40 protein-coding genes, 1 tRNA gene and 1 pseudogene are annotated in these 52,230 nt (G+C 52.4%); 10 read left to right on the top strand and 32 right to left on the bottom strand.

Annotation, left to right across the window (positions count from 1 at the left end; translation table 11 throughout):
- Window positions 1-96 precede the first annotated feature (96 nt).
- Complete coding sequence (gene mlaA / locus IM303_RS21270; RefSeq protein WP_041908870.1) at window positions 97-849, bottom strand: phospholipid-binding lipoprotein MlaA; 753 nt, start codon at window positions 847-849, stop codon at window positions 97-99.
- A 315-nt stretch (window positions 850-1,164) separates the two neighbouring features.
- On the opposite strand from mlaA, the gene IM303_RS21265 reads away from it, so the two are divergent.
- Together IM303_RS21265 and IM303_RS21260 are read left to right on the top strand one after the other, a co-directional pair.
- Window positions 1,165-2,094, top strand: a complete 930-nt coding sequence (locus IM303_RS21265) for a formate/nitrite transporter family protein (protein WP_041908869.1) — start codon at window positions 1,165-1,167, stop codon at window positions 2,092-2,094.
- A gap of 75 nt (window positions 2,095-2,169) precedes the next feature.
- A tRNA-Arg gene (locus IM303_RS21260) sits at window positions 2,170-2,241 on the top strand.
- Between the two features lie 51 nt (window positions 2,242-2,292).
- On the opposite strand, the gene IM303_RS21255 is transcribed toward IM303_RS21260, so the two are convergent.
- The 27 genes and pseudogenes from IM303_RS21255 to tssB all read right to left on the bottom strand — a co-directional run bounded on the left by IM303_RS21255 (window position 2,293) and on the right by tssB (window position 37,312).
- Window positions 2,293-3,627: a VasL domain-containing protein gene (locus tag IM303_RS21255; RefSeq protein ID WP_049000893.1), complete on the bottom strand. Its 1,335-nt coding sequence runs from the start codon at window positions 3,625-3,627 to the stop codon at window positions 2,293-2,295.
- Between the two features lie 44 nt (window positions 3,628-3,671).
- Complete coding sequence (locus IM303_RS21250) at window positions 3,672-4,916, bottom strand: GIY-YIG nuclease family protein (protein ID WP_049000894.1); 1,245 nt, start codon at window positions 4,914-4,916, stop codon at window positions 3,672-3,674.
- A 75-nt stretch (window positions 4,917-4,991) separates the two neighbouring features.
- Window positions 4,992-5,390: a hypothetical protein gene (locus IM303_RS21245; protein ID WP_049000896.1), complete on the bottom strand. Its 399-nt coding sequence runs from the start codon at window positions 5,388-5,390 to the stop codon at window positions 4,992-4,994.
- Between the two features lie 65 nt (window positions 5,391-5,455).
- Entirely contained in the window at window positions 5,456-5,926 is a 471-nt protein-coding gene (locus tag IM303_RS21240; protein WP_049000952.1) for a hypothetical protein, read from the bottom strand.
- Between the two features lie 14 nt (window positions 5,927-5,940).
- Window positions 5,941-6,396 (bottom strand): type VI secretion system baseplate subunit TssE, encoded by a 456-nt coding sequence (gene tssE, locus IM303_RS21235; protein WP_049000899.1) that lies wholly within the window; start codon window positions 6,394-6,396, stop codon window positions 5,941-5,943.
- On the bottom strand, window positions 6,396-6,941 hold the full coding sequence (gene tssJ, locus IM303_RS21230; protein ID WP_049000901.1) for a type VI secretion system lipoprotein TssJ: 546 nt from the start codon (window positions 6,939-6,941) through the stop codon (window positions 6,396-6,398). The genes tssE and tssJ overlap by 1 nt, the downstream gene beginning before the upstream one ends.
- The gene (gene tssG, locus IM303_RS21225; RefSeq protein WP_049000902.1) at window positions 6,919-8,004 is read right to left on the bottom strand and encodes a type VI secretion system baseplate subunit TssG; all 1,086 of its coding nucleotides are present in this window, start codon (window positions 8,002-8,004) and stop codon (window positions 6,919-6,921) included. Before tssG ends, tssJ begins: the two co-directional genes overlap by 23 nt.
- The gene (tssF, locus tag IM303_RS21220; protein WP_049000904.1) at window positions 7,968-9,722 is read right to left on the bottom strand and encodes a type VI secretion system baseplate subunit TssF; all 1,755 of its coding nucleotides are present in this window, start codon (window positions 9,720-9,722) and stop codon (window positions 7,968-7,970) included. The genes tssG and tssF overlap by 37 nt, the downstream gene beginning before the upstream one ends.
- A gap of 41 nt (window positions 9,723-9,763) precedes the next feature.
- Window positions 9,764-11,365 (bottom strand): type VI secretion system protein TssA, encoded by a 1,602-nt coding sequence (gene tssA / locus IM303_RS21215; protein ID WP_049000907.1) that lies wholly within the window; start codon window positions 11,363-11,365, stop codon window positions 9,764-9,766.
- Window positions 11,365-14,547: an ImcF-related family protein gene (locus tag IM303_RS21210; protein ID WP_370552702.1), complete on the bottom strand. Its 3,183-nt coding sequence runs from the start codon at window positions 14,545-14,547 to the stop codon at window positions 11,365-11,367. Before IM303_RS21210 ends, tssA begins: the two co-directional genes overlap by 1 nt.
- Window positions 14,548-14,935: 388 nt before the next feature.
- On the bottom strand, window positions 14,936-16,147 hold the full coding sequence (locus IM303_RS21205; protein WP_192971244.1) for a hypothetical protein: 1,212 nt from the start codon (window positions 16,145-16,147) through the stop codon (window positions 14,936-14,938).
- Window positions 16,147-16,413, bottom strand: coding sequence for a PAAR domain-containing protein (locus IM303_RS21200; protein ID WP_075206567.1), 267 nt, complete (start codon window positions 16,411-16,413; stop codon window positions 16,147-16,149). Before IM303_RS21200 ends, IM303_RS21205 begins: the two co-directional genes overlap by 1 nt.
- A complete protein-coding gene (locus tag IM303_RS21195) occupies window positions 16,410-17,450 on the bottom strand; it encodes a hypothetical protein (protein WP_127334664.1) in 1,041 nt (346 codons plus the stop codon). The genes IM303_RS21200 and IM303_RS21195 overlap by 4 nt, the downstream gene beginning before the upstream one ends.
- Before the next feature lie 111 nt (window positions 17,451-17,561).
- Window positions 17,562-18,590 carry a DUF6708 domain-containing protein gene (locus IM303_RS21190; protein ID WP_049000916.1) on the bottom strand — a complete coding sequence of 343 codons (1,029 nt, stop codon included), beginning with the start codon at window positions 18,588-18,590 and terminating at the stop codon, window positions 17,562-17,564.
- 2 nt (window positions 18,591-18,592) lie between these two features.
- The gene (locus tag IM303_RS21185; protein WP_127334665.1) at window positions 18,593-21,190 is read right to left on the bottom strand and encodes a T6SS effector BTH_I2691 family protein; all 2,598 of its coding nucleotides are present in this window, start codon (window positions 21,188-21,190) and stop codon (window positions 18,593-18,595) included.
- A 182-nt stretch (window positions 21,191-21,372) separates the two neighbouring features.
- Complete coding sequence (locus tag IM303_RS21180; protein WP_049000920.1) at window positions 21,373-22,350, bottom strand: DUF6708 domain-containing protein; 978 nt, start codon at window positions 22,348-22,350, stop codon at window positions 21,373-21,375.
- 1 nt (window position 22,351) lies between these two features.
- Complete coding sequence (locus IM303_RS21175; protein ID WP_049000921.1) at window positions 22,352-24,940, bottom strand: T6SS effector BTH_I2691 family protein; 2,589 nt, start codon at window positions 24,938-24,940, stop codon at window positions 22,352-22,354.
- Between the two features lies 1 nt (window position 24,941).
- Window positions 24,942-25,802 carry a DUF4123 domain-containing protein gene (locus IM303_RS21170; RefSeq protein WP_193360233.1) on the bottom strand — a complete coding sequence of 287 codons (861 nt, stop codon included), beginning with the start codon at window positions 25,800-25,802 and terminating at the stop codon, window positions 24,942-24,944.
- A gap of 9 nt (window positions 25,803-25,811) precedes the next feature.
- On the bottom strand, window positions 25,812-26,468 hold the full coding sequence (locus IM303_RS22415) for a DUF2345 domain-containing protein (RefSeq protein ID WP_370528517.1): 657 nt from the start codon (window positions 26,466-26,468) through the stop codon (window positions 25,812-25,814).
- Window positions 26,465-28,184: pseudogene (locus IM303_RS21165) on the bottom strand (type VI secretion system Vgr family protein); the annotation flags it as partial. The pseudogene IM303_RS21165 and the gene IM303_RS22415, both read right to left, overlap by 4 nt.
- The gene (gene tssH / locus IM303_RS21160) at window positions 28,181-30,835 is read right to left on the bottom strand and encodes a type VI secretion system ATPase TssH (RefSeq protein WP_193360232.1); all 2,655 of its coding nucleotides are present in this window, start codon (window positions 30,833-30,835) and stop codon (window positions 28,181-28,183) included. The pseudogene IM303_RS21165 and the gene tssH, both read right to left, overlap by 4 nt.
- Before the next feature lie 159 nt (window positions 30,836-30,994).
- Window positions 30,995-31,486 (bottom strand): type VI secretion system effector Hcp, encoded by a 492-nt coding sequence (hcp, locus tag IM303_RS21155; RefSeq protein WP_028019678.1) that lies wholly within the window; start codon window positions 31,484-31,486, stop codon window positions 30,995-30,997.
- A gap of 4 nt (window positions 31,487-31,490) precedes the next feature.
- Entirely contained in the window at window positions 31,491-33,197 is a 1,707-nt protein-coding gene (locus tag IM303_RS21150; RefSeq protein ID WP_049000930.1) for an OmpA family protein, read from the bottom strand.
- Window positions 33,194-33,883: a type VI secretion system protein TssL, short form gene (gene tssL / locus IM303_RS21145; protein WP_041908837.1), complete on the bottom strand. Its 690-nt coding sequence runs from the start codon at window positions 33,881-33,883 to the stop codon at window positions 33,194-33,196. The genes IM303_RS21150 and tssL overlap by 4 nt, the downstream gene beginning before the upstream one ends.
- Window positions 33,880-35,220 (bottom strand): type VI secretion system baseplate subunit TssK, encoded by a 1,341-nt coding sequence (gene tssK / locus IM303_RS21140; RefSeq protein ID WP_049000934.1) that lies wholly within the window; start codon window positions 35,218-35,220, stop codon window positions 33,880-33,882. Before tssK ends, tssL begins: the two co-directional genes overlap by 4 nt.
- A gap of 17 nt (window positions 35,221-35,237) precedes the next feature.
- Window positions 35,238-36,782, bottom strand: coding sequence for a type VI secretion system contractile sheath large subunit (gene tssC / locus IM303_RS21135; protein WP_049000936.1), 1,545 nt, complete (start codon window positions 36,780-36,782; stop codon window positions 35,238-35,240).
- A 32-nt stretch (window positions 36,783-36,814) separates the two neighbouring features.
- Window positions 36,815-37,312 (bottom strand): type VI secretion system contractile sheath small subunit, encoded by a 498-nt coding sequence (tssB, locus tag IM303_RS21130; protein WP_041908834.1) that lies wholly within the window; start codon window positions 37,310-37,312, stop codon window positions 36,815-36,817.
- A 792-nt stretch (window positions 37,313-38,104) separates the two neighbouring features.
- On the opposite strand from tssB, the gene lpxP reads away from it, so the two are divergent.
- Both lpxP and ypdK read left to right on the top strand, forming a co-directional pair.
- A complete protein-coding gene (lpxP, locus tag IM303_RS21125) occupies window positions 38,105-39,025 on the top strand; it encodes a kdo(2)-lipid IV(A) palmitoleoyltransferase (RefSeq protein WP_193360234.1) in 921 nt (306 codons plus the stop codon).
- A 358-nt stretch (window positions 39,026-39,383) separates the two neighbouring features.
- A complete protein-coding gene (gene ypdK, locus IM303_RS22410; protein WP_099458937.1) occupies window positions 39,384-39,455 on the top strand; it encodes a membrane protein YpdK in 72 nt (23 codons plus the stop codon).
- A gap of 50 nt (window positions 39,456-39,505) precedes the next feature.
- Here ypdK and alaC read toward each other — a convergent pair whose 3' ends face one another.
- Window positions 39,506-40,744, bottom strand: coding sequence for an alanine transaminase (gene alaC / locus IM303_RS21115; protein WP_028013978.1), 1,239 nt, complete (start codon window positions 40,742-40,744; stop codon window positions 39,506-39,508).
- A gap of 386 nt (window positions 40,745-41,130) precedes the next feature.
- Between alaC and IM303_RS21110 the strand changes: the two genes are divergently transcribed.
- Window positions 41,131-42,837 carry a sensor histidine kinase gene (locus IM303_RS21110; protein WP_192986443.1) on the top strand — a complete coding sequence of 569 codons (1,707 nt, stop codon included), beginning with the start codon at window positions 41,131-41,133 and terminating at the stop codon, window positions 42,835-42,837.
- Between the two features lies 1 nt (window position 42,838).
- On the top strand, window positions 42,839-43,570 hold the full coding sequence (locus IM303_RS21105) for a LytTR family DNA-binding domain-containing protein (protein WP_028013980.1): 732 nt from the start codon (window positions 42,839-42,841) through the stop codon (window positions 43,568-43,570).
- Window positions 43,571-43,608: 38 nt separating this feature from the next.
- Here IM303_RS21105 and glk read toward each other — a convergent pair whose 3' ends face one another.
- The gene (glk, locus tag IM303_RS21100) at window positions 43,609-44,574 is read right to left on the bottom strand and encodes a glucokinase (protein ID WP_028013981.1); all 966 of its coding nucleotides are present in this window, start codon (window positions 44,572-44,574) and stop codon (window positions 43,609-43,611) included.
- A gap of 205 nt (window positions 44,575-44,779) precedes the next feature.
- Here glk and IM303_RS21095 point away from each other — a divergent pair, with 205 nt between their 5' ends.
- Window positions 44,780-46,015: an ion channel protein gene (locus tag IM303_RS21095; protein ID WP_192986441.1), complete on the top strand. Its 1,236-nt coding sequence runs from the start codon at window positions 44,780-44,782 to the stop codon at window positions 46,013-46,015.
- Here IM303_RS21095 and ipdC read toward each other — a convergent pair whose 3' ends face one another.
- On the bottom strand, window positions 46,016-47,674 hold the full coding sequence (ipdC, locus tag IM303_RS21090; RefSeq protein WP_192986439.1) for an indolepyruvate decarboxylase: 1,659 nt from the start codon (window positions 47,672-47,674) through the stop codon (window positions 46,016-46,018).
- A 185-nt stretch (window positions 47,675-47,859) separates the two neighbouring features.
- Between ipdC and mgrA the strand changes: the two genes are divergently transcribed.
- Together mgrA and IM303_RS21080 are read left to right on the top strand one after the other, a co-directional pair.
- Window positions 47,860-48,858, top strand: a complete 999-nt coding sequence (gene mgrA, locus IM303_RS21085; protein ID WP_192986437.1) for an L-glyceraldehyde 3-phosphate reductase — start codon at window positions 47,860-47,862, stop codon at window positions 48,856-48,858.
- Between the two features lie 127 nt (window positions 48,859-48,985).
- Complete coding sequence (locus IM303_RS21080) at window positions 48,986-49,324, top strand: DUF2502 domain-containing protein (protein WP_041908820.1); 339 nt, start codon at window positions 48,986-48,988, stop codon at window positions 49,322-49,324.
- Between the two features lie 31 nt (window positions 49,325-49,355).
- On the opposite strand, the gene IM303_RS21075 is transcribed toward IM303_RS21080, so the two are convergent.
- Window positions 49,356-50,594, bottom strand: coding sequence for an Nramp family divalent metal transporter (locus IM303_RS21075; RefSeq protein ID WP_192971233.1), 1,239 nt, complete (start codon window positions 50,592-50,594; stop codon window positions 49,356-49,358).
- A 346-nt stretch (window positions 50,595-50,940) separates the two neighbouring features.
- On the opposite strand from IM303_RS21075, the gene IM303_RS21070 reads away from it, so the two are divergent.
- Window positions 50,941-52,128, top strand: a complete 1,188-nt coding sequence (locus IM303_RS21070) for a NupC/NupG family nucleoside CNT transporter (RefSeq protein WP_008501591.1) — start codon at window positions 50,941-50,943, stop codon at window positions 52,126-52,128.
- Window positions 52,129-52,230: the final 102 nt, after the last annotated feature.

Here is a 52,230-nt window from a genome sequence, read left to right as displayed (position 1 = left end):
GGAAACGGGTGAGCATTTCCGGATTCTTACACAGCCACTGGATCGGTCAACCGATCCTTAACTGATCGGCATTAGAGCGTTGCTCACCTTTTTTATTTATTCCGAATCAATATCTTTGAGTTCGTTTTCAATTGCCTTCGCGTTTGGATTATCTTCCGGCTTCAGCTTGCCACCGTTGGCGATAAAGTCATGATTCTGGAAGTACGCTTCACGCACCATAATGTACGGATCGGACGACTGGCGCAGCAGGCCGTCTGAATCGAGCAGTTGCGCACGGGTTTCAATCCCTTCCACCGTCCATTTACCCACCGACAGCGGCCAGGTCAGCCACGACAGAACCGGATACAGCGTATCGACCATATCGCCGCCATCATCACGCACGGTGAAGCTGCCATAGAACGGCAGATGGACGTAAGGACCGTAACCGACACCATAATGCCCCAGCGTACTGCCGAAACGGTGCGGCTGTTCACGCTGCAGTTTCGGGTTTGCCATACCTGCAACATCGATAAAACCCCCCATACCCAGCAGGGAGTTCAGGAAGAAGCGCGTAAAGTGCACCATCCCCTGATACGGATCGCCCTGCAGGAAATAGTTGACCATCACCGCAGGCTCTTCGAGGTTGCTGGTAAAATTGCTTAACCCGTTACGCGCGGGCTGTGGAACGTAATCACGCCATGCTACTGCCACCGGGCGAACCACATACGGGTCCAGCACGTTGTAGTTGAAGCTATACATAGAGCGGTTAAATCCTTCGAGAGGATCGGAGCGTCCCGTTTGCTCCCCGGAGCTGGCGCAGCCCACAAGCATCGTCGCGCCCAGCGCAAGCGCCGACAGCCGAAGTTTCATAAATATCTCCCTGTTCAGTATGGCTATCGTTGATTGCCATCCGTAACGGAGCATCTGGCGCTCCGTCTGAAAACGTGCAAGTGATTGTAACAGCACGTTTACCGATGTCTATGAGTACAGTTACGGGCAGTAATCACCGTGACTCTGATCTCAGCATAGCCTGACTTTTGGAATTCGTTTCGCTGGCAATTTTATAATGTCTTTGAACAAGATGTATCACCTTTGTTGTCATTCCCGCCAATTTAAGAGCATCCCCACAGGCATCCCGATAAAAGCCGCTACGCTTAAAAGAAAGATCAACCTCCGGGAGCAGATATGAAAGAAGTGGGTGAAGACAAAATTGGCGAAAGTAATGAGGAACATGAAATTGAAAGCGAGGAGAAAGCGCGCGGGGAGGAGATAGAGATTGATGAGGATCGCCTCCCCTCCCGCGCGATGGCAATTCACGAACATATACGCCAGGACGGCGAAAAGGAGATGGAGCGCGATGCCATGGCCCTCTTCTGGTCAGCTATCGCGGCTGGACTGTCAATGGGCGCCTCGCTGCTTGCTAAAGGGATATTTCATGTGCAGCTGGAGGGCGTGCCCGGCGGATTTTTACTGGAGAACCTCGGCTACACCTTCGGCTTTATTATCGTCATCATGGCACGCCAGCAGCTGTTTACGGAGAACACGGTGACCGCCGTACTGCCGGTGATGCAAAACCCCACCCTCGGCAATTTTGGTTTATTGATGAGGCTCTGGAGCGTGGTTCTGCTGGGAAATATCATCGGCACGGGCATCGCGGCCTGGGCATTTGAATATATGCCGATATTTGATGAACCCACCCGGGACGCGTTTGTGAAAATTGGCATGGATGTGATGAAAAACACGCCGGTCGAAATGTTTTCTAATGCCATCATCTCTGGGTGGATTATCGCCACAATGGTGTGGATGTTCCCTTCTGCCGGTAGCGCTAAAATCGTGGTGATCATACTCATGACATGGCTAATTGCGCTGGCGGATACCACGCATATCGTGGTCGGTACCGTTGAGATACTGTATCTGGTCTTTAACGGTACGCTTCACTGGAGCGATTTTTTCTGGCCGTTCGCCATTCCGACGCTGGCGGGGAATATCTGCGGCGGAACGTTTATCTTCGCGCTGTTAAGCCATGCCCAAATCCGTAACGACATGTCGAATAAACGCAAAGCCGAGCTTAAGGCGCAGGCAGAAAAGGATAAAGCAGCAAAAAAATCAACCTGAATGGTGACTCTTTGAGCAGTCAGGCGGCAACGCGCTTAACGCAAAGTGTAAATAACGCTATACTCGTGCCGCCTCGTCCCCTTAGTTAAATGGATATAACGAGCCCCTCCTAAGGGCTAGTTGCAGGTTCGATTCCTGCAGGGGACACTTTTATCTTCCTCTGTTTTTAACCCAAATTAGTCTGTTCGCTGCAAAAACTCATTGAGCAGAAGCATCCTGCTTTATTTGAGCATAACGCGTTGCCAGTTGCTTTAGGTGAAGCTCAAGTTGGGTCTTTTCTGCTTCAGGGAGCGCACTTCCTGCAGGGTACTGCGACAGGCGCCTGAGCTGCTCTTCAGCGGGTATCGCATGGTTAAATGACTGTATAGTCGAAAAAACCACGGATTTTAGCTCACTCACGGTTATATATTTTCCTTTTTGCTCATCCAGACGACTCAGCCGATCACTCAGTTGCTGAAGCGTCATCATCCCCTGATACCAGCTGTTCATTGCGTCTACGGGCAACGCCGTCGCGTTAAACTTTTTTTGCCACTGTATTATCAGCGCTTTAGCCTCTTCGGGCCGTAATGTCTGGAGCTGCTTTAACAGCTGTAGGCTGTAGGAAATATTCCAGTCAGGAGACAGTTTATCCAGCCGTGCAAGCTGCTGCTGCGTATCTGAGATAAACGTAGACGGTAACGTTCCTCGCTGCGTTAACGCGTCTTGCTGAACAGGTGTAAGCACTTCAGGTAACGGCGCCAGCGAGGCAATGGCTTGAGTCGTTAAGGGATCGGGTCTGGACAGAAAGCCCCCTCCCCACGCTACGGCGACGCAGGCCAGCAGCGCAGAACACGCCCCAGCGACAAAAGGTTTCCATGGTCTGACAGACCCGTGAGCCGCCATACTGTCCTCACTCTTCGGCTCGGTTTCCTGCTGCGCAACATAGACCCATTTCACCGCTTCGATCGGCTCTGTCCTCTCCGGAGGCGATTCACTGCCGGGCCCGCTCCCATTCAAGTCTGTCATGCCTGTACTGGTTTCCAGCCTTGCTGCGCTTGAATGTATCACCATTCGTAACGTATCAAACTGGCTAAGGTGTTTGAGCTCAAGGCGCTGAAGCACCTCGCCCAGGCGTGTAAGCAACGCTTCAGCGCTATAAAGTTCGCGAAGATTACCGTTATTTAATGGAAGCATACGCATGAGCTGCTGCAGGCGCTGGCTCAGGCTGCTAAGGATTTCCATACGAACCTGCAGCGACTGCGGCCAGAGAACATCCCACTGACGACTAATCAGCGCCTCCAGGATAGCGAGCCCTTCATTCAGACCAGCTAATCCAGACAGGTGCGTACGGGCAAGGGTGTACCAGGCTGCGGTCTGCAACTCAACGCCGTTTTGCTCGAATAATGAAAGGCAGCGTTTTTCAACGTATACCCAGTTCACATCCGGGCGCGCTGGATGGCTTAGTTTATTCAATTCATTACGAAGGGAGGTATATTCCGGAAGCGTGCGCGGGTCGCCGCCGGTTTTTATTTTACGCGGGGTGATGTCATTCATGACCAGGTATTCCTTTTACTTGAGGAACTATGGCGAATTATCGTTTATGCTGCTTCGCTTTCTGCATATTCAAGACTTTGCAGATACTGTAGGGCAACAGGGTCTGCAATATATTCAACCTGACCATGGTGACGTTCTACCTCATCGATAATTTTGCTGAGCTCGACACGGAAAAACTCCTTACGCAGGTTAATTTTGTTAATCCGGTAGCTTTCCAGATGGTCATGAAGCGTCTTTTCAAGCGCGGGGGCGTCATTGCAGGAAATCATGGCGTGAACGTCAAAATCAAAAGGCACGGCGGCACCACTGAGTTCTTTTACGCGCTCCATGGGCTCCAGTCGTCGGGTCATACCGATTTTGAAGACGTTTTCACCGAAAGAGCCGATATTCGAAATCACATACACATGTCCCTGTTTTGTAAGCTGGGCCATGGATTTGGCGCGTTCATACTGCTGGTGGACGTCCTGAATTTTCTGCTCCAACTCCAGGCGCTGTCTTTCCAGTTCTTCCCTGTGAGCACCTTCAGCGGCAAGTAGAGCTTCCTCCAGTAAACGCTGTTGTTCAGCAAGGCGTTGCTCTTCCTCTTCCGCTTCGTGCTGCTTCCTGTCCAGTTCGTCCTGACGCTGCTTTTCTTCTCGCATCTGACGTTTGAGCTCGGCCTGAAATTCTTTTTCTTCCTGCGCTTTTTCCAGCAGGGCGACCTTATCCAGAAATTGCTGTTTTACGCTTTCCCAGTCGGCGTTATCCTCAAGCTCGAGAAAATTGATTTTTTCACTGATAGCTGAGTAAGCCTCTCTCTCCTTCCTGAGCTGGTCGTACTTGCTTTGCCAGTTATTTACCGTAGTGCCGGAGAGCAGTGTTTTGACTTTGAATTTATATGCTGTGTCCACAATACGCTGCAGTGCCCGAGAGGCTTTTTTTCTGGCATTGTGAAATTCCTCCCACTGACCCGAAAGCTGTTTCTTTTCCTGATACAGGCCGCGAGCCACTTCAGTACTGACCGTTTCTTCAAAGGCTTTCTCTTTCTGTGCCAGGTCAAACACGGCCTGTTCAAGCTCCGCTGTTCTATTACGGAAGCCCCGGTAAATGAAAATCCGTATTATCAATGCAACGGCTATCAGCAAGCCAAAGAACAGAGCGATTATCCCTGCTGGATTCGACACAGATTCAATAAATCGCTCATTCAAATTAATTAATACTCTTACTGCGACATAAATACCCCACGCAATTATACCAATAATAACCAGAATAATTCCCGCGGCATTGTTATCTTTTTTTCCTCGTGCCATTTTTATTTATTTCCTTTCTTCTTGCAATCCAGTTTATTCAATCCACACCGTGGCAAAGAATCTCTTTCACATGGATTAATACTGATTCCCTGAACAAATTGGTAAATGGGTGAAGCCGGGCTTGTTTGCCATATAGAGAGGAGCGCATGTGGGCTGACGGGGTTGCGTGCTGACCGGCTCGTCGCTTTCTGCCAGGGCCTGTTGCTCCTTGTTTTTCTGAGTTACCGTCTTTTTCGTCCGTGTTTTACTGGCGGGAAGGGAAGGCTTTTCCTGCTGGTGAGTTATGGCGTTACCGTACCCGGAGCAGAATCGCTTCGACTGGCTAAAACTGCCGTCGTTACAGACAAAACGACCATCCGAGGTGCAATGTGCAATTCCTCCTTTTGAACCTGAACAGGGCTGTCTTCCTCGTGCAGCCTCAGCCTGTAAGTTAAAAAACACACTCAACATTAGAAAGAGGCTGAGTTTTTTCATTATTGCTTCCATGATTGTTTCGCGGTCCAGTGCTGAGTAACTAATAAAGGGGATGAATATTAACGCTATGGCAACAGCGCTAAAATCAGACCGAAAAAAATAGCTTCATCAAATCGTTGTCCAGACTCAGGCGATGTATCAGGGGGACTATAAGTCCAGTTACTCACTCCCCTAACCCGCATGAACAGGCGGCCTTGAGAAATAACATTTTTCCCGGAACAGAATGTTATCTCGACACAGCCAGCCACGCCCTGACCATACAAAAATACCGGCATAAATTTTACTGCCCGGTTGTCATAACGCAGAACGATACCGGAAATCTCGAAAGCCCCTCCCTCCACCAGCAGGTCCGAAACGAATGCCGCCAGCGGCTCCACGTTCAGTCCGGTACCTGTCAGCCACTCATCCATCTGCGTCTGAAGTCGCTCCATTCGCTGGCGAAACTCAGCTATGTCTATCTGACTCTTGCTGCAAGGCAAAGCCGGCGCAGGTTGTCTGGCCTGCAATTTTTTCAGGAACTGTGATTTTATTGACATTGTGCTAACTGACCTCATATACGCGTTGACGTGTCGAGATACTGTTGCTGCCTGAGGTGCCTCAACAGAACCCGTCCTTCGGGCATAAACTCGGTGCCGTAGCGCACCAGCCCAACCCCTTTAAGTTCAGCGTCAATGGCATAGCGCAGTTCGCCGGGTACGTCCTGCTCCAGCAGAACCACATCTATTTTTTTCAGTCGGGGTTCATATTTGAGCAGGACGGCAGACAATGTGCCCATAAGCTCATGGGCCGTTCCAGGCATACCCTGCAGAATTTTCGTCATATCAGGCAGCCCGTAGTCGGGCAGATGCGCCAGCGTGCCGGCGCGACAGTTGAGAACGCGCTGCATGTTATCAAGTACCGATAAAATCACCTGGTTCTGCTCACTGACCTGGTTAAGCTCGAGGCCGCCGGTAAAATTTCCGGTTAGCATTTCATAGAGCGAAGGTGTGTTATGTTCCTGGGGCATCAGTCGTCCTTAAGCGGTTGCAGCGTCAGATGGTTATCGCCGGCTTCCAGAATGCGCGGTTTATCCGGATCCAGATCGCTGCGCTTGATAACCTGCTTCCAGGTGTCGTTAGTCATGTCCGGATGGCGGAACAGTCCCACTACCGCAACAAACTGCGCTTCTTCTTCCATCGGCATATCAAGGCTTGCATCCCCGCCCGGCTTCACCACGACGTCACGACTGGCCAGCATGTCGTCTTTCAGAATGCTGGCATCATCCTGTAGCAGTTGCTGGTAAACCGTCTTATCAAAGTTTTTGCGGTCTTTAAGCTGATAAACCCGCACCACAACAGGCTCAGACAGTGAGTTATTTTCGCGGGAGTCGGTGTTCAGCGCCTCACGCGCGGTGAAATCCAGATGCAGGATTTTAATTTTTTTATAGAACACGGAAGTAAACGCCGATTTGGTGCCGTCGGTGACGCTTTGGGTCACCCCGCAGCCTGTCAAAGTGAGCGCCATCAGAGGCATTAGCCAGCGCGTGGCTTTATTTAAACTTGTACGTAACACGTCGGTTTCCTTGTTGCGGTTTCGCAGGCTCCAGCCCGCTGTAATAACCCAGCTCTGTCGTAAAGGTTTCAGGTATATCATCCGGAAGGCTCTGCCCCTCTGCACCCAGCACCCCGTTCATACCCAGCCAGAAAGGTCCTTCGCCGAGCGGCGGAGCGGCCAGCAGGCGGGTCAGAGTGGTGAGGGTGATCTTTGCCTTAAAACGCCAGCCGAGGTAGACACGCAGCATCACCAGAAAGTCCTGATACAGCAGACCGTCCGGTTTCCAGCCCTGCGATTCCTGTTCGTTTTCGGTGGACAGGGCAATCAGCAGCTGGCTGCTGGCATCCATTGCTTCGTCACCCAGCGGGGTATTGCCGTCCAGTTGAAAATCGTCATCACCGTAGAAGCCCAGTTGCTGACTGACCTCCACCGGTCGAAGGCAGTATGGACTGACCTTCACGAGAGTATCCGGGGCCAGCAGTGTCACCAGGGCCTGCATTCCCTCCTGGGTTTTGCCCGGCTGCTGCAGCACACCCAGCAGCGCCAGAAAGCGGGACACCGGTGTGGCAATGTGGTTCGCAGTGCCCGGTATGCCCAGCCCCACCAGACCCAGCAGCGACTGCGAAATGGTGTCTGTTCCTCCCGGCTCAAACGTTGCGGGATAGGAGTATTTGCGCCAGATGCGGTAAAACTGCGTCAGGATGCGATGGCTGAAAATATCCAGAAAGCCCTGCAGCGCCTCATGCCCTTCCCGGCGCTGGGTGATGTCATCGAGATAGGCTGTCGGCAGTGGTGAGTCGACGCCGTACATCCCCATAAAGGTGGTGCGGATAACCGGCGGCTTGCCGTCATCGTCTTCGTCATACTCGACAGCCCTCAGTTCGCTAACCGGAAACCCCATCCCCGGATGCGGCGCAAAGCGTACCGGGTCATCGGAGGGGTGACTGGTTGAGCCCATCAGCGGCCTTCCAGGATTGCGTTTCTCCAGCAGTTGACAGAAACGGTAAAAGTTAATGCGGTGAAGATCCGCCTCCAGCCGTGGGCTCAGCCGGGAATACGGCGGTTGTGCTTCTCTTGCCATTCCAGACGTTCTCCAGTCGGTTGCAGAATGATAATCAGGCGGTTAAACAGATAGATGTCGGTATAGAGTGCAAAGAAACGACTCAGCATCTCACCAAACAGGCAGATGTCGCCGCGCCCGGCAAAACCGTGGCTGTCCAGCGTCACTTCAATCTGCACCCCGCGCACCAGGTACCCCTGCTCAAAGCGTTCGGTTTCACTGTGCTTCACGTCGATAATCGCCTCCAGACGACGGCGGTTCATCTCGCTGTCAGTCCACTCGTACAGCGCTAGGGTACCCCGCAGCACGTCGGCGTTATCCATCATTGACAGGAACCCGCTGCCGAGGTGGCTCAGCACACGCCAGTGAAAACGGTCCTGCGCCGGGGGATAACAGGGCAGCGTCGGCGCACACAGGTTACGCACGGCAATACTGGCTGAAGTCGTTTTCATCACTGTATCGAGCACGGTGCTCTGCAGCGCTCGCCGCGGGAGCTGGCCGTTTGTGCCCGTGAGCGTCAGGGACAGGCTTTCATCTTCTGGTACCGTGTGGTTATCAAACGCTTCGCCGCCCAGAATAAGCCAGGTGTTGTACAGGCCTGACGGGCCGCGCCGCACACGAGTGTGATAATAATATTCCGGGGCTTCATGACGCATCATGCCGCCTTTGTGACGGAAGCTCGAGAATGGCACGTAGGTAAGCTGGCTGGATGACATCACCGAGTCCACAGAGTAAATCTCAGTATGGCCGTCCTGCACCCGCATCGGTCGCAGCATGTATTCAGTCTGCAGGGAGTTGAGCGTCAGCGGGTCAGATTCCAGCGGGAACAGGTTGATCACCGGCACACAGTTCAGGCGCAGATGCTTTTCGGTAAAGCTGAAATCATGTTCCCAGCGTTCTGCCAGCACCACGTCGATTTCAAACCAGGGGAGTTCAGCCGGAAAGACTACGGTCTCCAGCCCACGCAGGCCGGTAAACATGAATTTCTCACGGAAGGTGAAGTACTCCAGCAGCAGCTGATAGCCGCTAAAACTACTGCTCCCCTTCGGCCAAAGGTCGTCATCATCGTCAAATCCCAGCACGGCGAAATAGCCGTCAAGCGGTCTTCTGTCTATATCACCCGGCATCCGCAACCACAGGCGCGCCGTATTCATGGTAAAGGCTTCATGCATGGCGCAGGCTAGTGGTGCGTCTGCGTTGAAGTAGAACGGGAGCTGGCTGAGATCGATACGGCTCCAGTCGGCGAGATGGCTGCAGTTAAACCGCAGGCTAATAACCGAACGCCCGTCAGGGTCAGTCGACAGGCGGACGTGCTCAAGCGACAACGGCTGGAGAGTAATCTCTTTGGTTGTGGTATACCGACAGCGCGTGCTCTTCTCACCGATCGGCCTTGAGTTCACCTCAAAGCCTTTGACGATGCGCATCTGCTCTTTCATCTCACGCCACTCAGGGGTGAACTCCACCACCGACATCGACGGTATGGTGCGCAGGTAATGCGGCCACAGCAGGCTGACCAGCCCTTCGGTCAGTTCAGGCAGGTCGTCATCAAGCTTTTCACGCAATCGCCCCATCAGGAAGGCAAAGCCCTCAAAAAGGCGTTCCACGTACGGGTCGCGCGCGCCCGCTTTATCGAGGTTGAGCATTGCTGCCTGCTCGGGGTGCGCGCGGGCAAACTCTTCGCCGGCTTCAAGCAGGTAGCGCATTTCAGCGTCGTAGTAACGCAGGGTTAAATCGTCCATAAAAACCTGAATAAATGAATTTTAAAGGTAGGCCAGGCGTTTTACCCGCAAAGCACCGCACTGCCTGCCGGGTCAAGCGCAATCAGACCGGCCAGAAGCTGATCCATCTCGGGCTGAAGCCGAGATTTATCGGTTTCGCTGCGGGTGGCTTTCATGCGCAGCAGTCTGAGACGGCGCGATTTGACTTCAAATAGCAGCGCTGGGGTCCACTGCGTGAGGGTGATGGACTGTGCAGCGCCATCGAGTTCCCCCAGCAGATGCAGAGCCAGTTCGTTCTTACCCTTTTGTTCCGCCACGCGGGCCATTAGCAGGCGCAGCAGCCATTTGTCTTTCGTGGAGTCGTTGCCCGGGAGAGTCTGCAGCCAGTGAAGTGTGGCATCCAGGCCATCCGTGTCCGCCTTCTCAAGCGCTTCCTGCTCGAGGGCCAGAATATCGTTGTCCGTCTCACCGGCAGTACTGACTCGCTCATCACGCCAGCCGGACATATCGTCCAGCACGCTCTGATTTATCCAGTTCAGCGTGACCTCATCAGCAAACGGCGTACCGTCATTAAAGGCCAGCGTTTCAAGCCCGGTGAGGCGACGCAGTAGCCCTTTCAGGTCGGAGGCGATGATGTCGGCCAACACATTCTGACCCAATTTCACCAGGGCCTGATGGATATACCACTGCAAATCCAGCCAGAGGTGGTTGGCGCCACGCGAGAAGGTGCTGTCCGCGTGCTCCAGTATCTCCAGCCAACTCTGCTGCAAATACAGGCGTTTGAGCATGGCCCGCTGGTCAGCCCGCGGCGGTTCGATGCGCGTTTTCCCTTCTGCATCAGGAGCCGGGATAGCGCTCAGCGTGTCATGACGCAGACTTTTCATCAGCCGGTGTGCGGCAAGCCATCCATCGGGCTGCTCACGCAGATATCCCGTCAGGGTACGTGCTTGGGCTAATAAATCCTGACCGGACGAAATGCGGCTCAGGACGGGCGCATCATGTTCTGTCACGTGCGATAAGATCTGTGGCTGAGACGAGTCACTGGCGTTCTGAGGAACCACAGCATCCACGCCACCGGCTTTCATCAGGCGGGATTCCAGCGCGCAGAACAGCGCATTCAGTTCTGGCCGTGACGTTTCCGGCTCTGTCTCCAGACTGTCGCGGATGAGCAACAGCGCACCGGCAGTGCGCTGAGCATCGCTGCGCACTACTTCCGGCCAGAGGGAGAGGCTGTCGAGCAGACGAGAGCCTGCGAGCCACTCCAGCGCCGGTTTACGGCTTCGCTCCCGCTGCGGATGAAGCTGCACTCCGTAGCGCTGCAGCAATCCTGCCAGCAGTTCAAGCCCTTCGGCAAAGCCGGTTTCCCCGTCCTGGTGCAGACGCGCCCAGCAGTAATAGGTGGCAATCCGGATATCTTTGGCGGTGGTGGTCAGCAATTTTTCGGCAAGCGTACAAATTAGCCCGGTATCGATGCCGGAGAGTTTGTTCACCTCCTCTCTGATACGCTGGAAATCATCGTCATAACCCGGATCTTCCCCTGTAGGATTGGTGTCGCTGACAGGGACAAGCCAGGGCCGCCAGCTTTCTGTTCGTACCTGCGCCTGCTGTCGTAGTTCAATTTCGTCCGCCTGACAGGCGGCAACCAGATTCTGAAGAGTGCTCATTATTCGATTCCATCCATGTCACTATTTTCCGTGTTGGCCATCAGCGCCTGAGCCGTAGCCGCGCTGTCGACGCTGAAGATCTGATCCGGCAGCGTGAAGCCGTGCAGTGCCAGTAATGCCAGCGGCCCGCTGCCCAGCTGTGAACGCAGTACCCATTGCAGAGTACGACCATCCGGGGCGGTGAAACTTACCATCCACTGGCTGCGGTCAAGCTGCTGCCGCTTGCCCTGATCCAGCCAGCGAATAAAGCCCCAGGTCCCGCTGTAATCCCCAAACAGACGCGCTCCGGCGTTGACCGAGGTCCAGGTCAGCATTGTTCCTGGTTTGTATGTGTCTCCCGGCCAGCGGAAGGACTGCCAGTCGGCCATCTGGTTAAAGTAGTGCAGCTTTTGACCATCAATGGTCAACTGAGTTTCCACTACCTGCGGTGCCGGGCGCGCCTGCAGCTCGAAGCTAATGCCCTGACTGCCATCGGTAAACAGAATGTCTGACAGCTCGCTCAGTTGATTAATCGCCCGCAGGAACGTTGGGTTAAAGCTCAACCCCTGGCTGTTAACCTTATCCGGTACCCACTGACTGCCCTCTTTATGCAGCACACCGCTGAGTTCAGTCGTCAGGAAGCGTTCAACACGCCCGCTGTCCTTACGTATAAATTCGGCCAGCATGGGCAAAGAGGCATCACTCTTGCTCGCGGCGAACGGGAAGCGCCCGTCAAATGCCGTATGCCAGTTAGCCACAACTGAGCGACTCCATTTGTCATTCAGACTTGCTGCCGACGGCTGAAGCACGGTCTCCCAGGCCTGGGTCAAAGGCTGCACAAACATCGTGCTGCCAAAACCGCTCCACTCTTCGCCAAGGCTTGCCGAAATGAGGCTGCCGTACTGCTGGGTGTCGGTCAGATCCACGCTTTTGCCCTGGAATACGGTTTGCGCCAGGGTCTGCATCATCTCCTGCGGGTCTGAGGCGCTGGCCACCTGCTGCAGGCGCAGGCGCACGCGGGTAATACGGGTCAGATAGGTCTGCAGGCTCAGAGAGTTGTCAGCCGACATGACGTTACTGCCGTTGTTTTTACCCAGAAGCTGAAGCAGCGGGCCGAAGGTTTCATCCAGAGGTCCCTGTGGGCCTGACGCTGACTGGTCAATCGCCGGTTTGTCTTTCCCGCCTACGAGGTCTTTAGCCGATTTGATGATGGAGTCCGAAAGGCCTTCGCTTTTCTGGCCGGTCTGCCCCTGCCAGGCGACGGTATTCATCAGGGCAATCAGCGGCGACTGGCGGACATCGCTCATCAGCGTCAGTTGGTCGGTGACATCGGCAATATTGTTTGTTGGATTTAATCGCAGGCTGTTGAGGAAGTTCAGCCAGCTGCCGGCAAAGTCAGTAAAGTAACGCTCTGTCAGGCGCGCTTTGAGCGCTTCCGGAGAGAGATCCGCCGATACGGCTTTGCGGGAATCGCTCAATACCCAGTCAATTTCATCCTTGCGCGAGCTTGCCGCTTTCTCAATGGCCTGCTGAATCCCCCCCTCCCATGCCTGGCGGGTGAACATGCCCGGTACGACTTCATCGGTGGTAAACAGGCGACGGGCATCGGTACCGCCGGTCATGTCCTCCAGAGACACATCGGCAAAGTTACGGCGTACAGATTTGAGCATGTTTTCGTACAGCGTGCTTTCTGCGTTGCGGCGGCCAATCTGCTGCAATAGCACCTGACGGCTCTGGCTGACCAGCTGCGCCTCAGGGGTGATTTTCCACTGTGGCTGCTTTGGCAGTTCAGAGATGTAGAAGGCCCATAAATCCGGCGACAGACTCTGCCATAGCCCGGTTGAGATGCCCATACGCGTCGGCTGCACGGTTTTCATCGCTTGCGCGTAAAATGCACCGTCGGCTTTATCCGGATGAGCCATCATCAGCCAGGCTTTCAGCTGGTCATAACCCGGTTTCGCCAGCTGCGCCCGCTGGTCGCTGTTTGGCGCTGAACTGACCAGCGCTGTGAGCTTTTGCGCCAGGGCAGCATTTGCCGGGTCGCTTATGAGCCGGTTGTTCGCCACGCCGTACCAGGGCAGCATCGCGTTTAGCAGTTGCTGATTATGGTCAAGACCGAAGCGCTGATACCAGGGCGTGCCTTCCTGAATATTGTGCAACATGCGCCCGGCGTCGTTTCGCAGTGCATGCAGCGCCGTCAGCTGATAGTCGGATACCGAAGGATGTTCAACCAGGTTGCGGGCTTTTCCTGCTACAGAGGTAATTTGTCCATAGTTCAGCATAAACGAGATCAACAGCCCCGCCCCCCAGAGACCAATGATGGCCGCCAGCGTCCAGGCGAGCGTCTGTTCCCATGCCATACCGACCCGGCGGCCACGTATACGGGTGCAGTCGTCAACGATCCCCTGCCATGTCACCGGCAGAGTCAGGGCATGGCGTTGTGACTCCGGAACATATTTCTCAGCGTCGGCTTTTCCCCCTGACGTATCAGCAGATTTATTCTCCGGCAGGCTGAACATCAGGCCGCGCAGCGGAACGCGCTGCTGAGCGTCGTAGAGCCATGGCAGCAGTTGCTGAGCCCAGCGGGCGATACCGCCGTCTTTGAGATGCTGGCCAAGACGCAGCAGGAAATCGTGGTTGTTATTCTCCAGTATCTGGTTCACGCCCTGCGCCCGCAGTTCGGGCAGCATCATTTCAAGCTGTCGGGTAATGTCGTCGGCTCTGGCACGGATCGGGAAACTGGCCCCGACCGGCTGTTCAGTGCGTTTAGCCTGCGACCATTTACTGTCGCAAAATTGCCATAACCAAACCGGCGCGGAATAGCGCAGCAGTTCGCTGATTTTTTCAAGCCCGCGTAAATCGTTATCGCTGATTAGTGGAGTCAGATTAAGCGACTGGGGCATCACCCTAACAATCCCGTCCAGCGGGCGTCCGCGGCGCAGTTTACGTAGCGCGGTGTATTTCTCTCGGTCAGGCTCAGAGGTCAGACTTCCGCCGTAAATCAGCACGGTACGGTTGCCTTCAAGCCACTGCTGCTGTTGCAGGCCTGGAACAAGCTGTTCGATCGCGGCATCATCACCAGAGATTAGCAAGAGACGGATTTTATGGTGCCAGAAGAAGGTATATCTACGGCGGAGGGAGGTTCTGAGAGTTAAATACTCATTCCAGTATGTATTATCCTTTTTCTTTTCAACCTGAGCCATTACTTCTTTTCCGGTTGAAGCAGCCTTAATAGCTTTATAGTTTTTCTCACCGAACAGGCGAGTGACAATAAAAAATAGAATAATAAATAACACCAAACCACCAGTCAGCAACGCACAGGTAAAAAGCCAATATCCTTGCTGTACAGAGCCGTCCGTCACTCCCAGCGTTTCGGGAGAGAATTCAAGTAACCAGAAAACTGTCGTTCCCACTACAAAAAGAAACAAAAGAATCAGCCATAGCTGGAACGTTGTATTTTTAAATATTGCCAAAAGACGCGTCACTTCAGTGCACTCCGATCAAAAAGCTGATGGCAGTTTTATCAGTCGTGGGAAAACTGGAACCGAAAGTAAACTCATCGGTTCACAGACAATGGATAATGCTGGTGAGTTATTTCGCTACAGGGCAAACAATCATAAACCAGGGATATTTACTTTCGTCCGGAACGTACATAACAAGCTGTGATGATTCAGACTGTCCAGCCTGGTCAGCGGCAACAGCTATCGCAAGCCAGGGTGAAACATTCCTCGTCAGTCCTGTTTTTAAATCAATATCACATGGTTGTCCGGCAACAGGAAATCGAACACCAGAGGTTGAGAGCAAGGCTGTTGCTTTATTGCTGACACCCGTGCCCGTTAACCAGACGTGTTTTATCTCTTCTGGAGCAGACTCTCCCCAGTGTAATGACTGCATAAGCGCGCTACTCATATCTTGCGTAGTCTTCATCTGTTCAGGTCGATGGACCTGAGCCACAACGTTCCGGTTTACCTCAGGTCTTTCAGGTGAACTCATCAATAGTGCTGCCGCCGCTTCCCCGGTACCATCTATGATTTTTTCAGTAAGGTTCAGAGTAATAACAAGCAGGGTCTGCATCGCATCTGGCCTATCAAGCCACGCATCAATCGCCTGTAATCCTTCCCCGCTGATAAAAGTAATATTGAAAGGGAAACCAATGCTGTTTTGCACCAATTGCTTTATCACGGCGAGCTCTTCGGGTAATAAAGATATATCCGGGCTGAACTGAAATAACACAGCCAGGGGGGACTTTTGGGGCATACGTTGAAATACGTTTTGTAGCGCAGTCTCCCTTAGCAAGGAGTTTATCCGTTCTTTTACTCTCACCAGTACAGGCAATCCCATATCGCTAAAACTGGCGTGGTGGATAAGCAACTCGCTATTCTCGTCCACCTTTGTAGGCAATATAATACCTTCAGGTACTTGCATCTGTTGCGAAATGGATTCAGAGGAAATGACATGCGGCAGGTGAACTACGTAACCTAACATACCGAGACTACGCTGACCGGACCGAATGTCCTGAGCAAGATCCCACTCCCTGGCCGCATCCCAGCCATCTGCCAGCCATTCCCCAGCAAGATAAATCAGCCAGCGAAACGCAAATGCAACCCCACCAATGACTGAGGGGATTCCAAGAAAACAAAACCAGAACGTAGCCGTATGAGTGGGCGAACTGGTAGGCCAGAAAAAGGCGGTGATCCCCGCTCCGGCCATAATAAGTACAACCAGGAGTATCACCCAGCGCTTAAAAGCAGGTGCAGATCGTCGTTTTGCACGTGGTGGAATACAGGTAAGATCAACGGGCATTATTTACTCGTAGTAGCATTACTTAAAGAAGCGATCAGTGTACATCCGCAGGTACATTTATAGCCGTGAAAGGCAACCTGTCTGCCATTATCCCTAAATGTCGGATGGCCTTCTGCAATAAAAGAAGGACTGTGCCCCTTCAGTGGGCAACTCACCGGGTCGTCCTTATGCGCCACACCGATACCACCAAATTTCATAGTTTCAGAACCTACTGCGACATAACCACCGCTGGAAAGTTTGTCGTTTTTACGGATAATGCCTTTCATTTCATTATCTCAACACTGTTAATTATTTTATTTGCAAAAAAGTCATGTTCTTCAGAATCTCCTCTTGTAGAGATCACTTGTATCCACATAACCCCCATCCCTGTTAACGCAACAACAGTAGTAAGTCTCGCATCATCGCCGTTTACTTTCATATTCCCCTTAACCATAAGCATATCTTTATTGTTAATATCAACATGTTCTCTGCTGCTTATTTTTATTTCTCCCAATCTTTTCTGCATTGCAGACAGCATCAAACTGGTTTCAGCATCCAAATCAGTCATTGATTCAGAAAGTGATGTTCCGGAGGGGATAAAACCAATATTAATAATATGATTACGAAAGACAGCATCGTTGCTCTTATAGACTCTAAAGACATTTCCTGACTGAAGTTCATAAGCCAAATCTTTCTTCCAGCTATCAGTTTCATAATTAAATGGTAGATCTACCGAGAAATTACCTTTTGCAATGTCAATTTTTACTGTTCGCCACGATATCTCAGATAAATTAGTCATTGATACCTGGGAGTAATTTTTCTGATAAAACCTCCCCCCCAGGATACACAGCAATACAATTGCAGCGACACCAACCCAAAAACATTTCTTGGGTATACCACCAGTACTATTTCCAGAATTCACATTACCGGTCAAAGTAATATAAAATTTATTTATAATATCTTTCTTAATACAAACAAATTTCCGTGCCGAGGATACAATCATCAAAGAGCATCCAATACCATGTAAAATCCCCAACAATGAAGCGCCATCAAATTTATGAAATTTTCTACCTCCTTTATTTATTGCATTAGTTAACATATCCGGCGGTTCTTCTCCATCCACTGGATATACAAATAGCAACGATTTCAGATCATCTTCAGTTGCTTCATTAAGCACAAAACCTAACTTCTCACCATATTCTTCACACTCAACCCAGAATTCCGTAAGTGTAAATTTTTCAAGAAAGTCATTAATTGACTTTTCTTTATCATTGACAGAATGCTGTTCTATTTTTTCCCATAGTTCAATTATATCATTATCCATTTCTTCCCTCATAATATGCAGTCAGCATTGCTTTTATCCCCTCTTCAGGAGGGTAGAATGAAATCCATACTCCCGCTCTACATTATCCTGTCATTTTTTTATAAAATTTATTCACACGCTATAACGTTCCGCCAGCGCCGCATGAATTCTGTTCGTTGCACTTTCCATTTTGTCATACAGTGTTTTCCAGTCTTCATACTTCTGATTCGCAAATATCAGTCGCCACATATCTTTCGGATTGTTATCAGCGCTGACATTCACGGAGTCATCAATATCAGGCTTACAGGCATCCTGTACCTCCTGCGGCCATTGCGGGATTTTACTGGTCTGCATCGCAATATAACGAGCAACGCTGCCATCAATATTCAGAAGCAGCGTTACGGGCAAAAATAACCACTCCAGCCGGGACTCCATATAAAACAGATTCTGAAGACCAAAGACAAAACCTTCTTTTCTGTTCTCGACTGGTGGGCAAATGACTACCAGTTCAGCCAGATCCTCAACGCAGTCTTCTTCCATATAACAACGGATGAACTCCCAATACTCCGGCAATGATGCTTTATTTTCACAAAATCCCAGACTGAAGGTTTCCAGTACCGTTTCCCCATCCTTGTCCAGAATGTGCCCACGGATGCACCATTCACGCAGGGGACCCGGTTCTTTCTCCTGAGTAAAGAATATCTCCTTCCAGGGAGCACATAACACCGTTCCGTTTGTACGGAATACATAAACCATTCCATTCCAGCGGTTAAAACGAATGGGATAATGTGTCCATTTAAACCATTCTTTAAAGACAAAATAACCACCAAAAGCTATAAACGGAAGAACCATCAAACAAGCAAGAGAAAATTTACCCAGTCCATGTATAGCAATTAAATCTGTAACCCCTCTAAAAATCACATATAGTAGAATTCCAATAAACCCCACAAAAATCATCAGAGCCCAAAGACTGTCCACCCCCTTATTTTTATAGAACTTATCCACAGTTTCAAGATAAGTCGAATTCATGCGAATTACAGACCTCGCGCAGTTAAAATATTTAACTTTTTTGCCCCCCCCCTGCCTGAGCCGGTTATTTTTATCTTCTCTAGTCAACAAACGATTTACTTTATAAGGCTGATACAGGCCATACATTGTCATATTCAGTCATCCTCTGACTTAATCGCATCATTAAATGCGTCCATTTCCATTATCCCGGTAGGATAAATAGCTGGGGCACCATACAACCCTTCCGGGACTTTCCGCCAGAGACAACTTTTCAGCCATTTCTGAATATCGTTACCCCCTTTTAACGCCATATAAATAGCACAACCAAAAACCAGCACCAACGCCCAGGCTATTCCTAATGGCCCCAAAACTAAACCGGTGATAATACCAGACAATAACGCTCCACCAATAGCAGAACCAAAACTGGCTATCATCATTCCATAATTATCTTGGAAAAAATAATTAATACCATTTAATCCATCCCAAAAAACACCAATCATTGCCGCCCTTGAGCACACCTTAATCCCCTGACTAATAAACCCGGTCGTCTTTCTGAGCGCATTTGCTCCCAAGTTACTGCGTATAATCGCCTTCAGCCTCAGCACCCTCAGATCATTCAGCGCCCGCTCCGCCACCTCCAGCGAAGTCCCAAATGCCCCCACCACATTCGCACCAAAGCGTGTACCTTTTTCCCAGGTCAGCAGATCTTTTTCGCCTGCCGCGCCGATTAATGCGCCCCCCTGAAAAATCAACGAAGCCATACACCCTGCAAACGGGATGCTTCCTCCCGCCGTGTCCGCAAGGCGATTCACCGTAGCCCCTCTCAGACCCGACATATTCGTACTGTAAAAACGAGGGAACACACTGCCTGTCACATCGTCAGCAGAACGAAGAAACCGGGTAGTTTCCTGAATACGCACATCTTTTGGCAATGCGCTGATTCTTCTGGCTTCATTACGGTCTATCAGCACCATAAATCGCCGCTCCTGCGTGTCCTCCATCGGAACCCCATCCAGCTCCATTCGCCGCATTGCCGTATCCAGATGATGGTGCAGCTTGTCCTGTGAAACACGATCATGAATATCTGTCATCCGGGCGACTTCACGCAAAGTCGCCCGAAGAAAATATTTGCGCTTACCCGTCAGCACCACCGTTTTTAACCCATAGCCGCTGTTCGCAACCATCGCGACAATACTGATTGCTGGTTTGCTATATGCCATATCCTGCAAGAGGCGCACAAAACCACTACTGATGCAGCTCAGGTAGCTCTCCATCTTTACAGACAGTACCTTACTGTAATCCTCAGTGGCGTCTTTGATGCCATCCATCAGATTTTCCCACGAAATAGCATCAACCACAGAAACCTTGCTGACTTTTTCCTGGATCTGCTTCGCTATTTCATCGTTATTAAAAACCAGAGCCTGGAGTATATAGTTATTAGCACTGAAAGCCTCCGCAACGAGCTGACTATAAAGCCACTGTGACACCAACTTCTGATCCTGCATACCTTCCAGACAGTCAGTTACGCTTTGCAGATAGAATGCCCCGCATGGGATATTTTTTGTGTCGAAGTTATGTTCAAAGTAAGTGGGAAGTGCTTCGCTCTGTAGCCAGGCAAGATACATTTCTGTCATCGGAATAATGACGCTTTCGTTGTATGTATTTACGGCCGCATCTAATTTCGTCAGGAACGCTTTCTCTTTATCCCGGTCAATATATTTTTCATAATTATCCCATCGCTGCTTCGCCCGGACTTCAAACCGTTCATCAAAAGTGCGGTTATGCCAGTCTTTCGCCTCTTCTGCTTCCTGTTCAGCATTTTCCGATGGCACCGGGATACCTGCGATAACCCTGCTTCCCACCGTCTTTGGCCATTGTTCCGTTGTTTTATCTTCAGCAATTAGATCTCTTCTGAATTGTTCGGTCATGGCCTGTTTAAGACCAGACAACGTTGCAGATAACGCGATGCCACGGGAAAATTCAGGATCTTCGGCAAAGCGGGTTTTCAGGCGATAGTTGACTAACGCACTCAGTTCCTGCGCTACCGCCACTGGGTCTGACAAAATAATAATCCCGCCCTTACCCGGGGACAGCGCCTCTGCTGCCAGCACCAGATTCGAACCGTCCAGCGCCTTTGCCCTCTTCCAGTACGATGGGGACCAGTGGCGGACACCACTGCTGTCCGCACCCTGGCAGTATTCCGCCACAGTTTCAGTCAGCGCTGATATTGCAATAACCTGGTCAGCCTTACCGGTATTAATCCAGGCATCCATGTCAAAAGGTTGCATATACTGGATGCGATAAGACGCGTCTTCATGCTTTGCGCGGACCGCAGGTGTCCATTCCACTTCGGACCAGCAGAACCAGAATATACCGTTTTTCATACCTAAGGGTTTTACCGGCAGCGTTATCAGTGACGCATTCGCCAGCTCTTCTGGATGAGTAATACATGGCTTAACCTTGCCATTTGCAATATCAGGAGGCGCATCTCCATTTTCTGGCAGCGGGTAATAATATCCCTCACCAGTGGCAAAATAATTAATCCAGCGGTTACCTGACTCAGACCAGATATATAAATAGCCTTCTCGCAACAAGCGCCCCGTCCATGCAGTTTTACCTTTTGCTACTACAGGTACAGTGATGCTGTCAGGCAAATGAGGTAATGCGTCGTCCTTTGCTACAACCGCCGGACGAACGGGTAAAAATGGTAACCCATAGCGTATACAGAATTTGCAGCCTTTTTGTGTTTTCATTTTTGGTTACAGCCATTCGCCAGTGTTTTTACAGAACTCATTATTTATTTGTTGTTGCATCATTCAGTAATGATGTTAGCTTGCAACTATAATTATAGCCATGAAAAGCACAGGAACAGCACTATCCTTCATAGCTCCCGGAGCTAAGTTATGGTCATCCATTTCCACTATACCTTTCATCTTTATTTCCTGTTGTTTGCTGATGGTTTCCTGAAAAGATTCCGCCATAGATGTTCAGGATTACCAGAAGCATCGACCCGATAAGGGTCATCTTTATCAACCCGGCACAGTGACTCAATACTCTCGGGCCAGTCGGGCAACCTGCTTGTCACCATCGCCAGGTAGCGCGGAACGCTGAAAATAAAGGACAGCACAAACAGGAGCGGGAACAGAAATAACGGTGCGCCGTTAAAGCCGGATAAAAGATAGAGCAGACCAAAGCGATAGCCCTCGCGTTTTTTTGCGATGGGCAGGCAAAAATCAACAACCCCAATGACGGACTCGGGCCCTTCCTCCATGTAACGTCGGACAAACTCCCAGTGCCTTTCAAGCTGTTTCCTGTCCGAATGCGTGGCCGGCAGACAGAAGGTGTCAATCACGGTTTCATTATCATCCGCCAGCACATGACCGCTGATGTAGTAGTCTTTGTTCGCATCTTTTCTGTGGCTCAGTCCTGTGGTGAAAAAAACGCTATCCCAGGGAACGCTGTAGGCTGAACCATTTAACCGGAATACGTGCACCAGTCTGTTTTTTCTGTCAAAGCGAATGGGGTAATGTGTCCAGGCAAACCATTCTGTTTTAAGGACTTTGAATGTCATTATAATGGTTGGAATACAAATCAAACTCATCGACAGAAACATTTTTTCACTAGTCGAAAATTTCCAATCAATATAGGGAACACTCTTAATTAGCACAGTAACATAGAGCAATGAAAATCCAAAAAAAGCAAATGCAGCGATTAAACTAAGAAATCCTTTTGCTGAGTAATATTTGTCAACCAACTCCAGATAATGGGAATTTAGTGTTATCACTTTCATATCAGGAACTAAAGATTGTCCATCCAGTTCAGTTGTCTCGTCTTTTTTTAGCTGATGCGTTCTCTCTTCATCACTAAGAAACCGGTTTAATTTAAATTTAGGGAAAAGACCGTAATAATCCATTTTATCCCTCCACTCCCAACGCTAATTTAAGTTCATCCATTTCCATTTTCATGGTTGGCCATATAGGCAGTTCGGCAGCCTCTATCATCTTATATTTTTCTTGTTCTACCTTTGGTTCATCTATATCAACAGGTATTCTTCGCCATAAACACTGCACCAGCCATTTTTGAATGTTATCGCGATTGTGAAATGCCAGATAAAGTGCTGTACCAATTAAAAACACAACTGCAATAAACGTTCCTACGACAGGTATAGCGGCAACTACTGCCACCGCTAACCAGACACCAGCCGCTGCGGAAAGACCGTAAGCAATAGCCAACCCTGTATGTCCTTTATTAAATTCGTTAAGGGCATGATATAAGTCATATCCTACAGCAATCACACCTGCCACCACGCCTAACGCTTTCCCCAGGTAACCAAACACCCATCTACGAAAGGTTTCGGAGCTGAAAACCCGGAGCCTCGACGCAGCATTGGCAAATAACTGAAACTGTTTAATACCGGTCTCGATAATGCCTAATGTCGTGCTTCCAAGACCTAATACGCCCGCCCAAAATCGGGAATGCGCTTCTCCCTGATCGGCAGTGAGCGTTTTTTTATTGTGAATATCAGCAGAAATAAAAAGTGCTGCAACCTGAAGAATCCCGGAACATACCCCCAATGTAAATGGCATAGCCTGTCCGGCTTTTGTGACTCCACGCTGGACAGCCCCCTGCCAGCGGCTAAATTGCTGAGCCTCAACATCTGCCGAGGTTCGAAGTAATTTACTCAATGCAATAGCACGCTCTTTGGGTGGCAGCGATGCCATCTCGTGTACTTTGTCAATATCAACCATGACCAGAAATTTTTTTGTTTCCTCAACTTCCATTGGCAACCCGTCGATTCTGAGTCGTCTTAACTCCCGTCTGACATAATGTCGTAAGCTGTCTTTATTTGCTCTGCTGTCCAGTCCGCTTTCCTTAGCCAATTGCGTGACCACTTCAGAAACAAACTCTTTATATTTCCCTGTTTTTTCTAAAGGAACCAGTGCTTTATTTGTTATTGCACCCATCGCAACTAAACAGCCGTAGACTTTGTTTGATTCTAATGCCTGTGCGATCTGTTTTGTTAATATACCTGAAAGTAACCCAATGAATATTCCTGCCACTCCGGCAGCATTATCACGCATTTTTTCGATACCATCTTTAAAGGCATCGGCGATCCCATTCCAGGGAATGGCAAACCAGTCCGAAAAGCCTTCAGTAGCTTTAGCTAACTTTTCAGCCAGAACATCCTGATTTAATATTAAAGCACGAGCCAGTATATTTGTTACATCTGTAGGTGTCCCTGACAACAAATCATTAAAATGACGAATGACCCCCACTTTGTCCTGCATCCCGGCAATGCAGTAATTCAGCGTCTGGACATATTCAATACCGCTTTTCAATTCCTGGGTATCAAAATTATGCTTAAAATATTCGAGCAATACGCTGCCCTTTATCCACTCAAGATACATTTCGGTGCGTGGACTTACGACACTGTCGTTATACTGCTGTAAAATTTTATTAAATTTCTTCTGAAAGTCAGCCACTTTTGATGGTTCATAGTATTGTTCATACTTCGCCCACTTCCTGGCTGCTTCAGACTTCATTTTTTTGTCGCCGATCGAAGTGTACATATTATCCGGAACATCGCTATTCCCGGCGTAGCCAAAGGGACCATAAAGCGCCACACGCTCTTCGCTCTCACTCTTCTCTATAGCGTCACGTTCAAACTGGCGATTCATCGATTCTTTCAAACCAGTAATTGCAGAAGCCAGAGCAAGCTCCCGTTGATATTTCGCATTTTTATAGATATTTTTTTGCAGCTCATAGTCTATAAGGGCGGAGAGATCCTGCAACACTGCAGGTGGATCCTGCAGCACTATCATTGCGCCTTTATTTGGGTAAAGCTTGTCCGCCGATTTTTTGATTAAACGGGCTTCAAATGTCGTGGCCGCTTTCCAGGGGGCGCGGGACCATATTCTGGCACTGCAGCTTTCTCCTGATTTACTGTATTCCGCCACTGTTTCTGTCAGCGCTGACAATGCAATAGTCTGGTCAGCCTTGCCGCTATTAATCCAGGCATCCATGTCAAAACGTTGCATATACTGGATGCGATATGACACATCTTCATGTTTTGTGCGAACCGCAGGTGTCCATTCCACTTCGGACCAGCAGAACCAGAACACGCCGTTTTTCATCCCCAAGGGCTTTACCGGCAGCGTTATCAGTGATGCACTCGCCAGTTCTTCTGGCTGAGTAACGCATGGCTTAGCCTTACCATTTGCAATATCAGGAGGCACATCTCCATTTTCAGGCAGCGGGTAATAATATCCTTCGCAAGTGACAAAATAATTTATCCAGCGGTTACCTGACTCAGACCAGATGTATAAATAGCCCTCACGCAGCACGCGTCCCGTCCATGCAGTTTCGCCCTTTGCTACTGCAGGTAGGGTGACGCTACCTGGCAAAAGAGGTAATGCATCATCCTTTGCCACAACCGCCGGGCGAACGGGTAAAATTGGCAACCCATAGCGAATACAGAATTTACAGCCTTTTTGTGTACTCATATTAATTGTTCCATGCATTATTATAGGGCTGCATTTGGGTCATTTCCTGCCAGAGATTTTCATCCCAGTTACTGGTTACATCACGATAATAGTCAGGAGCCTGTTGGGACAGTGCCAGGAATGCAGCCATCTTCGGAGCCATCCAGAAACCTTCTGGCTGCACTAATCCATGCAGCGCAAATGCAATACGATCTTCCTGGGTCGGCAGTCCACATATCATCGCCTGCACAAGCAAAGCATCTATTTTGCGACTGCTTTCCTGGCGCTGCGCCATATCGACATTGGGTGGCAATTTTTCCAGGGCAAGGTTTATCTGCCCACAACGCTGTAATTGCGCCAGCGGAATTTCTGTTTGGTCTCCGTGCTGGCAAGAAACTCGAGCCGGGAAAGCCAGTGTGTGCCACTCTCCATCCAGCCAGAATGTCCAGTACGGTATTTCATGGGCGGGTAGATGGTTAAACAATTGCCATGGGCTCAACATCCAGTGCAGATGAAACAACACTCGTGGATCGTAATAACGCAGGATATGTCCCTGTTGGTTTGTATCCTTTAAAAACAGCGCATTGACCAGCAGATTACGTACAATATTTGTTGGGCGTGAGCTGGACAGTAAAAGGACACTCGTCGGCGGTGAAGTTGGATCTGCGCATCGCGAAAGGTCAGCCATCAACGTCTTCCACTCAACAGATGGAAGCTCATGCAACGGTATCAGCCACGGGTAAAGATGGGCTTGTGGTGCCAGCATCGGCGAAACCAGTTCGATAAGCGGCCAGCTTTCCGGCAGTTCTGGCACCCGCATACGGTCAATAACTGCATATTGATGGTCCGCCAGTTGCAAAGGCTTCTCCAGGTAATTAATCATCAGTCGTCCTTAGCTCAACGGTATGGTCGCATCACCCTTGCCTGAAGCTTCTGAAGCCATGGATTCGCAGGCGGTAAATTTCGGATAGGGAACATCCAGTTTCGCTGGTCCCGCATAGTCAAAATCAGCACTTTTTACTTTAAAGCAACCATTGGTACCATGTTCAATTTTGGCCGGTTCAATCGTCAGATAAGAACCACCGCACTGCACGGTAATTTTCTTTTTCGCCGAGATAAGGATTTCATCTTCTGTACTGGTAATGGTTAATCCTTTCGCTGCTGTAATTTCAACCCCGTCAGTTTGGGCCTGCATTTCGATTTTCCCTGCCGCCGCAATCAGTTTCATTCCCATCTCATGTGCAAACACCACCACTGCTTTTTTAGCAACTAAGGCAATACGTTTTAGCGCTGATATTTCCGTATTCCCACCTGCAGTTAATATCTGATTCTGGTTAGCACTGAACTGAATATGCTGAGGCGTGGAAAGTGCAATTCCCGCTGGTGCACCCGCCACAATCACTGGCTGTTGCAGGGTATCCACACTTTGCTGTAAGAAACTTTGTTGTGTGTCATTATCCAGTGAATCGATATTTGCAGTTTCCAGGAGACTGGAGAGTGATTCAGCCAAAGACAGGGCGTCGGATAGCTGGCGCTTAACCGCTGCCATATCCAGCACCTGGCCCTGCGCCTTCGTCTGACCGTCCGCCGAAATGAATATCCCTTTCTGCGCCCGTATCGCACCCCAGCTGTCCGTTCTGAGCTCAAAGCCCTCGCCGCGCTGCTGTTTTTCGCTGTCAACCAGATGCCCGAGGTTCAGCTGGCTCTTGCCGCCGTATTCCGTGCTGACCTTGATGTGCTCTTTTCCGCGCTCGTCGTCGAGGCGGATTTTGTTGTTCGCCGGGGTGCGCAGGACGTTGCGTTTGTAGTTCCGGATGGTGACGTGGTCGCCGTGCGCCGAGTCATGCAGCACGCCGGCAATGTACGGCCGGTCCGGGTTACCGTCCTCAAAGCCAATCGCCACCTCGGTGCCCGCCAGCAGCGGCAGGTGCAGGCCGTAAGTGTCCCCGGCATACGGGCGTGACTGGCGCACCCACAGGCTTTCGAATCCCGTCTCCCAGCTGTCACGATCAAACAGCATGTTGACGCGGTAGCGCCCGTCCTTATCGATATGACCGTAGGTGTCATTTTCAGTGGTACTGGTGACGCGGGCCGGCAGTGTGCCCGCCATCACCGGGCGTGAGCCTGGCTCCGGGCGGAAACCAAAATCGGTACTGTCCGGAATACCGTCAAAATCAACCGCAAAGTCCTTATCCCGGCTGGCATCCGTGTGCATCGCCGTGATGACCACGCCCTGCGCAAACACGTCCGCCACTTCATACCCGCCGGTCACTTTCAGTACCTGCCCCGGAAAAAGCGTCGGGCAGCTGGTGATGCCCTGTGCCCGTGTCTGGCCATTCAGGTAGCGTTCATGACGAAGGCGGGCATAAAACGCCCCGGACTCGGGCGCCGGGTTGCGGTCATACGCGCTGCCCGGCGTCAGGTAGTTATCCGCCCAGTGGTAGGCATCCCCGTACGTGGTGACATCTCCGCGGGTCGCATCCACCACGGTGTTCATGTCCTGCGTGGCCTGACGGTAGTTGTAGTCCCGGGTGCTGACCTGCTTCTGCACCACGCTGTGATGGCTCTCCATCCCCCACACCGAATCCACGCCCTGCGAGTGCTGGCCCGATGGCGGTACCGACGGCAGGGTCAGGCCTTTCTCGTACCCCTGCTGGCTGTCGTAAAACTCCACCACGTCGATGTTCAGTCGCGTGTCGGTGGTGAAGCGGAACCAGATACCGACCTCACCCAGCAGGCGGGTGATGAAGTGCAGGTCGTCCTCACCGTACTGCATCACCTGTTCACGGCGCGGGTATTCTTTTGACAGCGAGAACAGAAAATCCTGGCCGCGCATGCCGTGACGTTCGCGCAGGATTTTTTCCACGATTTGCGGGACCGACATATCCTGGTAAATGGCGTTCTGGTGCGAACGGTCGAGCAGCGCCAGGCGTGGCCGGAGCGTCAGGGCATAACGGGTTTCGTCTTTTGAGGTGCCGAGGCGTTCAAAGCCGGTCACCACCCCCTGAAGGGTGCGCACGGCCTGCTGCACTCTGATGCCGTAACCCTGGTCTACCGGGGCCTGCAGCGTCAGGGAAGCCCCTTTCATCAGCATCATCTCTTTACTGATGGCGTGGTTACCGCTGGTGAATTCAATACGGTAGCGGAACGGTGTGCTCAGGGCTTCATCGCCTTCAAACGCCAGCACGTCGAGCGCGGACTCACAGCCTTTCACCGCCAGCAGGTGGTGGTTATGGCTGAACCTTAACGGAGGATTATTACTCATGCGTCCACTCCCTCCTGAACGTCAAATTCCAGGCCAATGCCCTCTTCTTCGCTCCAGCTCAGGTGTAACGACCGTGGTTTTTGTCTGTCGGCCATACGGGTCAGCAACTGCTGGCTCAGCACCGGCAGAATTTGTTGATTCAGCAGGCTGTCGATATTGCGCGCCCCGGTATCCGGCAGCAGGCAGGCGGCGGTCAGGGCGTCATACAGGCTCTCATTAATCTGCGTGGTCAGGCCGTAGTGGCGATGCAAGCGCTTGCTAACCTGTAACAGCTTCATTTCCACGATGGTACGCATGGCCGCTTCCGCCAGCGGACGGTAAATCACGGTCTGGAAGCGGGCCAGCAACGCGGGCTGGAAGTGGTCACGCAGGATCGGACGCAGTAGTTCGTGCAGATCGCCTTCGGTGGATTCAGGTTGTTCGTCCAGCAGCTGCATCAGATGGTCGCTGCCGAGGTTGGAGGTCATCAGAATAACGGTGTTACGGAAGTCGATTTCACGCCCTTCGCCATCACGCATAAAGCCACGGTCGAACACCTGGTAGAACAGGTTCATCACGTCGCGGTGCGCCTTCTCCACCTCATCCAGCAACACCACGCTGTACGGTCGCTTACGCACGGCTTCGGTGAGAATACCGCCCTGACCGTAGCCAACGTAGCCCGGAGGGGAGCCCTTCAGCTGGGAAACAGTATGAGGCTCCTGGTACTCGGACAAGTTGATGGTAATCAGTGATTTTTCACCGCCGTACATCACGTCCGCCAGAGCCAGGGCGGTTTCGGTTTTCCCCACCCCACTCGGGCCCACCAGCAGAAACACGCCCTGAGGGCCATTCTCGGAGGTGAGACCCGTTTTTGCCGCACGCAGGCGCTGCGCGATGGCCGCGAGCGCCACATCCTGCCCGACCACACGTTTGCCAATTTCATCTTCCAGGGTAAGCAGTTCGGTCTGCTCATCTTTCATCAGCGATGACAGCGGAACGCCTGTCCAGTCAGCAATCACATTGGCAACGGTGCGCACATCCACATCTAGCGAGAGCAGCGGGTTGCTGTGCTGCATGCCGTGCAGTTCCTGCTGCAGCGCGTGCGTCTCGCTCTGACGGGAGATGTCCTGGCGGCTTTCCAGCAGTTGTTCGGTGAGTTTCAGTTCCTGCCCGTATTGAGTTTCAAGCTCGTCGAGAACAACGATAAGATCGTTCTCTTCCTGCTCAATGACGGTCAGGCGTTCACCATGGCTCTGATTGCCGACAGCAATATCTTCCAGCAGTGCCTGCTTCTCCATTTCAAGAGAGGTGATCTGCGAGCGAATGCAGGTCAGCTGCTCCGGCACGGTGTCGAGGCTCATGCGGACGCGCGCTGCGGCGGTGTCGAGCAGGTCAACTGCCTTGTCCGGCAGCTGGCGACCCGTCAGATAGCGGCGAGAAAGCGTAACTGCCGCGCGCACCGCATCGTCGGTAATGTGCACGCTATGGTGCTCGGCGTAGCGGGATTTCAGACCGCGTAGCATCAGGCAGGCGGTGTCATCGTCGGGCTCATCCACTTTTACCATCTGGAAGCGGCGCTCCAGTGCGGCATCGCGTTCAAAGTACTGCTTGTACTCACTCCAGGTGGTGGCCGCGATGGTCCGCAGTTCGCCACGCGCCAGCGCTGGTTTCAGCAGGTTCGCTGCATCGGCGCCGCCTGCCTGGTTGCCTGCGCCAATGATGGTATGCGCTTCATCAATAAAGAGCAGGACAGGCACAGGCGATTGCTGCACAGCATCAATGACGTTTTTCAGGCGCTGTTCAAACTCACCTTTCACGCCCGCGCCGGCCTGTAGCAGGCCCAGGTCGAGGGTACGCAGAGTGACCGTTTTCAGGGATTCAGGCACATTGCCCTCGGCAATACGCAATGCCAGACCTTCAACCAGTGCGGTTTTCCCCACACCCGGCTCGCCGACCAGAATCGGGTTGTTTTTGCGGCGACGAGAGAGGATGTCTACCATCTGGCGGATTTCTGTGTCACGGCCAAACACAGGATCGATCTTTCCTTCCTTCGCTTTGGCGGTGACATCAAGGGTGAATTTATACAGCGCGTTCTGCAGCGCAGGACTCAGTTCCCCCTCTTCCATTTCCTCACCAGCCGGACGCCCGACAAACTCCACCTCACCGCCGTGGTTCTGTGCCAGTTCAGCTTCGCGCTGCATTTCCGGACGCTCATCCGATTGCGCATCCAGCAACGGTCTCAGGCGCTCCAGCTGGCTCTGCCCAAGCGTTAACAACGGCCAGAGGCCGTCACAACGAGCCAGTTTTGGTTTTTCCACCAGCGCCATCAGCAGATGGACGCTGCGAATGTGCTCTTCACCATTGAGTGAGGCCAGTAGCCAGGCTTGCTGCATCAGAGTCTGGATGTCTTCTGAGAGCTGGGGCCGATGGCGCACGGAACGAGGTTGTTTATCCAGCCAGCCGAGCAGATCCTGCCAGATGCCATCCATATCCCACTCGTAGCGGCGTGCCAGCACAGTGAGATCCCCCTCGCCTTGCTCCAGCAGCTTCAGCAGCCAGTGCTCCGGCAGAATTTCGGCATGGGCACGGGTCTGGCAGAGCGATGCCGCCCCTTCCATCGCGCGGGCGCAGTAAGGGTTCAGACGACGTAACAGGATGGCTGGATTTTCCATGTGATTCTCTCTTTGTCGGTTCCTGGACACGCTACCGCCCCTCGCTGTTCACCAAAGCGCATAAGGTCAGGCAGGCAGGTTGTGTTTTCTTTGCTGAGCGCCCGCGTCTCAGGCGCTCAGCAAAAAACTGCGGGCAGGAAAAACCTGCCCGCATCAGGATTACGCGGTGGCGCGTTCGTTCCAGGAATCGGAATGAATGATGTTGCCGTCTTTGTAGGTCCAGGTGATTTTTTCGTAACGCAGCTCGATCTGCTCAAGGTGGTTATGCTTCTCGAAAGAAGGATCCTTGATGTCGTGCATTACCGGGTTCACTTTCACCACCTTGACGTTTTCAAGTTTGGTGTTGAAGTACTCCACTTCCTGGCCCGCATCGTTGATTTTGTACCACTTGAACTCAGCGGATTTCAGGGTCTGACCCGTGGTCACCGCCTTGTACAGGTACGGGCTGGAGGAGTCGATTTCCTTAGTGAACAGGAACGGGGTGTGGATACGGGTCCCGGTCAGCTTGCCGGTGTTGTTATCGGTCGGGATGTACAGGTTGTGCTGCTGTGCCACCACTTCGATGCTGCCTTCACGATCCTGAACGTCCACAGACCCTTTAATGTCCGCGCCGCCGTCGTCCTTCAGCCAAAGATAAACAGGAATTGCCATGGAATTACTCTCCATTGTGTAGTGAAACGTCATCATCCTGCGATGACGCCGGGTTTTTGTCGGGTATCTGACAGGCATTGGCCTGCGGTACCAGACTGATTTCGACACGACGGTTGAGCGCCCGCCCTTCCGGAGTGTCGTTGGTTGCGGCAGGACGACTTTCGCCATAACCCTGCACCGCAAAACAGCTTTCCGGCACGTCGCCGGTGTCACGCATCCAGTTGCGTACCGCTTCGGCACGTTTCAGGGACAGCGTCTGGTTCAGTTGTGGATTGCCGGTGTTATCGGTATGCCCTGACACAACAATCAGCCAGCCCGGTTTTGCTTTGATACCGACCAGGGAATTGACCAGCAGCTTCGTCGAACCGGGTTTAAGGTCGTATCTGCCGGTATCGAACAGCGACATGCTGTCGAGGCGCACAATTTTCGGTACTGGTTTGGGCTGCGGCTGAGGTTTGGGGGGCGGAGGAACATACGAACGGATGGCCTCCAGCACCGGCATCCGGAGTCGCTCCCCCTGATAAAGCCCCAGGCCTAATCGGGCCGGTACGCCGTTACGCGCCTGGTCATCCAGCAATGCCGCATCCTTGTGCAGGACGGCAACGGCGTCGGCTTTCGGACCGTAGTCATCCATAGAAATGCGATCGTAACGGACAATATCGAAGCTCACGCGATGCAATAGCTGGCGATTATTCCAGCCACTACAAAGCAGCGCGGTGATAGCAGCCAGGGTGAAAATGCCAAGGACGCAGCGCCAGGTCCGGGCACGGGGAGTGAGTCCTCCCCCTTCCGGTAGCTGTGGCAGGATGAAATCCGGAAGTGGGGAGATCACCGTACTGTCCGTTCCCACTGGGTGCCAGCCAGACACCTGCTGCATGGCGGTATGACGCGACAACCACGCCGTCCAGGCCGATGACGCAAGGCTTCCGGCAAGAATCGGCCCCATTCCCCACAGCATTGCTGCAGGTGCAATGGCCGGAACATCAGGATTATCATCGATGAATACCGCCTGGACATGCTGATGGAACCAACTCATCAGGCTATTCATCAGCACCTGCTGCTGCATCACAGGCGCACCGCCGGTGGTGACCCATGCGGCAATTGAACAAGGCGCATTCGACTCACGCCAGACAGTCCACCCTTCACCCGGAATAGCGGCCTGCCAGAGCATGTCATCCGTCATCGCACTGCCTATCTGACCATTCAGAATCAATGGCACAGAATGTCCCGTTTCTTTACGCAACTGACTAATTTGCCAGCGCAAAGCCAACAGACGACTTGTCAGGGCTTCGCTGTCGACATGTTTCTGCGGACAGACACTGACCATCACCGACAGCTGACGCCCCCAGTCCGGGCGCTGCAACAGTACCTGACGGGCCACCTGCTCCAGATCCTGATGATCCTCAACGCGGATCCAGCATCCCTGCGTGACGGTCAGTACCGGTGACTGTTGCGGCCAGGTCAGAGGCATATCACCACAAACCAGCACCACAGGTTGACGGTAAGTGGTTTCAGGAAGGTCATCCAGACGCAGGCTGGCGTCATGCTCCGCACGAGGTCTGGCGATATACCAGAACGCGACGATAACCCCGATCATCGCCAGCAGAACGAGCACTGAAGCCAGCCGGGATAACGGCAAAAAAGCCAGGCATACCACAGCACTCAGCAGGGCGGCCCACAGCGCAAGCCCGCGCTGTTGTACAGGACTCATTTTATGACTCCCGGCAACAGGGTCAGCAGCATCTGATCGAGCCATTGATCCAGTCCCCACCAGAGCGCGGCAAGAACAATCACGCTCAGGCCGATACGAGCGGGCCATGACGCCAGCCAGCCTCCCGTCCCCCGTCCGGTGCGACTCTCTGCCAGAACAGGGTGAGTCTGCGGATAGCTGAACGGCGTAACACGTTCATTGAGGGCGCTGACCAGCTTCTGACGCTCAGGATCGCTTAGCGAGCGGTAACTACCCAGAAAACCGAGCATCATTACCCGCTGAAAGCAGGTCAGTACGGCATTGTCTGGTGCAGGTTCACGCAGCACATCGCGCATCCTGTCACACAAGGTGTCACCGGCATCCATCGTGCCGAGGAAGTGTCCCTGCAAAGGAATGTCATACCACTGCACACAGGCATCATCCTCTACACCGCGGCCTTTTACCGCTTCATCAAGCAATGCACATTGTGCAGTGAGGATATGCCTACAGCTGGCTTCATCGAGCTCACTCGCTTTTAGTTCACGCTGAACGCGCTCTACATCAGCGATACAGCGTTCCCATAAGACCCGACCTTCACCTTCCTGAAACAGCGGGCCATGGCGAAGGCTGATGACCTGAAGCCAGGTATCCTGCAGCAGTGCGTCAATATCAACAGGCACGGCAATGCCGCGTTTACGCTCACTCATGTTCTCAGTACCGCAAAGAGTTCAAGTTCAGGCTCACCAAGCATGCCCGGGACGTAAAACATGCATGTCCCGCTCTGGAGCATTTCGGCCGCCAAAGGATGCGAGAGGTCGAGACTGAAATACTGATTTTCCAGGCGCAGCGGAATGGCGGCTGGCACATGACGCAGCGGCATCAGCGGTACACCCACGCGGGATGAGTTGACGATCCCACGCACATGGTCAGGACTGCCCACTTTACACTGGCGCGGGAACTGTTCCTGCAACTGCGCCACCGGTATCGGCGACCGTACAGAAAGATAGTAATCCGCTCCTTCGCGCAGACGCGGGTCATGCAGGCGAGCCTGCCAGAAGTGCAGTCGTGGGTCATAGTCGAGCGTCAGAGCCACCACGCGGGACGGCAGACTGGCTTCAAGCAGATCGCTAAGTAAATCAAACAACGGCGGAAATACCGCGTTGAGTTGCTCATGATGCCAGACCGGAATGGCGTTCACCTGGTGCTCCAGAGAAAATGTCAGCAAGCTCCCCGCCAGGCGAGAAAGCTCCGGATACAGACGTTCCGGTGGGCTTTGCAGGTTACGCTGGAACTGACCAAGCACGGGCTCTGCGCTGTTCAGCGCGTTGAGTAGCCAGAAAAGCGATACATCTGCCACGGCAAAGTCAGCCATACGCTCATTGCTTTCGCGCCGCATTGCCATCAGACGACAGAGTCGAGCCCGCAGTTGGGTCATTAGCTGTTCCAGTTGCGTCACCAGCCAGCGGCTGCCATGAATGGTCAACAGAGGGGGGAGAAACGTCTCATCTAATTGCCATGCACCCTGCGAATCTTGCTGCAGGCGGGCGACCGGACAAGTCAGATAATCGCTGTTGTTCTGATGGTCAAAACGCAGCGTCAGTTCCGGTTGCATCACCGCAATCTGACGGGTGTCTTCCCCAAATGCATTGCGCACATCCCGCCAGCGCTGGCGATAACGCACCGGGCGCTCGGCCACTTCATCGGGTTTAAGGCAGTTACCGCCATTCGCCCGCAGAAGCGGAAGCGCCAGCATCACCGTCACTTCCTGCGATTCACTTTCAAGCGACAACACAGGCGGCAGAGAATCTGCATTGTCTGTATCAATCAGCGTTCCGTCCTGAAAACGGACATGCAGATGACGGGCCTGGAGACGTCCAAGCTTGAGAGATTCCGGTTCGAAAGTGGCGTCAATGACCCCCCAGGGTGAGATGAGTCCCAGCCGGGCAATACATTCGGCAGACCAGGCCGCATACGCGACCTGTTGCTGAAAATGCTGGGGAGAAACCATAATGCCCCTACCCCATAACGGTTGTTCCGTTTTCATCGGCTTCCTGCCTGTTTTTACGATTTCGCTTTCGGCATCTGGGAAACCAGCGACAAATTGACGTCCATCCCTTCCACCTGGAAGTGCGGGATAGCGTACAATTTCACGCGGAAGAAGCCCGGGTTGTCCTCAATGTCTTCCACCACTACCTTCGCGTCACGCAGTGGGTGAGACGCCTGAAGTTCATCGCCCGGATCGGTCATTTCGGTCACCAGGCTGCGGACCCAGGTATTCAGTTCCAACTCAAGCAGTCGGCGATCCTTAGTGGTGCCAATGTTTTCGCGCTGAATCAGCTTCAGGTAGTGGGCGATACGCGACAGCAGGAAGATGTACGGAAGACGCGCATTGATGCGGCTGTTCGCCGTTGCATCTGCGGTGTCATACAGCGCCGGTTTCTGCGTGGAGTTAGCCGAGAAGAAGCAGGCATAGTCGCGGTTTTTGTAGTAGGACAAAGGAATGAAGCCCAGATTCGCAAATTCGAATTCACGGGTTTCAGGAATCATCACTTCGCTCGGGATTTTTACCTGATTGCCAGTACCGAGATCGTACAGATGGATAGGCAGGTCCTGAACCGCACCACCAGCCTGTGGCCCACGGATCTGTACACACCAGCCATTATTGATAAAGCTGCGCACCATGTTGGACGCAAAAGCAAACGATGCGTTGGTCCACAGGTATTTGTCGTGATCCGGACCTTTGACTTCTTCGACATAATTGAAGCTGCGAACCGGAACGGTATCCGGACCATACGGCAAACGACCCAGTACGCGGGGCATCACCAGACCGATGTAGCGCGCGTCGTCCGTATCGCGGAACGATTTCCACTTGATGTACTCGGCGCGGTCAAAATAGTTACCAATATCTTTAATCGCCGCAACGTCTTCCATTGACTCCTTGAGGAAGAATTTCGGGCCTGCCGAGCCGATAAACGGCATATGTGCCGCAGCAGAGACTTTAGAGATATTGCGCAGCAGAGCGACATCCTGCGCTGAAGCGTCGAACTCGTAAGCGGAAATCAGCGCCGCAATCGGCTCGCCGCCCGGGGTATCATATTCGTCGATGTAGGTGTGTTTATACAGACCACTCTGGATCACCTCCGGACAGTCTTCAAAGTCCTGGCGCAGGTCTTCTTTAGACATACTCAGAAGCTCAATTTTCACATTCTGGCGAAAATCGGTTTTATCCACCAGCGACTTCACACCGCGCCACAGGCTCTCAACCGCCTGAAATTCATCATGGTGCATTACAGCGTCCAGCTGGCGGCTGATCTGAAAATCAAGCTCAGCGATATGGTGATCAATCAGGCTTTTATCCAGTTTTTCGACTTTCGAGCCTGCTTTGGTCAGACACTCCAGAAAGACCTGCATACCTGCAGTCAGACGTTCATCGGCGGTGGCATCCGACATCGCCTGCGCATCTTGCCAGATATCCAGCGCGCTCAGCTCAGAGACCGGGCTCAGATTGATTTTCTCAAACAGGGAAGCGTAAACCCCACCCGCTGCTGGGCGCTCCAGCACCACGCTTTCACCGCCAGTAATATTATTTTGTACAGACATGAGCATTCCTTGATTAATCCGTTAAAACAGCCTGATGGTTAGGATTTTTTTGACGCCAGTGCGGATAATTCATTTCGCAACTCAGCGCTAAGCGACTGGTCAAGAACGATTTTTTCCAGCTCTTTTCGGAAAGTCTGGTTGTCCAAAAGGTTGGCTTTCAAATCACGGAGCAAGTTGCGCATCGCCAGCATCGCCTTCAGTTGCGGTATCTGAGCTGCCACCTGCTCTGGCGTGAAATCTTTCATGCTCTGGAAAGTCAGCTGAATGTTGTCCTCACCGCCATCATCAGCCAGCGTATTTTTAACGGTCAGATTAACTTTTGGGGAATATTCGGAAAGAACGCTATCAAAATTGTTCTTCGTGATATTAACCTTTTCGCGCTCAAATATTGGCGCCGTGTCCTGCCCATTACTAAAATCACCCGCAACAAGCAATTTCAATGGTAATTCCATTTTCTTGCTTGCTCCGCCAGTATGCAGGTCAAGCTTTAGGTTAATACGTGCCTTAGGCACTTCATTTTGAAAACTGTCAGCCATCTCATCATCCCTCTTTGGTTTTGCTATGCCAACTTCACGGTATCGCGTTGATGCGCAATCATAGAATAATGATCGACACAAAATCAAATACGCAGATCATTAACCCGCAATGAGAAATTTCTTAAGAATTTTCTGCTAAACTATTATTGTGTAATGCCCTGCCAAGGCAGAAAAAGGAACTACTCTTTTCGCGCAAACCAAATATTTATATCGTTAAAAGGATCGCAACCAGTGAGATACTAATAAAAACAACTTATTTTGATTTGCATCACGACACTTTGTCAAAAAAGCATGAATTAACTGAAAGAAGCTATTGAGGGACGCAAAAAAGAAGATACGAAAGAAATATGAAAAGTGAATATTTTATTGATGGCATGAATAATAAATAAGATTTTTCCTTATGAAAATTCTTATTTATTATATGTAGTAAAAAATTCATTTCCGGATACTTAACGAGTCGTCAATCATTAATACCGTGCTTGTTCGTGAATTGACTTTATCCTTGCGCAGAGGCTTCTGCTCGCCGCGCAAGAAGGAGGGGGGCTCTCAATGCGGCTGTTTATAAAATCTGTAAAATCAAACACCTCCTGGATCGTCGCTTTTTTAATCAAAAACGAGTAATAGCACATATCGTATAACGGTGTTACATTATACCGCCCACCCAACGTCAGCTATGGCCAGGTAACGCCGTAAAGATCGGTAAAGCCTGCAACCATGACCTTGTACTACGGTCTAATAGGCACGTGGTATCGCACTAAGCGTTACTTTCACCGGCTCTACATAGGTTTCTCTATTTTGTCTCAATCCAAATTTCAACGCGCGTTTTTACACCCGCGTTACTGGTTTACATGGTTTGGTCTTGGCGTTCTCTGGCTGCTGGTACAACTCCCCTACCCTGTGCTGCGTATGCTGGGGTCGAAACTGGGCAGCGCATCCCGCTATTTCCTGAAGCGTCGCGAATCTATCGCGCGTAAAAACATCGAGCTTTGCTTTCCTCAGTACAATGCTGAAGAGCGCGAAAAACTGATCTCTGAAAACTTTAAATCCATCGGCATGGCGCTGCTTGAAACCGGCATGGCCTGGTTCTGGCCGGATGAACGCGTCCGCAAATGGTTTGATGTAGAAGGACTGGACAACCTTAAACGCGCTCAGCTGCAAAAACGCGGCGTGATGGTTGTTGGCGTGCACTTTATGTCCCTGGAGCTTGGCGGGCGCGTGATGGGCCTTTGTCAGCCAATGATGGCAACCTACAGACCGCACAACAGTGCACTAATGGAGTGGGTTCAGACGCGAGGCCGCATGCGCTCCAATAAAGCGATGATCAGCCGTAGCAACCTGCGCGGTATGGTTGGCGCCCTGAAGAAAGGTGAGGCCGTCTGGTTCGCTCCTGACCAGGATTACGGACGCAAAGGCAGCAGCTTTGCCCCCTTCTTTGCCGTGAAGGATGTAGCGACGACCAACGGGACTTTCGTCATTTCGCGTTTGTCAGGTGCCTCCATGCTGACCGTGACGATGGTGAGAAAAGCGGATAAGTCAGGCTACCGTCTGCACATCTCTCCGGAAATGGCTAACTATCCGGAAAACGAGTGTGAAGCGGCTGCGTTTATCAATAAGGTCATCGAAACTGAAATCATGCGCGCACCGGAGCAATATCTCTGGATGCATCGCCGTTTCAAAACGCGTCCTCTTGGCGAAGCCTCCCTCTATATTTAAGCCCTGCATGAAGGTTAGTTTCGCTAAGAAACTAGCCTTTTCAATCACCTGTCATCTCACTGCAAAACCGTCTTTGATGGCGTCGCCCAAAGTGAATTTATTGCGCTGTGAAATCAAACTGTCGCCGTTCCACGACACTCGTAAGTGGCGGAAATTATTTAAAAAAATCCCTCTTGTCACTCCTCATTTTTAAGCGTACATTAGCGCCGTCTGGCACCAGGAAAGCACAGAATTCTGAGCGGGAGTCATCGGCGTAACGGGAAAATTCTCATTTCTGTTTAGCCGGGATTTCAGTTCTCTATAATCAGTTGGACTCTGTTTTTAAATGCGTACCACAAGATACGCGGAGCGATGAAACGTGAAATATTTCTTTATGGGCATTTCGGTGATCGTTTTAGTCTGGGCCGGAACCTTTGCCCTGATGATCTAGTGAGAACATGCAGTCAAAAAAACAGGAGCCATTTGGCTCCTGTTTTTTTGTCATGAGGACACGGGGTTTTCAGCAACGCTCTTTGCTGAGAGCAGGCCATCGGCCCGGAACATACTCTTGATGCCCCTCACCGCCTGACGAATACGGTCGCTGTTTTCGATTAAAGCAAAGCGCACGTGGGTGTCGCCATAATCACCAAAGCCGATACCCGGGGACACACACACCTTCGCGTCCTGCAGCAGCTTTTTAGCAAACTCCAGCGAACCCATCGCTGCGTACGGTTCCGGAATTTTCGCCCAGACGTACATGGACGCTTTCGGCATCTCCACCATCCAGCCAGCCTCATGTAACCCTTTTACGAGTACGTCGCGGCGACGTTTATACTGAGCAGCAATGTCGTGAACGCACTGCTGATCGCCCTCCAGAGCGGCAATAGCGGCAACCTGCAGCGGCGTGAAGGTACCGTAATCGTGGTAACTCTTGATGCGCGCCAGTGCACTTACCAGCGTTTTGTTACCCACCATAAAGCCAATACGCCAGCCCGCCATGTTGTAGCTTTTCGACAGGGTAAAGAACTCCACCGCCACGTCACGCGCGCCCGGAACCTGCATTATCGACGGGGCTTTCCAGCCGTCATAGACGATATCGGCGTAGGCTAAATCATGAACCACCAGCACGTCATAACGCTTGGCCAGAGCGACAACTTTCTCGAAGAAATCAAGCTCCACGCACTGGGCCGTTGGGTTCGACGGGAAACCGAGGATCATCATCTTGGGTTTCGGGTAGCTTTCGCGAATGGCACGTTCCAGTTCGTTAAAGAAATCTACACCTTCCACCAGCGGAACAGAGCGAACCTGCGCCCCGGCAATCACCGCGCCGTAGATATGGATTGGGTAACTTGGATTGGGTACCAGCACCGTATCACCGTGATCCAGCGTGGCCAGCATCAGATGTGCCAGCCCTTCTTTCGAGCCGATGGTGACAATCGCCTCACTTTCAGGATCGATATCAACCTGATAACGATCCTGATACCAGCGCGAGATCGCGCGACGTAACCTGGGAATACCGCGCGAGGTTGAGTAGCCGTGCGTATCCGGGCGCTGGGCAACCGTGCAGAGCTTTTCAACGATATGCGGTGGCGTTGGGCCGTCAGGGTTACCCATGCTGAAATCGATAATATCTTCGCCGCGCCGACGCGCAGCCATCTTCAGTTCAGCAGTGATATTGAAAACATAAGGGGGGAGACGATCGATACGCGTAAAACGGCGTTCAGGACTGAATTCAGCCATAGATTCCTCAGATTAACGTTAGCGCCCGGACCGTCCGAGCGACGCTGCCACCGATGTGGCGTGCTTAGAAAATAACCTGAAAAAAAACACCCTGTCGAGAGGGAAATGAAAAAAAAGCGCCCGCGTGAAAACCGGAACACTGCAATGCCTGAAAATGGAAACAGGGTTCTGATATTGGCTTTCCGTTAGCCGTTATTTAACACAATGATATCAAAACAGTTACCTGGTGATTTGGCGTTGAGAAAAAATCGGGTAGCATCAATCCTCACCTGACAATCCCCTTTGTAAAATATGGTTTTTCCTCATTTGATAAACCCGACGGATAGCTGGTCAATACGCCCCAGGTTTTTTATCATGGTTCTTTCCCGTTTGCCCAGGTCTGCTCCGTGCACGAGATATTCACTATGCTGCTGGCGGTTTTTGACCGTGCGGCATTAATGCTGATTTGCCTGTTCTTCCTGATTCGCATTCGCCTGTTTCGCGAGCTTTTGCATAAATCCGCACACTCGCCGAAAGAGCTGCTGGCGGTTACCGCCATCTTTTCCCTGTTCGCACTGTTCAGCACCTGGTCCGGGGTGCCGGTAGAGGGTTCGCTGGTTAACGTGCGCATTATCGCCGTCATGTCCGGCGGAATTTTGTTTGGCCCGTGGGTGGGTGTCATCACCGGCGTGATTGCCGGGACCCATCGCTACCTGATTGATATCGGTGGCGTAACGGCAGTGCCATGCTTTATCACCAGCATTATCGCCGGGGTGCTTTCCGGCTGGATCGGCCGCAAGATCCCCAAAAAACAGCGCTGGCGCGCCGGGATTGCTGCGGGCATGGTGTGCGAAACGCTGACCATGATCCTTGTCGTCGTCTGGGCCCCCACCACCGCGCTGGGGCTGGATATCGTCTCGAAAATCGGTATTCCCATGATCCTGGGCAGCGTCTGCATCGGTTTTATCGTGTTGCTGGTGCAGAGCGTTGAAGGGGAAAAAGAGGCCAGCGCCGCCCGTCAGGCCAAGCTGGCGCTGGATATTGCCAACAAAACGCTGCCGCTCTTTCGCCACGTTAACGCGGAGTCGCTGCGCCAGGTCTGCGAGATTATCCGCCACGACATTCACGCTGACGCCGTCGCCATCACCAATATCGACCACGTGCTGGCCTACGTAGGCGTCGGGGAGCACAACTATCGCGACAGTGATGACACCATTAGTCCGACCACCAGACAGGCGATTAACTACGGAAAAATCATCATTAAAAACAATGATGAAGCTCACCGAACGCCGGAAATTCACTCGATGCTGGTGATCCCGCTATGGGAAAAAGGCGTTGTGACGGGCACGCTGAAAATTTATTACTGCCACGCGCATCAGATCACCTCCACGCTGCAGGAGATGGCCATTGGCCTGTCGCAGATTATCTCTACTCAGCTTGAGGTCTCCCGGGCAGAACAGCTGCGTGAGATGGCAAATAAGGCAGAGCTGCGCGCGCTGCAGAGCAAAATTAATCCCCATTTCCTGTTTAACGCGCTCAACGCTATCTCCTCTTCCATTCGTTTGAATCCGGACACCGCGCGCCAGCTGATTTTTAACCTGTCGCGCTATCTGCGCTACAACATCGAACTGAAAGATGACGAGCAGATCGACATTAAAAAAGAGCTTTATCAGATCAAAGACTATATCGCGATTGAACAGGCGCGCTTTGGCGACAAGCTCACGGTGATTTACGATATTGATGAAGAGGTCAACTGCGTGATCCCGAGCCTGCTGATCCAGCCGCTGGTTGAAAACGCGATTGTTCACGGTATTCAGCCCTGTAAAGGCAAAGGTGTGGTCACCATCAGCATCACCGAAAGCGGCAACCGGGTGCGAATTGCGGTACGCGATACCGGCCACGGGATTGACCCAAAAGTCATTGAGCGCGTGGAGTCTAACGAGATGCCCGGGAATAAAATCGGGCTGCTGAACGTGCACCACAGAGTCAAGCTTCTCTACGGCGACGGGCTGCATATTCATCGTCTTGAACCAGGCACTGAAATCGCTTTTTACGTCCCGAATGAGCGCTCCCCTGTTCATGCGTCGACATCTTTATTACCTCAGGGTGAGTAATATGAAAGTCATCATCGTTGAAGATGAATTCCTGGCTCAACAGGAGCTAACCTGGCTTATCAAAACCCACAGCCAGATGGAGATTGTGGGTACGTTTGATGATGGTCTGGACGTGCTGAAGTTTCTGCAGCATAACCGGGTTGACGCGATTTTTCTGGATATCAATATTCCCTCGCTGGACGGCGTGCTGCTGGCGCAAAATATCAATCAGTTTGCCCATAAGCCGTTTATTGTGTTCGTTACCGCATGGAAAGAGCATGCCGTGGAAGCCTTCGAGCTGGAGGCATTTGACTATATTCTGAAGCCTTACCAGGAGTCGCGAATTGTCAGCATGCTGCAAAAGCTGGAGGCCGCATGGCAGCAACAGAGCGCTCCGGCTACCGCCAGCCCGACGATACGGGAAAACGACACCATTAATCTGGTCAAAGATGAGCGCATCATCGTGACCCCGGTCAACGATATCTACTACGCCGAAGCGCACGAAAAGATGACGTTTGTCTATACGCGGCGGGAATCGTATGTCATGGCGATGAACATTACCGAATTCTGCAGCAAGCTTCCGGCAGCCCACTTTTTCCGCTGCCACCGTTCGTTTTGCGTCAATTTAAATAAGATCCGCGAGATCGAACCGTGGTTTAACAACACCTATATTTTGCGCCTTAAGGATTTGGATTTTCAGGTGCCGGTGAGCCGCAGCAAAGTGAAAGAATTCCGCCAGCTGATGCACCTGTAACGAAAGAGCCCTCTCCCGCGGGAGAGGGTAATGATACATCAGAGAATTTGACCGAGAACCTGACGCAGATGGGCACCCGAACCCAGCAGGCCTGGGTTATCATGCACGATGAGATAAACGGGAATGTCCTGTACGTAGCTTCTGAAACGCCCTTTATCTTCAAACCCGCCGCGGAAACCGGAGGCTTTAAAGAAGTCGAGGAAGCGCGGCACGATCCCGCCCGCAATATAGACCCCGCCAAAGGTGCCCAGCGTTAGCGCCAGGTTGCCGCCGAACCGTCCCATAATAACGCAGAACAGCGAAAGAGCGCGACGGCAGTCGATGCAGCTGTCCGCCAGCGCGCGTTCAGTGACGTCTTTCGGCTGCAGGTTTTCCGGCAGACGACCGTCCGATTTCACAATCGCACGATACAGGTTCACCAGCCCCGGCCCTGACAGGACGCGCTCGGCGGAAACGTGGCCGATCTCCGCGCGTAACTCTTCGAGGATAATGCCCTCTTCTTCGCTGTTTGGCGCAAAGTCCACATGGCCGCCTTCACCCGGCAGGCTCACCCAGCGCTGAGCAACATGCACCAGGTGCGACACGCCCAGGCCGGTACCGGCGCCGTAAACCGCAATCGGCTTGCCTTCGACCGGTTCAGCGCCGCCAAACTGAATCAGGTGCTCCGGCTTCAGCATCGGGATCGCCATGGACACCGCGGTGAAGTCATTGATGATTTCCAGATGCGCAAAACCGAGATTCTTTTTCATCTCTGCGATGGAGAATGCCCAGGTATGGTTGGTCATTGCGACCCAGTCGCCGGTTATCGGGCAGGCAATGGCGATGCAGCCGTCTTCGACGCTCACCTGATGCTCTTCCAGATAGACGCGAACAACGGCCTCAAGGCTTGGGTAATCCAGCCCTGAGTAGGTCTTCGCCCGAGAAATTTCACCGCTACTTACATCGCATAATGCGAGACGCGCGTTCGTGCCGCCCACATCGCCTACCAAAGCATACTTTGTCATTCTTCTACTGCTCCGCTAAAGTCAGAATAAATCTTTCGGACACTGTAAATTCAAGGCGTGATAACAACAACGACCGGAAGGTGAATGCCCGTGGATTATCGATCTTCGTCACAGAATAACTTTACCGTTTCAGCACCTTTTGCACTATTGCCATAAGGCTTAATATGCAAAGTAACGTCATTGCATTTTGTACAAGGAAATCATCATGCTCCACCCGCGAGCCAGAACCATGCTGTTGCTGGCAATTCCGGCGCTGATCATTGGCGTGGCCTCAAGCCTGGTCCTTATCGTCGTGATGAAAATCGCGTCGGTGCTGCAAACTCTCTTATGGACAGCGCTTCCGGCAAAACTGGGGGTCACCGCGGATTCTTCGGCGTGGATCATCCTGATGCTGACGTTAACCGGTATTGCGGTGGGTCTGGCGATCCGTTTCAGTCCCGGCCACGCCGGACCGGACCCGGCGCTGGAACCCCTGATTGGCGCTCCGGTTCCCCCCTCTGCACTGCCGGGGCTGATCGTCGCGTTGATCGTGGGCCTGGCGGGCGGCGTCAGCCTGGGTCCCGAGCATCCGATTATGGCGGTGAATATTGGCCTGGCGGTGTTCCTCGGCGCACGCATTCTGCCTCGCGTCGGCGCGCTGGACTGGACCATCCTCGCCTCCGCAGGCACCATCGGGGCGCTTTTTGGCACGCCTGTCGCTGCTGCCCTGATCTTTTCTCAGACGTTGGCAAGTGATAACGACGTCCCGCTCTGGGATAAGCTGTTCGCTCCACTGATGGCCGCGGCTGCCGGCGCGCTGACGACAAGCCTGTTTTTCCATCCCCATTTTTCCCTCTCTCTGCCGCACTACGGAGAGATGCAGATTGCAGATATATTCAGCGGCGCCATCGTCGTCGCGATAGCCATCGCGCTGGGCATGGTGGCGGTATGGTGTCTTCCGCGCCTGCACCGGCTGGTGCATAAACTCAAACATCCGGTATTGATTCTGGGAACAGGGGGGCTAATCCTCGGTGTTTTAGGCGCAATTGGCGGAACGGTGACCCTGTTCAAAGGTCTGGACGAAATGCAGCAGCTGGCCTTCAGCCAGGTGTTTAGCGTGTCCGATTACCTGTTGTTTGCCGTCATCAAGCTGGCGGCGCTTGTCGTTGCTGCAGCGTGCGGTTTCCGCGGCGGGCGTATCTTCCCGGCGGTGTTTGTCGGCGTGGCGCTGGGGCTGATGCTGCACGAGCATGTCGACGCGGTTCCGGCGGCGATTACCGTATCCTGCTCTATTCTGGGGCTGGTACTGGTGGTGACGCGCGATGCATGGCTGAGCCTGTTTATGGCGGCGGTGGTGGTGCCGGATTCGACGCTGTTCCCGCTGCTCTGCATCGTGATGTTGCCCGCCTGGCTCCTGCTGGCGGGCAAACCGATGATGATGGCCTGGCGAAACGACAAATAATCAGGCGCTATTGCGCGCTTCCAGCGCTTTGGTAATCGCCCCCAGCAGCGGCGGGATATCGGCTTTTGGCAGCATCACCTCAATTAGCGAGAGCCGCTCGTGATGCGCCACTTTTTCCAGCACGTCCGCCAGCTGCTCCGCTTCACTGACTTGCCAGCACTGGGCCTGAGGATCGAGGCTCAGGGCCTGCGGGATTTGCGTCCAGTTCCATAGCGCAATGTCATTGTAACGCTGTTCCGGCCCGTGAATTGCCCTTTCAACCGTGTATCCTTCGTTGTTGAGCACCAGAATGATGGGATGTTGTTTATCACGCAACATTGACCCGAGCTCCTGGATGGTCAGCTGTGCCGCGCCATCCCCCGTCAGCACAATCACCCGCCGGTTCGGGCATGCCGTTTGCGCACCGAACGCCGCGGCCAGGGTGTAGCCGATCGAGCCCCACAGCGGCTGGACGATAAAATTCACGTCGGCAGGCAAACGCAGGTCAATCGCGCCGAAGGCCGAGGTGCCCTGATCGGCCAGGATGATGTCTCCCGGGCGAATAAACGTTTGCAGCGTTTGCCAGAAATTCTCCTGAGTAAGCGAGCCGTCCGGCTGAGGGAAATTCATCGCGCTGTGCGATGCCGGGACAGGCTTATCGTGAATATGCTGTTTGCACAGCTCCAGCAGCGCTTCAATGGCCTGGGCCATCGGGATGCCGGTAAACCAGATATCGCCGACGCGGGCGGCATGAGGCTGGACTTCTATCGTCTGTGCAGGCGTTAACTGATGGGTAAACCCGGCCGTCAGAGTATCGGTAAAACGCGTGCCGATGCACAGCACCGTATCCGCTCCCTCTATCGCCTCTTTTACCGGACCGGCACTGGCTGAACCGCTGTATGTACCGTAAAAACCAGCGTTACGTTCGTCGAATATGCCTTTGCCCATCAGCATCGTGGCATGCGCCATCGGCACATCCTTCACCCACTTCTGCAGCGCGTGCTTCAGCCCATGGCGCAGGACAAGAAAATCCGCTAACAGCGCGGTACGTTTACTCGCTGCCAGTTGACGCTCCGCAGCATCCCGGAACGCTTTCAGGCAGGCGCTATCGGCATGGGCATTCCTGAGCGTGAGAGCGTTTACAGGCGGCGTAGCGGCTTTTTTTGCCACATCGGCAGGTAACATCAAATAGCCGGGGCGACGTTCCCGGAGCATCGTCGTCAGTACCCGGTCGATTTCATAACAGGCGTTTTGTTCGGTCAGGATCGCCTGTGCAACGGTGATCGGCTCGCTCATTTGGTAAAAATGACGGAACTCACCATCGCCCAGCGTATGGTGCAGCAGTTCCCCCCTTTGTTGAGACGCCATACCCGGCGCGCCAACAATATGCAGCACCGGAACGTGCTCGGCATAGCTGCCCGCAATGCCGTTCATGGCACTTAATTCGCCGACGCCAAACGTCGTCAGCAGCGCGGCGAAGCCCTTACAGCGGGCATATCCGTCAGCGGCATAAGAGGCGTTTAACTCGTTGGCACAGCCCACCCAGCAGATATCCGGGCTGTCTATTACGTGGTCGAGAAACTGCAGGTTATAGTCGCCCGGCACGCCAAACAGATGATCGGCTCCACAATCTGTAAGACGGTCCAGCAGGTAATCGGCGACGCAGTACGGGGTACGCATAAACAGGTATCCTTCTGATGTTGACCTCACTTTGAGTATTAAATAAGCGTGATGGCTGTCCAGAATTGGTGATAAGAAGGATATGGAAAGAATGCTTTACAAAAAATGCTGGGCTATGCTGCTTTTTTTCACGTTAATGTAAACGTATACACTGATTTTTCTCTTCAGCACGAGAGGTCATACGAATGGGTTATCAGCCGGACAAAAATCGTTATCAGACAATGGAGTATCGCCGCTGTGGGCGAAGCGGAATCAGGTTGCCCGCGGTCTCGCTGGGGCTGTGGCATAACTTTGGTGACGCCACGCTTATCGAAAATAGCCGTCAACTTTTACAGCGCGCGTTCGATCTGGGTATTACGCATTTCGACCTTGCCAATAACTATGGTCCCCCGCCGGGGTCCGCCGAGCGTAATTTCGGCCGTATTTTACAGGAGGATTTCCTGCCCTGGCGCGACGAACTGATCGTCTCCACGAAAGCGGGATATACCATGTGGGACGGCCCTTATGGCGACTGGGGATCGCGCAAATATCTGCTGGCAAGCCTCGATCAAAGCCTGAAGCGTATGGGGCTGGAATATGTCGATATCTTCTATCATCACCGTCCTGACCCGGAAACACCGCTGCAGGAAACCATGAAAGCGCTTGACCAATTGGTGCGCCAGGGCAAAGCCCTGTATGTCGGGTTATCCAACTATCCTGCCGAGCTGGCGCGAAAAGCGATTGATATCCTGAATGACCTGGGCACGCCCTGCCTGATCCACCAGCCGAAATACTCGATGTTCGAACGTGCGCCGGAAGAGGGTTTGCTGGATGTTCTGCAGGAAAAAGGGGTCGGCTGTATTCCCTTCTCGCCGCTGGCAGGGGGACAGTTGACCAACCGGTATCTTAATGGTATTCCCGCCGATTCCCGTGCGGCAAGCGGCAGTCAATTCCTTAACCCTGAACAGATCACCGAAGAGAAGCTTGAGAAGGTGCGCCAGCTAAACGCCCTGGCAGAAAGCCGCGGCCAGAAACTCTCGCAGATGGCGCTTGCCTGGGTGTTACGCCATGAGGAGGTCACGTCGGTGCTAATCGGGGCCAGCAAAACGGCTCAGATTGATGATGCCGTGGGTATGCTGGAAAACCGCCAGTTTACCGCAGAAGAACTTTCTCTAATTGACCAGATCCTGAGCAGTTCAAAATAAAACCACTTTTAGCAAAAAGTGCTCTTCCTCGGGAATTCGGAGTTGAGGCGATGAAACGAGCCTTTACCAACTCGTAATATTGCGTTAACAGGCCCCACGAAGGCCCCGATCGTGAAGGAGAAAGAGTATGTTCAGGTCACTGATTCTTGCAGCGGTATTACTGGCTTCAGCCCCGCTGGTCGCCACTGCTGGCGAAATCACCCTGTTGCCATCAGTAAAATTACAAATTGGCGATCGTGACGACTACGGCAGATACTGGGACGGTGGCTACTGGCGCGACCGTGATTACTGGCATCGTCACTATGAGTGGCGCGGCGATCGCTGGTGGAAACATGACAACGGCAGACACCGCGGCTGGTATAAAGACAACGCCTATGAGCGCGGTTACCGTGAAGGCTGGCGGGATCGTGACGACCGTCGCGGCTGGGGTCGCGGCAAAGGTCATGGTCACGGCCATCATCACTAATCCAAAAGGAGCCCCTGCGGCTCCTTTTTTGTTAAAGACCCAGCGCGGTTCCCACCAACAACCACAAGTTCAGCGCCACGACGACCACCACGATGGCCCACCCGGCCCGTTTCACCAGCGTCGTATTAACCAGTTCGCCCATCAGAGTTTTATTGCTGGTGAAAATCAGCAGCGGCACCAGCGCCAGCGCAATACCAAAGCTCAGCAGCACCTGGCTCATCACCAGAATTCGCGTTGGATCGAGCCCCATCAGAATCACGATAAACGACGGAAGCATGGTGATAAAACGACGCACCCACAATGGAATATGGAAGCGAACAAATCCCTGCATCACCACCTGCCCTGCCAGCGTCCCCACCACCGTGGAGGAGAGACCGGCTGCAACCAGGCTCAGACCAAATATCGTGGCAGCAGCATGACTCAGTAACGGCTCCAGCGTGAGGTAAGCCTGGTCGAGATCGGCGACACCAGTATGACCGTTAAAGTGGAAAGCGGCGGCTGCGGTGGCCATCATCGCCAGATTCACAAAACCCGCGATGGTCATGGCGATTGCCACATCCCATTTGGTTGCCGAGTAGCGTTCTTTACGCGTCCCGCCGTGCAGATGCTGGGTTAACGAGGAGTGCAAATAAATGACATGCGGCATAATGGTCGCCCCAAGTACCCCGGCGGCCAGGAAAACCGCTTCCGAGGTTGGCAGGCTTGGGATCACCATGCCTTTTGCGAGCTGCGCCAGATTCGGCTGTGAGAAAATCAGCTCGACGATGTACGCCGCAGCAACAAACAGCAGCAGGCCACCAATGACCTTCTCCAGCGGTTTTTGCCCCCGACGCTGTAACATCAGGATCAGGAATGTGGCAATCCCGGTCAGCACCGCTCCCTGTAACAGCGACACGCCCAGAATCAGCTTAAAGCCGATCGCTGCCCCGATAAATTCAGCGAGATCGGTTGCCATGGCGATAATTTCCGCCTGAACCCAGTAGAGCCACACCGCCGGACGAGGATAATGGTCGCGAATTTGCTCCGCCAGGTTTTTACCCGTGGCAATCCCCAGTTTTGCAGAGAGCATCTGAATCAGCATCGCCATCAGGTTTGCCCAGACGACCACCCACAGCAGCTTATAGCCGAAACTGGCCCCGGCCTGAATATTGGTCGCAAAATTACCCGGATCGATATAGCCGATGGCAGCAATAAAAGCAGGTCCCATTAATGCGAACCGCAACTTGCGCGCGGCTCTACCACTGCTACCCTCTACGCGACTGTTTGTCATTATCTGCCTCTGGAAATATAGCCTTTGCTATGTTTAATGCTATCAAAGTGAGAATGATTATCAAGATCATTTAGAGAGTTTAAAATGATTTCTCTGATAGCTAAGAACAATAGATGGGCAGGTGGTGCGACATCACAGAATGTGAAAATGCGCGGTCATTTGTGAAGCGTAGCACACAAACTTAACTTTTCACTCATTTACCTAACATAACAAAAATGTATTGTGGATCACTAATTTTGAGACTCGTCACAGGATGTAACTATAGTGTGTCCCTGATCTCGTTTTCTTTTCGGTTGTTACATAGAATGTGCACGAAAATTAAACCTGCCTCATATTTGGAGCAAATATGGACCGCGTCCTTCATTTTGTCCTGGCACTTGTTGTCGTTACTGCACTCGCATTGCTGGTCAGCACAGACCGCAAAAAAATTCGTATTCGTTATGTTGTCCAGCTGCTGGTCATTGAAGTTTTACTTGCGTGGTTCTTCCTGAACTCCAACGTAGGCCTCGGCTTCGTGAAAGGCTTCTCCGAAATGTTCGAAAAACTGCTCGGATTTGCCAACGAAGGGACAAACTTTGTCTTCGGTAAAATGAACGACGAAGGTCTGGCATTCTTCTTCCTGAAGGTACTGTGCCCAATCGTCTTCATCTCCGCGCTGATCGGTATTCTGCAGCACATCCGCGTTCTGCCGTTCGTTATTCGTGGCATTGGTTTCCTGTTATCCAAAGTAAACGGCATGGGCAAGCTGGAATCTTTCAACGCCGTAAGTTCCCTGATCCTCGGTCAGTCTGAGAACTTCATCGCGTATAAAGATATCCTCGGCAAAATGTCCCGTAACCGCATGTACACCATGGCGGCAACCGCGATGTCTACCGTTTCCATGTCTATCGTGGGCGCGTACATGACCATGCTGGAGCCAAAATATGTGGTTGCAGCGCTGGTTCTGAATATGTTCAGCACCTTTATCGTTCTGTCGCTTATCAACCCGTATCGCGTTGACGCCAGCGAAGAGAACATCCAGATGTCTAACCTGCACGAAGGTCAGAGCTTCTTCGAAATGCTGGGTGAGTACATCCTGGCCGGTTTCAAAGTGGCGATTATCGTAGCCGCGATGCTGATCGGCTTTATCGCCCTGATCTCCGCACTGAACGCCCTGTTCGCCGCAGTGCTGGGCATCTCCTTCCAGGGCATCCTGGGCTACATCTTCTACCCTGTCGCATGGGTGATGGGTGTTCCGGCTCATGAAGCGCTGCAGGTGGGCAGTATCATGGCGACCAAACTGGTTTCTAACGAATTCGTTGCGATGATGGATCTGCAGAAAATCGCCAGCACGCTCTCTCCACGTGCGGAAGGCATTCTGTCCGTATTCCTGGTCTCCTTCGCGAACTTCTCGTCCATCGGTATTATCGCCGGTGCGATTAAAGGCCTGAACGAAGAACAGGGTAACGTGGTTTCTCGCTTTGGCCTGAAACTGGTTTACGGCTCCACCCTGGTGAGCGTCCTGTCAGCTTCTATTGCTGCGCTGGTTCTGTAACGTTTACCGTAAAAAAAACCGGGAGACTTGCTCTAATGCCAGTCAGTTAAGACTCTGACTGGCCCTTTTTCGGGGCTGTGGGGTATCTCCAGGGCCTTTCCT

The organism is Enterobacter cloacae complex sp. P38RS (assembly GCF_014930775.1).
Taxonomy (GTDB): Bacteria; Pseudomonadota; Gammaproteobacteria; order Enterobacterales; family Enterobacteriaceae; genus Enterobacter; species Enterobacter bugandensis.
This window is presented reverse-complemented; position numbering and strand designations above follow the sequence as displayed.

Coding starts and splice junctions, on each gene's coding strand:
- mlaA (WP_041908870.1), bottom strand. CDS start 849: ATGAAACTTCGGCTGTCGGCGCTTGCGCTGGGCGCGACGATGCTTGTG.
- IM303_RS21265 (WP_041908869.1), top strand. CDS start 1,165: ATGAAAGAAGTGGGTGAAGACAAAATTGGCGAAAGTAATGAGGAACAT.
- IM303_RS21255 (WP_049000893.1), bottom strand. CDS start 3,627: ATGAATGACATCACCCCGCGTAAAATAAAAACCGGCGGCGACCCGCGC.
- IM303_RS21250 (WP_049000894.1), bottom strand. CDS start 4,916: ATGGCACGAGGAAAAAAAGATAACAATGCCGCGGGAATTATTCTGGTT.
- IM303_RS21245 (WP_049000896.1), bottom strand. CDS start 5,390: ATGAAAAAACTCAGCCTCTTTCTAATGTTGAGTGTGTTTTTTAACTTA.
- IM303_RS21240 (WP_049000952.1), bottom strand. CDS start 5,926: ATGTCAATAAAATCACAGTTCCTGAAAAAATTGCAGGCCAGACAACCT.
- tssE (WP_049000899.1), bottom strand. CDS start 6,396: ATGCCCCAGGAACATAACACACCTTCGCTCTATGAAATGCTAACCGGA.
- tssG (WP_049000902.1), bottom strand. CDS start 8,004: ATGGCAAGAGAAGCACAACCGCCGTATTCCCGGCTGAGCCCACGGCTG.
- tssF (WP_049000904.1), bottom strand. CDS start 9,722: ATGGACGATTTAACCCTGCGTTACTACGACGCTGAAATGCGCTACCTG.
- tssA (WP_049000907.1), bottom strand. CDS start 11,365: ATGAGCACTCTTCAGAATCTGGTTGCCGCCTGTCAGGCGGACGAAATT.
- IM303_RS21210 (WP_370552702.1), bottom strand. CDS start 14,547: ATGGCTCAGGTTGAAAAGAAAAAGGATAATACATACTGGAATGAGTAT.
- IM303_RS21205 (WP_192971244.1), bottom strand. CDS start 16,147: ATGCCCGTTGATCTTACCTGTATTCCACCACGTGCAAAACGACGATCT.
- IM303_RS21200 (WP_075206567.1), bottom strand. CDS start 16,413: ATGAAAGGCATTATCCGTAAAAACGACAAACTTTCCAGCGGTGGTTAT.
- IM303_RS21195 (WP_127334664.1), bottom strand. CDS start 17,450: ATGGATAATGATATAATTGAACTATGGGAAAAAATAGAACAGCATTCT.
- IM303_RS21190 (WP_049000916.1), bottom strand. CDS start 18,590: ATGACAATGTATGGCCTGTATCAGCCTTATAAAGTAAATCGTTTGTTG.
- IM303_RS21185 (WP_127334665.1), bottom strand. CDS start 21,190: ATGAAAACACAAAAAGGCTGCAAATTCTGTATACGCTATGGGTTACCA.
- IM303_RS21180 (WP_049000920.1), bottom strand. CDS start 22,350: ATGGATTATTACGGTCTTTTCCCTAAATTTAAATTAAACCGGTTTCTT.
- IM303_RS21175 (WP_049000921.1), bottom strand. CDS start 24,940: ATGAGTACACAAAAAGGCTGTAAATTCTGTATTCGCTATGGGTTGCCA.
- IM303_RS21170 (WP_193360233.1), bottom strand. CDS start 25,802: ATGATTAATTACCTGGAGAAGCCTTTGCAACTGGCGGACCATCAATAT.
- IM303_RS22415 (WP_370528517.1), bottom strand. CDS start 26,468: ATGGCAGCGGTTAAGCGCCAGCTATCCGACGCCCTGTCTTTGGCTGAA.
- tssH (WP_193360232.1), bottom strand. CDS start 30,835: ATGGAAAATCCAGCCATCCTGTTACGTCGTCTGAACCCTTACTGCGCC.
- hcp (WP_028019678.1), bottom strand. CDS start 31,486: ATGGCAATTCCTGTTTATCTTTGGCTGAAGGACGACGGCGGCGCGGAC.
- IM303_RS21150 (WP_049000930.1), bottom strand. CDS start 33,197: ATGAGTCCTGTACAACAGCGCGGGCTTGCGCTGTGGGCCGCCCTGCTG.
- tssL (WP_041908837.1), bottom strand. CDS start 33,883: ATGAGTGAGCGTAAACGCGGCATTGCCGTGCCTGTTGATATTGACGCA.
- tssK (WP_049000934.1), bottom strand. CDS start 35,220: ATGAAAACGGAACAACCGTTATGGGGTAGGGGCATTATGGTTTCTCCC.
- tssC (WP_049000936.1), bottom strand. CDS start 36,782: ATGCTCATGTCTGTACAAAATAATATTACTGGCGGTGAAAGCGTGGTG.
- tssB (WP_041908834.1), bottom strand. CDS start 37,312: ATGGCTGACAGTTTTCAAAATGAAGTGCCTAAGGCACGTATTAACCTA.
- alaC (WP_028013978.1), bottom strand. CDS start 40,744: ATGGCTGAATTCAGTCCTGAACGCCGTTTTACGCGTATCGATCGTCTC.
- IM303_RS21105 (WP_028013980.1), top strand. CDS start 42,839: ATGAAAGTCATCATCGTTGAAGATGAATTCCTGGCTCAACAGGAGCTA.
- glk (WP_028013981.1), bottom strand. CDS start 44,574: ATGACAAAGTATGCTTTGGTAGGCGATGTGGGCGGCACGAACGCGCGT.
- IM303_RS21095 (WP_192986441.1), top strand. CDS start 44,780: ATGCTCCACCCGCGAGCCAGAACCATGCTGTTGCTGGCAATTCCGGCG.
- ipdC (WP_192986439.1), bottom strand. CDS start 47,674: ATGCGTACCCCGTACTGCGTCGCCGATTACCTGCTGGACCGTCTTACA.
- mgrA (WP_192986437.1), top strand. CDS start 47,860: ATGGGTTATCAGCCGGACAAAAATCGTTATCAGACAATGGAGTATCGC.
- IM303_RS21080 (WP_041908820.1), top strand. CDS start 48,986: ATGTTCAGGTCACTGATTCTTGCAGCGGTATTACTGGCTTCAGCCCCG.
- IM303_RS21075 (WP_192971233.1), bottom strand. CDS start 50,594: ATGACAAACAGTCGCGTAGAGGGTAGCAGTGGTAGAGCCGCGCGCAAG.
- IM303_RS21070 (WP_008501591.1), top strand. CDS start 50,941: ATGGACCGCGTCCTTCATTTTGTCCTGGCACTTGTTGTCGTTACTGCA.